Source organism: Bacteroides reticulotermitis JCM 10512 (assembly GCF_000517545.1).
GTDB classification, from domain to species: Bacteria; Bacteroidota; Bacteroidia; order Bacteroidales; family Bacteroidaceae; genus Bacteroides; species Bacteroides reticulotermitis.
Map to the genome: position 1 here is coordinate 1 of NZ_BAIV01000033.1, position 57671 is coordinate 57671.

Sequence of the window (57671 nt, forward strand, 5' to 3'; positions counted from 1 at the left end):
TCTCTTTTAAGTTACAAAGGTAAAAGGATTTAGGTGAAAGTCGTATATTTGCAAACTTAAATAAAATGAAACTGTTATGAAAAAGAGTGCATGGATACTATTAACTATATTGTTTTGTGGGCTTACAGCCTGTAAAACGGGAATAAAAAAAGAAAGAGATATGAGTAAAGAAGTATTGCTAAAGATTGAGACATCGTTAGGGGATATAAAGGTTAAGTTATACAATGAGACGCCTAAACATCGTGATAACTTTATTAAGTTGGCGGAAAACGGAACTTATGAAGGCGTATTGTTCCACCGGGTAATCAAAGATTTTATGGTGCAAGCCGGTGATCCTGATTCGAAGAATGCTCCGAAAGGAAAAATGCTTGGTGGCGGTGATGTAGGCTATACAATTCCTGCTGAGTTTGTTTACCCAAAGTATTTCCATAAGAAAGGAGCGCTTTCGGCTGCCCGCCAAGGCGATAACGTAAATCCGAAGAAAGAATCTTCCGGTTGTCAGTTCTATATCGTTACCGGTAAGGTCTATAATGACTCCACGCTGTTGAGCATGGAAAACCAAAAGAATGAAAATAGAATAAATGATATTTTCAATGCTTTGGCACAGAAGCATATGAAAGAGATCTATAAGATGCGTAAGGAGAGTGATGAAAAAGGACTTTCCGACTTGCAGGATAAACTGATCATTCAAGCCGAGAAAGAAGGAGCTAATCTGCCTGAATTCCATTTTACTCCGGAACAAATCAAGGCTTATTCAACACTTGGCGGAACCCCGCATTTAGATGGTGAGTATACCGTGTTTGGTGAAGTAGTGGAAGGTTTGGATATCGTAGATAAGATCCAACAGGTTAAAACCGACCGTGGTGATCGTCCGGAAGCTGACGTGAAAATAAAGAAAGTCACCGTACTCGACTAAATAAAATGAAGATCAACAGGCATATTTTAGAAAACGGGTTGAAGCTGGTGCACATGCAAGATGATAGCACCCAGATGGTAGCCCTTAATATCACGTATAAGGTTGGCGCGCGGGACGAGGATCCCGAGCATACCGGGTTTGCCCATCTGTTTGAGCATCTCATGTTTGGCGGATCGGTAAACATACCCGATTATGATGCCCCGTTGCAATTGGCAGGAGGGGAGAATAATGCCTGGACAAATAATGATATCACCAATTACTACCTTACGGTACCCCGCCAAAATGTTGAAATAGGCTTCTGGTTGGAGTCAGACCGCATGCTGAGTCTGGATTTTAGCGAACGTAGCCTGGAGGTACAACGTGGGGTGGTGATGGAGGAATTCAAACAGCGATGCCTGAATCAGCCGTATGGTGATGTCGGGCATTTGCTGCGTCCATTGGCCTATAAGCGGCATCCTTACCAATGGCCTACGATTGGCAAAGACTTGTCGCATATAGCTAATGCGACCTTGGAAGATGTGAAAGATTTCTTCTTTCGCTTTTATGCACCTAACAATGCCATTCTGGCTGTTACCGGACATATAACTTTTGAAGATGCGATGGAACTGACGGAGAAATGGTTTGGACCTATTCCCCGGCGTAATGTTCCGCAGCGCAACCTGGAAAGAGAGGTTGCGCAAACCGAAGAACAACGTATGACTGTGGAACGCAATGTGCCGATCGACTCGTTGTTTATGGCTTATCACATGTGCGGGCACAATGATCCGGATTACTATGCGTTCGATATTCTGTCCGATGTGTTAAGCAACGGGCGGTCGAGTCGCTTCAACCAGCGGTTGATACAAGAAAAGCAATTATTCTCGAGTATTGATGCCTATATATCGGGGACGGTCGATGCCGGCTTATTCCATATTTGTGGTAAGCCCGCTGCCGGAGTCTCGTTGGAACAGGCGGAGGCTGCTGTGCGTGAAGAACTGGATAACTTGCAACAGGAACTCGTTGATCAGGAAGAACTGGCCAAGGTCAAAAACAAATTCGAGTCGACCCAGATCTTCGGGAATATTAATTATCTGAATGTGGCTACCAACCTTGCTTGGTTCGAACTCCTTGGACGAGCGGAGGATTTGGAAGTAGAAGTAGATCGTTACCGGGCTGTAACGCCCGCCCACCTGCAAGCTGTCGCCCGGACCGCTTTCAGAAAAGAAAATGGAGTTGTACTCTATTATAAGAAGCAGGATGCCTGAAAAGGGCTCCTTGGACCGAACCGTTAACTGTGATGAAATAGATGAGAGAAATTTACGGCAAGTATAAAGAACATTATAAAGCATTAATCTTTTTAGGGCTTCCGATTATTATCGGACAGTTAGGCATTATTGTAATCGGGTTTGCCGACACGTTGATGGTAGGACATCACAGTACAAGTGAGTTAGGAGCAGCCTCATTTGTGAATAATATGTTCAATCTGGCTATCTTTTTTAGTACCGGATTCTCGTATGGATTGACCCCAATAGTCGGTAGCTTATATGGGACCCGCCAGTTTGCACAAGCCGGACAAGCTTTGCGTTGCAGTCTGCTGGCTAATTTCCTGGTCAGCTTACTCTTAATTCTGGTAATGGGTATTTTGTATCTCAATATTGAGCGCCTAGGGCAACCCGAAGAGCTGCTTCCGTTGATTAAACCCTATTACCTAATTCTGTTATTCTCTTTAGTGTTCGTAATGCTTTTCAATGGTTTTAAGCAGTTTACCGATGGGATAACGGATACGCAAACCGCCATGTGGATTCTGCTCATGGGTAATGTGCTGCATATTGGCAGTAACTATGTTTTGATTAACGGAAAACTGGGATTCCCCGAACTCGGCTTATTTGGTGCAGGAATTAGCACCTTGTTTTCACGTATGGCAATGCTGGCTGTATTTATCATCTTGTTTGCTCGGAGCCGTCGGTTTAGCCGTTACCGGGTTGGTTTCTTTCGCATGGGATGGTCAAAACTGACATTCCGCCGGCTCAATGCCTTGGGTTGGCCCATTGGGCTTCAGATGGGAATGGAGACCGCTTCGTTCAGTCTGAGCACGGTTATGGTGGGGTGGCTGGGTACGATTGCACTGGCTTCCCATCAGGTTATGCTGACCATTTCGCAGTTCACCTTCATGATGTTCTATGGTATGGGCGCTGCCGTGGCTATTCGGGTAAGTAATTTCAAAGGGCAAGAAGATATACTCAATGTACGCCGTTCGACTTATGCCGGATTTCATCTGATAATGGTGTTGGGCGTTATTCTCTCTTGTATTGTGTTTAGCTGTCGCCACTATTTGGGCGGCTGGTTTACGGATAGTGCAGAAGTATCGGTTATGGTCACCACTTTGGTCATCCCCTTGCTTATTTATCAGTTTGGCGATGGGCTTCAGATAAACTTTGCCAATGCCCTGCGTGGTATTTCGGATGTAAAGCCGATGATGGTCATTGCATTTATCTCTTACTTCCTCATCTCGTTGCCTGTGGGATATTTCTGTGGATTTGTTCTGGAGTGGGGTGTTGCCGGAGTTTGGATGGCTTTCCCCTTTGGGCTAACCAGTGCGGGGATTATGTTATGGTTGCGGTTCCGTTATAAAACTCGGCCCCGGCCTTATTCACCCTAGTTTATAAACCTCTTTACGATAACGCTTATGGCTTCATTCCGCTTTACAAAATTGAAAATTGTAGCAGGCTATACGCTGTTGCTGACTATACTTCTTTTCTCACTGGTATTTGTGCATCGGGAAATGGCTGCATTGTCCGAAGCCGATAACCAGCAAAATCTGAAGACCGATAGCCTATTGTCGCTTTTGCGCGAGAAAGATCAGAATACCATTCAGATGCTGCGTGTGTTGAGCGAAGCTAATGACAGTCTGCTTTCTGCCTCCGAGATTGGTGAAATCATATTTGAACAAGACCCGGCTGCTAACCAACATCGTGTGCAGCGGCGTGTCATAACCAAGCGGGACTCCCTGATTACCGCTCCCAAGAAGAAAGGCTTCTTTAAGCGTTTAGCCGAAGTCTTTGTCCCCTCCAAAAAAGATAGTGCCTTATTGATTAACTCATCCTTGGAGTTCGCAACCGATACCATTCTTGAACCGGCTGCTTCAGCCGATTCTCTACAGCATAAAATCAGACAGGCAAGCAAAGGGAAGCGTACCCAAAGAAAGAAGACTGTTCGGCGGGATAATGCTCGGTTTCAGCAGACAAATACGCAACTAACCGCACAGATAGACACCTTAATAAAAGATTATAAGAGTGATATGTCTCAGCGCGCCCGTGAGGATGCCGAATGGCAACAAGAAGTCCGGATGCGTTCGATACGTACAATCAGCGGTATCGCCGTGGGGGCTGTGCTTCTTTCGGCTCTTTTTCTCATACTGATCGGGCGAGACATTACCCGCAGTAATAGGTATCGGCAGCAGTTGGAAGTTGCCAACAAAAAGGCGGAAGAGCTATTGATTGCCCGCGAGAAATTAATGCTTGCCATAACCCATGACTTTAAAGCTCCTTTAGGTTCTATCATCGGCTATTCTGAGTTGCTCCGGAAATTGGTTGCCGATGAGCGCCAGCGGTTCTATTTAAATAATATGAAGATCTCTTCGGAACATCTGCTTAAGTTGGTCAGCGATTTATTAGATTTTCATCGGCTCGACCTGAACAAGGCAGAAGTCAAGCGGGTTCCTTTTAAACCGATTCAGCTATTCGAGGAGATCCGTACGAGCTTTGAACCTTTGACCGCTGCGAAAGGTTTGAGCTTGGAGTGCGACATTGCTCCCGAATTGGCCGGTACGTTTATTAGTGACCCTTTGCGGATTCGACAAATCGTGAATAACCTGCTCTCCAATGCGGTTAAGTTTACGCAACAAGGTAGCGTAACATTAACAATCCGTTACGAAGAGCCTCACCTTATTCTATCTGTAGCCGATACCGGACAGGGGATGGCTCGGGAGGATAAAGAACGCATCTTTCAGGAGTTTACCCGTTTGCCTGGAGCGCAAGGTGAGGAAGGCTTCGGTCTGGGGTTATCGATCGTTCGTAAACTGGTACTTCTGCTCAAAGGTGAGATTCAAGTAGAAAGTACCTTGGGAGAAGGGAGTTGTTTTACCGTTACCTTGGTACTTACGCCGGTACAGCAATCTGTGTCCGGAGAAGAAGCTGCCGACGAACTACAAAATTTGGAAACGGAGGAGGAGTCGATAGCTGTTGCTCCCATCAAGACCGTACGGGTACTATTGATTGATGATGATCGTATTCAACTGGAACTCACGGCAGCGATGTTGCAACAGTATGGAATTGATGCGATCTGTTGTGAGCAGTTGGAAGACTTATCAGATCATCTGCGCTCTTCAGTTTTCGATGTCCTGTTGACCGATATACAGATGCCGGCAATTAATGGCTTCGACTTGGTGAAACTACTGCGTGCTTCCAATATTCCGCAAGCGCGTACCATACCGGTGATAGCCGTTACTGCTCGCCACGATATGGATGAGCAGGCTTTACGCGAACATGGCTTCGCCGGTTGCCTGCATAAGCCTTTTAGCGTCCGAGAACTATTGGCGACAATCAGCCTTGGGCAGATGTCTGCCGATGAAGTTCAGGCTATCGACCTGATGTTGGCAAAGGATGATTTTCTTTCTGATGAACAGGAGACGAGGTTATCTGGCCGAAATCTCTTGTTTAACTTCTCTGCACTTACAGCTTTCTCTGGGGATGATACCACAGCTGCCCGGTCTATTATTAATTCGTTTGTAGAAGAAACGGCGAAGAATGCTATCTCTATGAAGCAAGCGTTGAAGAATGAAGAGGTTGATGGAATAGCCGATATGGCCCATAAGCTGCTTCCGCTCTTTACCTTAATTAAGGCAAATGATGCTTTACCTCTATTGACTTATTTAGAAGAACAGCGAGGAGAGAGCTTTACCGAAATCATAAGGCAGAAGACGGAGCGTGTTCTGGTGGAAGTAAACTTCGTAGTAGAAGAGGCCAAACGGTACAGTGTCTGTTGAATAATATTTGTATCGATTTGTATGCTTGTTTGTTGAAAAGAAGATCCACGAATATACTTCACCCCGGTCTCATTACTCAACGAATCGTAGTGTTTACTCCTGAGCTTTATGCTAATCAGTTCGCTTGAATATGAGCTGGTGTGATAAAGCGATCATGCGATGAAAAGCGAACAGATATGCGGCCTCTGTCGAAGGAGGAGGGTGAATTCGTATATTTGTAGCCAGTAAAGATCTAAAAGCCATTTGGCATCTTTCCATTCCTGCGTTTATTTTGCAACTCCGACAAACATTTTTTCAATGGAAATTGTTTACTTTGTACGAAGTTTGCACTGACACATCTGGAATGAAGCGAAAATGGATCAAATGGGTAGTTAGAATATTGCTTACTCCCATCATACTCTTTGTAATATTAATGGTATTACTCTATATACCTCCTGTACAAAATCTTTTGCGCAGGGAAGCCACTGCCTATGCATCGAAAGCTACCGGTATGCAAATATCTGTAGAGCGAATCGACCTTCGCTTTCCGCTAAATTTATTGGTACGTGGCGTGGAGGTAATCCAGAAAAAAGATACGCTCCTCATGCTCGAAAGTCTGAATGTACGCGTTCAGGTCTTGCCTTTGATTAAAGGAAAAGTAGAAGTAGACGATATTACCTTGAAACGTGCACGGGTTAATTCCCTCGATCTTGTCGATGGCATGGTAATAAAGGGTGTGTTGGGGCATTTTGTACTCGAAAGCCACGGGGTAGACCTAACGAATGAGATGGCTATTGTCAACCGGGTAGAACTATCGGATACGCATATCCAACTTCTGATGAAGGATACGACAACCCCTAAAGATACCACAGAATCTGCACCGCTCAATTGGCAAGTCGATTTGCGAAAGATGAAACTCAAGAATGTATCTTTCAGTATGCAACTTCCGGCTGATTCGACTCGCATGGCTGCCCATTTGGGAGAGGCGAGTGTGGAGGGAGTCCGGGCGGATTTAAAGAAACAATTTTATGGACTGAAGCAACTTTTGCTTTCGGGTGCTTCTGCTAATTACGATGTAGGAACCGCACCGGCAGGTGAAGGATTTGACGCATCCCACATTGCGGTGCGAGATATGCGCTTGGGACTGGATTCTCTGTTGTATGAGGGTCGGAACATGAATGCTGTGATTCGGGAATTCACCTTAAACGAACGCTCTGGCTTAAGTGTTAGCTCGCTGACAGGACGTATGTTTTCCAACGACTCCATTATTAGCATTCCCGATTTGCGACTGCTCACGCCTCATTCTGAACTGGATCTTTTTGTACATACCTATTGGGAACTGCTTACTATACCGACTGCCGGCCGGCTGGTCTCCCGCTTCAATGCGTATATTGGCAAGGAAGATGTTATGTTGTTTGCCGGCGGACTGCCGGAAACTTTTAAGAAGGCTTATCCTTTCCGCCCCTTGGTTGTTCATGCGGGAACAGACGGGAACCTGAAACAGTTGCAGATCTCCCGCTTAAGTGCTGAGCTTCCGGGTGCTTTTTCCATCAAAGGAGGAGGCTCTATGGAAAATTTGACGGACAGCTTGGCACGCACCGGTACCATTGCGCTGGATATGAATACCCAGAACCTCGACTTCCTCGCCGGACTGACGGGAATGCCTTTGGATGGTTCGCTGGTTGTACCGAACAATATGAATTTGAAGGCGCGCGTAGATATAAACGGTCCGCAATACAAAGCTTTGCTTGCCTTGAAAGAGGGAACAGGTAGCGTAGATGTGAATGCAACGCTCAATAGTACCACCGAAGTTTATAAGGCTGACTTGAAAGTCAGCGATTTCCAAATACATCACTTTCTACCCAAAGATTCCATTTACGAACTATCACTTTCGGCTACGGCTTCCGGAAAAGGATTGGATGTGATGTCTTATCGTTCGTATGCTAAACTGAATCTTACGCTCGACGAACTTCATTATACCCATTACCGGCTTTCTAACGTTTCGCTGGATGGAGATTTAAAAGGCGGATTGGCAACGGCCCGGCTTTCCAGCGACAATGAGTTGTTGAAAATGCATGCTGAGGGTGAATATCATGTAACTCGTTCGTATCCCGATGGCAAGGTGACGTTGGCAGTCACTTCGTTGGACCTATATGAGCTTGGCCTTGCTCCTAAACCCTTGAAGCATCCTTTTGCTTTTAACTTGGAAGCAGAGGTACGGAAGAGTCTGACACATGCGCAAATAGAAGCCGGCGACATGAAATTAAGTCTGAACTCGCGTATGGGGCTGTATCCTTTGATGCGCCAATCGACCCGTTTTGTCGATGTATTGATGAAGCAGATTGACGAGAAAGCCCTCGATCATGCCGAATTGCGTAAAGCATTACCTACTGCGGTATTCTCCTTTTCCGCCGGCCAAGAAAATCCGTTGGCGTATTTCCTGGCAACGAAAGACATATCCTATAAAGACGTCTCAGTCCAATTTGGTGCGGCACCCGATTGGGGAATTAATGGTAGGGCTTTGATTCATACCCTGAAAGTGGATACATTGCAGCTCGATACGATCTTCTTTGTAGCCCGACAAGATACGGCGAAAATGAACCTGCGTGGTGGAGTGATCAATGGACCGAAGAATCCGCATATCTCCTTTTCGACTTCGCTCACCGGAGAGATCCGCGATCATGATGCCGAACTGCAAGTAGAATATAAAAACGAGAAGGGAGAAACCGGTGTACTGCTGGGAGTCAATGCTCGTCCGTTAATTGAAGGGCATGGCAAAGGCAACGGATTAATCTTCACGTTGATTCCGAAAGAACCGATTGTCGCCTTCCGTAAGTTCCATTTCAATGAGAATAATAACTGGATTTACCTGCATAAGAACATGCGTGTATATGCCAATGTCGATATGTGGGATGAAGAAGGGATGGGATTCCGGATTCACTCCGTGCGGGAAGATACGGTCTCTCTACAGAATATAGATATGGAGCTTAGGCGTATCCGGTTGGACGAAATCAGTCGTATACTCTTATCTGCCTGAAATCTCCGGCCTATTCTCTGCGGAGGCGCATTATATCCAGACCGAGAAGAGTTTGCAACTCTCAGCCGAAGCGGTAATCAAAGACTTGACCTACGAACGTCAACGCATTGGTAATGTCGGCTTGGGAGCAACTTGGCTACCGGGAGAACATGGACAACAGTATGTAAATACGTATCTCACGCATGAAGGGACCGAAGTGATGGTTGCCGATGGAACCTTGACACCTACTCCAACCGGTAAAGACAGCATCGAGGTCAATACAACGCTTGAACACTTCCCGTTGCGTATAGCCAATGTCTTTGTGCCCGACAAACTGGTGACCTTGGCGGGAGATATGGATGGTGATTTGCATATCAGCGGAAGTACTCAACAACCATTAATTAACGGGAAGCTGATCTTAGACAGTGTTTCTGTCTACTCAGCCCAATACGGCGCTCGCTTCCTATTCGACAACCGTCCGGTGGAATTGCAAAATAACCGGATGATCTTTGATAAGTTCGCTATTTATACCACCGGAAAGAATCCATTCACGATTGATGGCTATGTCGACTTCCGGGATATGAGCAAGCCGATGGCCAATCTGAATATGCTTGCCGAAAACTATGTGCTACTCGATGCGAAGCGTACGCGTGAAAGCTTGGTTTACGGAAAAGTACTTGCTGACTTCCGTGCCACCGTGAAGGGGCCGTTAGAGGCGCTCACGATGCGTGGGAATATGAATTTGCTGGGTAGTACGGATGTTTCTTACATTCTGACAGACTCTCCGTTGACTGTACAGGATCGCTTGGGAAGTTTGGTTACCTTTACCTCTTTCAGCGATACCACTACCGTGATCCGGCAGGATGTGCCTACTGTGTCGCTTGGCGGATTGGATATGAATATGATGGTACATATTGACCCATCGGTACGGTTGAAGGTCGATCTCGATGCAAGCAATGACAACCGGGTACAGCTGGAAGGTGGAGGCGATTTGTCGTTGAAGTACACGCCGCAGGGTGATATGACGCTAACTGGCCGATATACCTTGAGTGGAGGGGTAATGAAGTACTCTCTACCGGTGATTGCCGCTAAAGAGTTTGCCATTGATAACGGCAGCTATGTGGAGTGGACCGGTGATCCGATGGACCCGATGTTGAACTTTAAAGCTACCGACCGGATACGCGCTTCGGTCTCCGAAGGAGAAGGAGGTGGAACACGCATTGTTAACTTCGATGTTTCGGTGGTAGTTAAAAACCACATGGATAATCTTTCGTTCGCTTTTGATGTGGCAGCTCCCGAAGATGCGACTATACAAAATGAACTGACTGCTATGGGAATCGAAGAACGTGGTAAACAGGCTCTTTACATCATGTTGGCCAAGACTTATCTGGGAACCGGACCGATTGGCGGTGGTGGGAAAGGTGGAAGTCTGTTGAATATGAACTCGGCTTTGAACTCGGTATTGAGCAGTCAGATAAATGCCTTGATGGGTAACCTCAAGGGAGCGAGTGTTTCTGTGGGTATTGAAGATCATGGCGAGATGGATGCCGGTGGAAAGCGTACGGATTATAGCTTCCGCTACTCGCAACGTTTCTTCAACGATCGTTTCCAGATCGTGATAGGCGGAAAAGTCTCCACGGGAGAGAACGCATCGAATGACGCTGAGTCTTTTATCGATAATGTTTCCTTGGAATATCGCTTGGATAGAACCGGAACTCGTTATGTTCGTTTATTCTATGATAAGAATTATGAGAGTGTGCTCGAAGGCGAGATTACGGAAACCGGTGTCGGTCTGGTGTTGCGTAAGAAGTTGGATAAACTCAGTGAATTGTTCATCTTTAAGAAGAAGAAATAAGTATGAAGAATACGTATAGGTTATGGGGATATATGATGGCAGGTGTACTGTTGGCCGCTTGTTCGGTTACCAAACATTTGCCCGAGGGCGAGCAACTTTATACAGGGAGTGAAACCGAGATACTGAATAAATCGACGACTAAGGTGGGCGAGACGGCTCTAACCGAAATCGAAGCAGCCCTCAACAAGACACCGAGCACTAAAATAGTAGGTGGCTTTTTGCCCATTCCTTTCAAAATGTGGATGTACAATAGCTTTGTGAAGTATGAGAAAGGGTTGGGTAAATGGATGTTCAACAAGTTGGCAGCCAATCCGCCGGTCTTCATCTCGACCGTGAGCCCGGATGTGCGTGCGAAGATAGCTACTAACTTGCTTCGTGACTACGGCTACTTTAACGGTACCGTTTCGTACGCAACGTTGGTGAATAAAAAAGATAGTTTGAAAGCCGGTATACGCTATACGGTGGACATGAAGAATCCTTACGAGGTAGATACAATCTTTTATCAGGGCTTTTCCCGACCGACTTTGCAGGTTATGGAACGTGGGCGGAGAATGGCGTACGTGAAACCCGGTGAGCAGTTTAACGTAGTCGAATTGGATGAGGAACGGACACGTGTCAGCAGTCTGTTGCGTAACCGCGGCTACTTCTACTTCCGCCCCGACTATATGACTTTTCAGGCAGATACAACGCTGGTTCCCGGTGGGCATATCAGTCTAAAATTACTTCCGGTTGGTGTACTCCCTGCTGCCGCGCAACGGCAATACTATGTGGGTAACTCTTCGATTTACCTATATGGAAAGAATGGGGAAGCGCCTACTGATAGTATGACCTACAAGGATATGAACATCCACTACTACGAAAAGCTGAAGGTGCGCCCCAATATGTTATATCGTTGGACTAATTATCAGGCTTATGTACGGAGCAGGCAAATGAGAGCATCGAACCGGACGCGTTTGTATAGTCAGCACCGACAGGAACAGGTGCAGGAGAAACTGAGCCAGTTAGGCATTTTCAGTTACATGGATGTGCAATATGCACCACGTGATGCGGCAGCGAATTCCGATACCTTGGATGTTGCTTTGCGGGCTACCTTTGCTAAACCGCTGGATGCTGAGTTGGAACTAAATGTTGTGACTAAGAGCAACGACCAAACAGGTCCCGGAGCTTCTTTCGGAGTGACGCGTAACAATGTGTTCGGAGGAGGAGAGAGCTGGAACGTCAAGCTGAAAGGCTCGTATGAATGGCAAACGGGAAGTGGCGAGAAGAACTCTCTCATGAATAGTTGGGAGATGGGACTTTCTACGGCATTGACTTTCCCACGGGTGGTATTCCCACGTTGGGGAAAGCAAGAGTTCGACTTCCCGGCCACGACGACCTTCCGGTTGTATGTCAATCAATTGAATCGTGCAAAGTATTATAAACTACTCTCCTTTGGCGGAAATGCGACCTACGATTTCCAACCGACACGGACTAATAAGCATAGCATTACACCCTTTAAACTAACGTTTAATGTACTCCAACATAAATCGCCCGAATTTGAGGCCATTGCCGACGCCAATCCGGCTCTGTATCTCAGTTTAAAGGATCAGTTTATTCCGGCTATGGAATATACGTACACATACGATAACTCTTCGATGAGGCGTGTTAAGAATCCGATCTGGTGGCAGTCCACGATAACCTCGGCGGGTAATATCACCTCGGGTATTTATCGGATATTCGGTAAATCGTTTAGCGAACCGGATAAAAGTCTGCTTAACGCTCCTTTCGCGCAGTTCGTTAAGTTGAGTACCGAGTTCCGCCATTTGTGGAAGATGGATCAGAACAATATGGTGGCGAGCCGGGTAGCGTTGGGAACTTTGTTCACGTATGGCAATGCACGATAGCACCGTATAGCGAACAGTTCTATGTCGGTGGTGCTAATAGCATTCGTGCCTTTACGGTGCGTAGTATCGGTCCGGGCGGCTATCATCCCGAGAAAGACCAATATTCATTCCTCGATCAGACGGGAACATTCCGCTTTGAGGCCAATGTAGAGTATCGCTTTCGCATCTTCAAAAGTTTCTGGGGAGCGACTTTCCTTGATGCGGGTAATGTGTGGTTGTTGCGCAAGGATGAGGCTCGGAAAGACTCTCAGCTTCAGTTGAAGACTTTCTCTAAGCAGATCGCATTGGGTACGGGAGTCGGATTCCGCTACGATATGGATATTCTGGTCTTCCGGTTCGACTTCGGTATTCCGCTTCACTATCCGTATGACACGGAAAAGAATGGTTATTTCAATGCCGGCGGGGCCTTCTTTAAGAATCTGGGAATCCACTTCGCAATTGGGTATCCCTTCTGATTTTCTTTCTTTGTCTTGAAACAAAGAAAGAAACAAAGAAAATTCAAGGCTTCTTTGTGAAGGCTACTCCGGTGCTTCCTCTGGCTAACGGGCAGAAACTCGCTTCGCTCAAACAGTCTGCCCGTCTTAACGCCATCGGAAACTCCTCCGTTTTACGCCTTCACAAAGAGGCCGGTCTTGGTTTTCTGTTGCTTTCATTCTGTTACTCTTTGCTTATGTGGGTGTTTGCTCTTATGGTACTCTTATGATTGCTTTCATTCTGTTACTTCTTGCTTGTGTTGGTGCTTGTTCTTATGGTATGGTATTCTTATGATTGCTTTCGTCTGTTTGTGTAAGTGGATGTTTTAGCGATGGTATGCACACACACGTCACTGTCCATCCATTTATGTAATAGAACCGAAAGGTCTTCGCTCTACCTTTTGCTCCGTTAAGCGGACGACTGGAATGGAGCGTTAAAGCGGGCAGATTGTTTGAGCGAAGCGAGTTGCTGCCCGATAGCGGAATGTAAAGAGGGAGTAGGAGCAAAAAGTCAAGCTTGAGCTTTTCTTTGGTTCTTTCTTTTGTCTCAAGACAAAAGAATAGAACATTTTTAGTACATTTGCCCCAGATTCTGATGCCATTGACATCACTAACCTATTTAAATATTACACAAGTTATGAAACCAACTTTATTTTTATTGGCTGCCGGAATGGGTAGTCGCTATGGAGGCTTGAAACAATTGGACGGACTGGGTCCTAATGGCGAAACTATTATGGATTATTCTATTTACGATGCCATTAACGCCGGATTCGGCAAACTGGTATTTGTAATTCGCAAGGACTTTGAACAAGATTTCCGTGATAAAATTATTTCCAAATACGCGGGACACATCCCTTGCGAACTCGTATTTCAGGGTGTGAATGATCTTCCGGAAGGCTTTACATGTCCGGCAGACCGCACCAAACCTTGGGGAACAAACCACGCTGTCATGATGGGTGCCAACGTGATTAAAGAACCGTTTGCGGTAATCAACTGCGATGACTTCTACGGACGTGAATCTTTCGAGGTTATGGGTAAATACCTCTCCGCACTGCCGGAAGGCTCGAAGAATGTATACTCGATGGTAGGTTTTCGAGTAGGTAATACCTTGAGTGAAAGTGGTACGGTATCTCGGGGGATCTGTGGTACGGATGCTAAAAATCTGCTGACTTCTGTGGTAGAACGTACGAAGATTAAACGCGTGGATGGTGAAGTGAAGTACATTGGCGATGATGGCGAATGGGTGTCTACTCCGGACAATACACCGGTTAGTATGAACTTTTGGGGCTTTACACCGGATTACTTTGCGTATAGCGAAGAGTTCTTCAAAGCTTTCTTGAGCGATCCGAAGAACATGGAAAACCTGAAGAGCGAGTTCTTCATTCCGTTGATGGTCGATAAGTTGATTAACGATCAGACCGCAACTGTGGAAGTGCTCGACACTGCCAGCAAATGGTTCGGTGTGACTTATCCTGAAGACCGTCAGAGTGTGGTAGATAAGATTCAGGCATTGATCGATGCAGGAGAATATCCGAATAAATTGTTCTAATCCGAAAGGACTGGAACTGTAATATATAAAAGAGTAGCCGTTCTGAGAATAGAACGGCTACTCTATTTTTATAGGTCGTGCACGCGTAGGCAGCGTGTAACTCCCCTCGGACTCTATTTCAAATTAACATCCTCCATTTCGGCGGGGTGGCATTCAGCAGGTGACGGACAAAGAAATCGTAGCGCTTATGTTCGCCAAAGTTTTCTCCCATCGTATGGTGGCACCCGGAATAACAACCAACTCAAAATCTTTATTTGCTTTAATCAAGGCATTCACTACCTGCATGGTCGAAGCCGGATCGACATTGTCGTCCATTTCTCCTACTACCAGCATCAAAGGGCGACTCAGCAGGTGGGCATTCTCTACATTCGATCCTTCTTTATATGCATCACCTACCGGATAGCCTAGCCAAAGTTCATTCCACCAAATCTTATCCATCCGGTTGTCGTGGCAACCGCAGGCGGAATAGGCTGCTTTGTAGAATTCCGGGTGAAGTAACACGGCACTGGTCGACTCTTGTCCACCGGCCGAGCATCCGTAAATACCTACCCGGTCGATATCCATATAGGGATATTTCTGTGTCGCGGCTTTAATCCATGCCATATGATCGGGTAATCCGGCATCTTTCAGGTTCTTATAACATACGTTCTCAAACTCGCGTGAGCGGAAAGACGTACTCATGCCATCTACCATGACCACAATGAAACCCAGTTCGGCAAGCGAGGTCATGTACCAGTTGTAAGGTATAAAGGTTTTCGGAACATACTGGTCGCCCGGGCCCTGATAGATATATTCAATTACCGGATATTTTTTGGTCGGGTCGAAGTTGCTAGGTCGCACAATCAATCCCCACATATCCGTTTTGCCGTCACGTCCCTTCGCTACGAATACTTCCGGAGCTTTCCAACCTTCGGCAACCAACTTGCTGATGTCCGCAGTTTCGAGTGGCATCACGATCTTGCCGTCCTTTGCGCTACGCAATACCGCAACAGGTGCTTTATCTACCATCGAGTAAACATCTACCAGATAGTTCATGTCTTGTGAGAACCAGGCTTTGTGCATCCCCTCTTCAGGCGTAAGGCAGGTCAGCCTTTTCCATTGAAACCGATGCGATAGTAACGGATCAGGTAGGGATCTTCATTCGGTTGTACCCCATTGGCGGAGAAGTAAATCTGTCGGTTGGCTTCGTCTACCCGAAGCACTTCGCGCACATACCATTCTCCCCGTGTGATTTGCTGTATGGGTTTCGCAGTAGAGCGGTCGTACATATATAAATGGTTCCAGTTGTCACGTTCGCTCATCCATATCATATGTTTTCCGTCCGGTAGATCGTGACGGAAACGGCGGGTATAATTCACGTATTTGTCACTGGTCTCTTCGACAAGCGGGCGTACGCTTCCATTCTCAGTGGAGAGTTCCAACACACGGTACACCTGATGGCCGCGTTGATTGTATTCAAACGTTACAGCACGGCTGTCGTTATTCCACTCAGGAGCGGAAACATCATACTGCTGGGCGAATAAATCGGTTGCGGGGATTACGCTCCGTCCCGTTTCCACTTCATAAATACAAGGGACTTTGAAAGGCAGTTCGTCACCGGGTTTAGCATACTCCTGTTTGTGAAGTTTTGGTTGCAGCTGATCGACTGGCGAGGACTCTACGTAATAAACATAACGCTTCTCTACCGGACGTATCTTGCAAGAGGCTACTTTTTTGCTGTCGGGTGACCAACGAAGATAGGCGGAATAGTAATTCCCCAACGTACCGTCTAGGCTCAACTGTTTCTCTTTGCCGGTGGCGATCTCTTTTACATAGATATTATCATTCTTGATGAAAGCCATGTATTTACCATCGGGCGAGGAGATAGGGGCTGCTGTCTTTTCATCATCCACCTCCATCCAGTGTCGAGGTGTAGGAGGAATAGGAAGTGTACCCTCATTGGTCAGCTGATTACTCTGCACAACATACATCCACTGTTGATTGTTGAACACAAAGCGGAGTGTGTCCAAACTCTTGTTGACAGAGAGCCGTTCCAACGACAGTGTTCCCGGCTTAATCTCTTTCTTGGAGGCTTGACTTAGTGCGATAGCCAGCTTCTGATGATCGAACAGTTCTGTTCGATCCTTTTTGTCGGCATTGACAGCCACATAGATTCGTCCCTCCGGGGTATTGCGTACGTACCAAAAACCGTGCGTGTTTTCGATCCACTGCGGGGTTACGTTGGCGTAGTATACGTTGTTCGCACTGTATTTCTCTCTTAAAGAGTAGGCACGGCGATAATCATCTGCCGTGCCTTGAGCAATTGCCATGCTCCCGCTAAGGAGCATGGCAGTAAATAAACCTAACTTACTAACTTTCATCTTTGTTATCATTGGTCTTTATTCGTGGACGTATGACTCCTTTTTCCAGGAATCAGTCGCTAAGATATACTTTTTCGGGAGAATTATTTAACTTCCCATTCGAATAACCCGGAAGAATAATTGCCTGGCTGAACGACTTCCAGTTTGACGGCTTTCGTCTGTACCGGATCGAAGTTCACCGTATTGCCTGTTCCTTTTTCTACACCGTACTTGTCGGCACCCTTGACCGGTTGCCAATTACCGGATGCGTCTTTATAGTAAACCCTCCAGCTCTGAGGTACACGACAACCTCCCCAGGGAGCATCGTCGAACCAATATACGGTAGCACTGGAAACTGTTGCGGCTTCTGTAAATTCGTAAGAGATCCATTCGGTGCTTCCTTGTTTAGGCCACCAATGGTAGTAAGGCATCGAACGGTCGTTTTCATCTTTGGGTACGAGTCGGTCGTTGATGGCCGAAATCGATTTAACCTTATGGGATGCATCCACTTTACTTTCCGAAGCCAGGGTAGCAGGCATGGCCGGGCGCGAAGCACTCAAGTCTTGTGGCAACCATACAGCCATGGAACCCGAACACGGTGTGCCCAAGCATAGTAAGGTATTAAAGTGAGTTTTACATCCTGAGTTGTCAGGCGTCCGCGGTTGTCATAACTCAGAATTTGCGCGTCTGTCTTCAATTGGTCGATACCATAAAGTAGATCGGGCTTATTAACAACTTCAAACTGAGGAGCGAGATTCATAAATACACTTAGTACATCAAATTCATTGTCAGGCCATTCGGCACAATAAACAATCGGTCCGCGTTCTACGGCAATGCGTCCGCGATCGGCTTCCACCTTATTGTTGGCTTTGACTGTGCGAGCTTCCATATCGAAGTGAACTTCTACTTTATCTCCTTTTTTCCAGCGGCGATCGATGCTGAAATATCCATCTTTCAACTCACTCTTTACCGTTTCACCATTCACTTTTATCGAATAGCCGAGGCGTTTTCCATCGCTGTATGCGTACAAATCGCTTGGTACTACCTGATTCTGCACCCATCCCGGAATACGTATTTTGAGAGCAAACTGTCCCGCAGCGTTTTTGTTAACTCCGATTGTGATATCTCCATTCCACGGATACTTGGTTGTTTGTTCCAGGGAAACAGCTTTTCCGCCAACCTTAACGTCCGAAGTGTTGGACATGAAAAGGTTGACATATACATCCCGGTCTTTAACGGCGTAGATATAGCCCGGAAGCGAAGGAATGAATCGACAGATGTTAGAAGGGCAGCAAGCACAACCAAACCAAGGCTGGCGTTGGTGCTGACCGATACTTTCCAATGGATTCGGATAAAAGAAGCCGCCACCATCGAGCGATACACCCGAAATGAGCCCGTTGTAAAGCGTACGTTCCAGTACATCATAATACTTCGATTCGCCGTGAAGCAGGAAGAGGCGATAGTTGACATACACATTGCCGATTGCCGCACAGGTCTCACAGTAGGCCGACATATTAGGCAGTTCGTAGTTTTTGCCAAATGCTTCACCGGCTGAAGTAGAGCCGATTCCTCCGGTAATATAATACTTCTTACCGACAATATTATCCCAGATACGGTCGACGGCATGGATATAAGCAGTATCACCCGTTAGTGCGGCTACATCCGCCATACCGGCATACATATAAGCGGCACGAACAGCGTGGCCTACCGCTTCATCCTGCTCGATTACCGGTTTATGCGCCTGGCTATATTCGTCCTTGCGACTCGTATATCCGCGTTGATCGAGGAAGAATTTTGCTTGGTCGAGGTATTTCTGTTGTCCGGTCACTAGGTATAGTTTGGCAAGTGCCATTTCAGCGATCTGATGTCCGGGTACATATATTTGTTGTCCGGGGTTCGGTCCTATTTCGCGGCATACACAATCGGCATACTTAATTGCGATGTCGAGGAAGTTGCGTTTACCCGTAGCTTGGTAGTGTGCGATGGCACCTTCTACCATGTGGCCGAGGTTGTAGAACTCATGACTCAAATCCTCTTCTTTTTCCCAACGCTTATTACCGGCCCACTCATGTGGATGTTTGGGATTCATGGTCCGGCTGGTATATAAATAGCCATCCGGCTCTTGGGCGGCAGCTACGATCACGAGTACACTATCTATGTATTTGGACAGTTTCTTGTCGGGATAGGTCTGCATCAGGTAACTGGCTCCCTCGATTGTTTTATAGACATCGGTGTCGTCAAAAGCCAGTCCGCCTACCTTGATCGTATCACTTGGATGAGCGGCATTGACAAAGTTCTGGTATCTGCCTGTCTCTTCACATTTGCTGAACGCCAATGGAATAGTGACTTTCCGGCTTGCGTCCAGTCGCTGTCCCCAGAAGGCATCGGTTACTTTGACTGATGTGAATGGCACGGGACTAATCGGATAGCCGTGCGACGGTTGCTTAACTTGTGCCTGACCACTTGCTAAAGCTGCGGTCAATAGGGCGGTAATTGCTAATTTCTTCATGGTCATCTCTTATTTTAATTGTTTTCTTTTCTAAATTATTCTCTCTGCTTATCCGGATTATTTAAGTTTGGGGAGGTACTCATCCCACAGTTTCAGGCTATGCAAATAGCCAGTGAAAGGCCAGTTGCCTTCGGCATTAAGCCCCAAAGTTACAAACTGTGACGGTTTAATCAGTAATTGAATATCTTTTTCGCTCACCAGTTGGTCATTCACATAGACCTGCTCGATGCGACCGTCGAAACAGATGTATATATGTTGCCACTTGCCTGCCCACTCGTTCAGGTTTTTATAGCCAGCGTCTTCGTACCATCCATAGTGGTTGATAACTCCGCAACGCGGTTCCGTGCCGTTGACGAGCATGATTTTTTCCAATTCGTCGTGTGAAGTCGTAAAGTCGGCTACACACTCATTCAGATCGATGGTAGGATTCAGCACCCATGCTTCCAGTGTATATGGGGCGTTGTCCAACAGTGTGGTTGGTAGTTGGAAATTGGAGCGAAATACCTGACTGCCATCGAATCGGAAACCTTTTTTACCGGCTGTTTCTTCAACGATGGAAGGTGCTTTGATCCCCTCAAAGATTCCTTTTACCCCGTTGTTCGGTATATACTGTACGGTATCTCCTAGCGAGAACGCATCGGCGGTGATGCTGACTACCAACCCTTTCTTTTGCAAGTTAGCGGCAGGCAGACGAACGATATCCATCGTTGCATCGAATGCTTTTTCGGCCTCCTCCTGTACCCAGTTATAGTAGCGCAAGTTTGTGATGATTAATGGTTCTGCCCCGCTTTGAAGTAAAATCTTCCCGTTAGAGAGCGAAGACTTTACTTCATCGCTTTGCCATTTACCTAACCTATAAACTAATACACTAAGCGTATGCTCTGTTGATGGAGAAAGCAGCGGATGGAGAAACTCCAGTGTGGTGCCCGGCTCGAGTACCAACGCATCACGTCCGGCAATGCGTTGCGTACGTGCTGCCCCCTGTTTGAGTTTGAAAGAACCACCGAGCATTCCCTCATTGTTCTCCCATTCCCGCCCGTTCCAATCGGCGGCCGTCAGCCCGAGCCATTGTTGAGGCGCTGATGCTTCGATACCTCCGAATACTTTGATATTCCAGATAGCTCCTCCGAAACCGTTTTTCTGTCCGCCTGTAAAGGTCAGGCGTACGTAACGGGCTTTCGTTTTACCGAAATCTACCATAGGACTACCGGCTAGATGATTGTTACGTTTGTCAGCAAAAACACTCCACTGCTTGCCGTTAACGGATGTCTCTATCAAGTATTGATAGAACTGAGTGCCGTATTGAAACTGTGTCCAGATGGTTTGTATCTGCTGGTTCGATCCCAGATCGATTTCAATCCACTCTTGTCCCATCCCCCGGGGGCGCCATAGCGTTCCATTATTGTCATCTACCGCCAGTTCGGGACGGAAGTTGTCATCGTAGAATGAAGAGGCACGAACCGTTTTCTGATACGCTAGATTCTTGGATTGGACAGTTGAGGGAGCTAATGCGCCTACTCCGTCGTGTGTGGGAATTATCTTCTGAATATTACCTTCCGCATCAAATGTCATACGATCTATGCAAACCTGACGGTGGAAGCCACGGTTCGCATGAGGATTGTCGTGGCGGTGATAAACGATGTAATAGTTGTCTCCTTCCTGCAAGATGCTGTGATGTCCCGGTCCGTGTATCGTTCCGTCGGCCGAAGTCTCGAGTATGCATCCACCGTATTTGTACGGACCCAAAGGCGCATCGGAGGTGGCGTATTGCACACGATATGTCTGATCGTGGCACGACCCCGATGAATACATGAAATAGTAGATCCCGTTTCGTTTAATGACAAAGGGAGCCTCAAAGAAATCGGTTGCTTCGGTATTGGGAATCAGGCGTGTTTTGGAAAAACCTTTCAAATCAGATGTCATCTTTCCGGCACCACAGCCGAACCCCTTGTAAATACCCCAAGTTCCCCAATACATATAAACGGAACCATCATCGTCCACAAATGTCTGTCCATCCAGTGTGATTGCGTTGGTTACAAAGCGATCGGGTATTAGCACCGCTTCACTTTCTCCCAATATGTTCTTCCAAGGGCCGCGAGGAGTATCACTTACTCCACAATGAATGATGCAAGGCTGACAATAGAAATAGTAATATTTGCCGTCGCTGTGACGCATTACGTCGGGTGCCCATATCCAATGGCTGTCCGGCCAGTTCATTGGCATGAGCGTCCAGTTGGCAAAGTCTTTACTGGTCCATACTTGCGCCGGACCGAATCCTGCGCCACTACCGTCGGTTGTTGCATATATATAATAGGTGTCGCCGAATTTCTTGACTGTTGGGTCGGCAAAGTATCCGGGAATAACCGGATTACCTGTTCCCGGAGTATCGAATGAAGCCTGCGCTAAAACAGAAACTGTTCCGCATAAAAGCGCAGCGAGCCAAAAATAAAGTCTATTCATAGGTGTCTTTCTATTTATGTATAAGGTTGTTGATGGGGATCTCAATCTCGTAAAAGTATTCTTTGAGCAATCGGTACATCTCAGGGTCGTAGGCTTTCAGTTTCACCCGGCGATTCACCGAATTGTGTACGCCGTTTGTTGGTTCGGCATAGCGGTTGCAGTTAAAGAATGATTGCACACATTCGGCAAAATACTCCTCCTTATTGCTGATGGCATACGTATTGCTCCACAAACCTTTGGCCTTGGCTTTGTTCCATAACGTTTCCAGACGGTGGTTGAAGTCCGGTTCTATGCCTACGATACCAACCAAGTGAATCAAGTGGGCAAACTCATGAATCAGGATGTTCTCGCCGGTGTATTTATCTTGCGGCAATGCCAGTAGATTCTCTTCGCCACAACTGGAAGAGAACTCATCTTCGGGTGCTCCACCGAAGCCACGGGCACGTTTATTCCAAAAAGCAATGCTGTCGGGTGAATTGCAAATGTGAGCGTATTCCGGTAGGTCGCAAGTTTCTTCATCTTTACCGATAACCATCACATGGCAACCTTTCTTGATCATATGTGCTTTCACATCGGGACGTTTAGCCAGCATCAGGCTGATGATATCACATGCTTTCAACAATGCTTCGTCGCTAACTCTTTCGGATGAAGTAACATAAAGACCTTCTGTTTCGATATACTTTTTGTAGAAAGAAGGAATGTTTTTTCCTTCGGGAACAGAGGTGACAGTACCACGTACGGGGCAGGGCTCGAGTTTCAGTGCGAATCCGCCTCCTGATGCCAGATGAATCGGTAGCCGACTCTGCTTGTCGACCGTCAGCACTTCCCGCTTATAGTCTTCTGCCTGCTTATTGGCATTGATTCCATCTGCAAAAAGAGTTGCTATGTATTGCTTGCCGGTAGGAAGGAATGAGAAGTCCAGCGTAATGTCCCGTTCGTCCCAGTTGGTCATTCCACCGATGTACCAATTGGTCTCTTTCTTCCGGGCGGTAACAATGTACTTTGCCAGTTCGCCTGTGACGATGAAAGTAGAGTCTGTTTTTACAGGCAGCGAAGTGATAAAGTCTACACATTCTTGCTCATGCTCATATTGCGTAGGCGCATCACACAACATGGTGAAAGGCGAGTCGTGTACAATATAAGCTGCCAATTGGTGACAACGCGTGCCCATGCTCATCGGCGTATAATACACCGCCCGCCAATCGGCTTTCGTAGCATTACGCATCGCTCCCGGTGTATAATCTACCGGTCCGGCCATCATGCGGATGAAAGGAAACGTTACGTCATACAGCGGCATATTGTTTTTTATATCAGTCCATTTAACTTCTTCCATACCAAACAAACCTTCAAAGTTGAGGATATTCGGATAGGTACGGTTGATGCCCGTAGGCTTGTATATCCCGTGCAAGTCGAGCGTCAGCTTATGGCGTGCAGTAGCACCTGCAATGCGGTACACCATTTCTATCGCAGTCTGGTCGTCACGATCCAGAAAGTCAACTTTAAAACCTTTAATACCCATGGCCGCATACTTTATGCAGGCTGCTTCGAGTTGACTGTCGAGTACGTTGAACACCGTCCATAGCACAATGCCAACCCCTTTGGAGCGTCCGTAAGCAATCAGCTCGGGCAGATTCAGTTCAGGAATCACCGTTAGCATATCGCCACTCTTAGGCGCGTACCATCCTTCATCCAGAACGATAAACTCAATTCCGTTGCGACTGGCAAAGTCGATATAATACTTATAGGTATCCATATTGATGCCGGCTTGGAAGGGTACACCTTTTAAATTCCAGTCGTTCCACCAATCCCAGGCTACTTTTCCGGTCTCTATCCACGAGGTGTCGCCGATCCGATTGGGTGAAGCCAATGCGTATACCAGATTGTTTACCGGCATATCGGCATCACGCTCGGTAATGGCTAATACTCGCCAAGGGTACGAGCGCGCACCACGGCCGGATGCAATGAAGTCGGAAGTCTTAGTTACATATTCCTGCTTCCGCCACGGGTAGAAATCAGTCTCTTTCGGATAAGGAGCAAATACACCTTTCAGGCAAAGTTTCTCTCCCTGCGATTGCACGAACATACCCGGATAACTTTCGAGATCCGATTCTAATAAGGTTACCTTGGCACTACCGCAATCAACGGTTACGGGGAGAAAGGCTAGCTTAGCCTGTGCTTTCGACAACGGAGTGATGTCGTATATATTTTGAAAAGCCATCGCCATCGGTTGCTTTTCGTTGGTTGTATAAGGGAGATAAGCGGTATGGTCTTGCTTGAAGCAGAACTCTGCTATTTCATCTTTGATAATTACTTCAGTACGTTGCGTCGTGTAAAAACGGTAGGCTATACCCTCATCGTAAGCTCGGAATATGACACCGAAGTTTCCTTTGAGTTGAAGATTCAGCTCGTTGCAGCAAGCAGTGAACGCTTTGAAACGGTAGAAAGGAGAAGTTATTTCTTCTTTTATACTCCTCCTTTTATTACCGGTAACTTGAGGGTTATTACCTATTATATAAGTGTCGCTTAGAACTAAACCTATCTTTGAACGAGAAATCAGGGTGTCATTCTGGTAGGTTACCTGATAAGATAAGGTGTTCCCGACGGAAATCTCGACCTTCAGTTTCTTATCGGGAGAGAAGAGTTGGAATGTTTTAGGAGTAGCTCCCCAAAGCAAATTGTTCCCACTATATAGAAACAAACAAAGAGTAATCAGCTTAAGAGAAATGTTATTTTTCATAATTGGTTATTGTATTTCGTACAGTGCAAAATAAGCGATAAAAAAAGAAAAAGAAGGACTAAATACTATAATGTAATAGCATAATAGTCCAAGAAAGCTCTTTTCAGAACTTATTCATCCTTCCTTCAGCCTTGCAAAATTATCGGAGGTAAAACCGTAGACATTGCTGTATTGACTTCGGGAGCCTACAAATCTTGTCTTTCAATGTCGAAGCAATGGAAAAAAAGTCCAGAAGCATGGAAAAAAGGTCTAAACGCGTATATTGAGTACAACTAACAGACTATTTTGTCATCCTTCTAGATTTTTGTTTTATCGGCTTAACATCGGAATGGCTTTCTTTGCCGTATACATTGTTAATGTCTGATATAACAAACGAAACACATATAATTATGAAGAAACAACTCCAACTCCTCTTCGGTAGTATCGCCCTTCTGGCGTGAGCGCTTTTCATAGCACATATGAACAGCCTGATGCGCCGATTAAAGAAGTACCTTTTACGCAAGTTCATCTGGATGATCACTTCTGGTCATCTCGTATTGAGATAAATCGTACCGTTTCTATTCCTTCCGCTTTTAAAGAATGCGAGAAGAATGGACGCTTTGATAACTTTGCCATCGCAGGCGGGTTAAAGAAAGGTGAGCACCGGGGCGATTTCTCTTTTGACGATACGGATCCTTATAAAATAATAGAAGGTGCTTCTTATTCGCTTGCCGTGAAATATGATAAAACACTGGATGCTTATCTAGATAGTGTGATTACACTTATTGCAGCTGCTCAGGAACCCGATGGTTACTTGACTACTTGTGTTACTAATAATTGCACACGTCTTTCAGGCTGGTGGGGAACACATCGTTGGGAGAAGATCAATAGTCACGAACTATATAATAGTGGACATTTGTATGAAGCTGCTGTCGCTCACTATCAGTCTACCGGCAAACGTACGTTGCTCGATGTAGCCATTAAAAACGCTGATTTGGTATGTCAGGTTTTTGGCCCCGCTGAAGGACAAAAGCATGTACCTTCCGGACATCCGATTGCAGAGATGGCATTGGCTAAATTATATAAGGTAACGGGCGATGAGAAATACTTGAAAATGGCTAAATACTTTGTCGAAGAAACAGGTCGCGGTACCGATGGTCATCGACTCAGTGAATATAGTCAGGATCATAAGCCGATTCTTGAACAGGATGAGATCGTAGGACATGCAGTGCGTGCCGGCTATCTTTATTCAGGGGTAGCTGATGTTGCTTCTTTGACACACGACACAGCGTACTTCAATGCATTGACTCGTATTTGGGATAATATGGCCAGTAAGAAACTCTTTATTACCGGAGGAATCGGTTCTCGTCCTCAGGGGGAAGGGTTCGGACCTAATTACGAATTGAATAACCACACCGCCTACTGTGAAACCTGTGCGGCTATTGCCAATGTTTATTGGAATCATCGTATGTTCTTGGCAACAGGTGATGCAAAATATGCGGATGTTGTAGAACGGGCACTTTACAACGGAGTAATTTCCGGTGTATCGTTGAGTGGCGATAAGTTCTTCTACGATAACCCGCTCGAATCTATGGGACAACACGAACGCCAACATTGGTTTGGTTGTGCTTGCTGTCCGGGTAATGTAACTCGTTTTATGGCTTCCGTACCTTATTATATGTATGCAACTCAGGGGAATGACGTGTATATCAACTTATACATTCAAAGTCAGGCAGACATTCAGACAGACAATAATAAAATAGCGTTTAAGCAGACTACGGATTATCCGTGGGATGGCAAGGTATCGATTACCATTGATCCCGAGACTGAACAGAAATTTGCTTTGCGCGTTCGCATTCCCGGATGGGCGCAGGTATCACCAGTCCCAACCGATCTTTATTCATTTACCGATAAAGCGGAGCCTTATGTGATCTCGGTTAATGGAAAGAAAGTAGATATTAGACCTAGTGAAGGCTACGCTACGATTATTCGCAGTTGGAAAGCAGGTGATATAGTGGAGGTTGATCTTCCGATGCCTGTACGCCGTGTTCGTGCGAATCAGAATGTAGAAGATGATCGTGGCAAATTGGCTATTGAACGTGGACCGATCATGTTCTGTCTCGAAGGGAAAGATCAATCGGATAGCCTTGTATTTAATAAGTTCATCCCGGATGGTACTCAAATGAAAGCGACTTATGAGGCTAATTTGTTGAACGGGGTCATGGTGCTGAGCGGTACGGCAAAGGAAATAGCGAAAGACGGCAGTGTGAAGGATGTACCTTTTAAAGCTATTCCGTATTCAACATGGAATAACCGTGGAGCCGACCAGATGGCTGTATGGATTCCGGAAGCCGCCGAATATGCTCGTCCGACTCCTGAACCGACTATTGCGAGTAAGGCGCGTACGTTAATGATACAAGCTCCTATACAGAAAGATGCTCCGGTCTCTTCTACTGTTGAAACTTGGGCTTGGGGAGTGAATGATCAGTGGGAACCGAAACGTTCGTCGGATATTTCGAAACCATACCACTATTGGTGGTTGCGAAATGGAACGCTCGAAACATTGGCTTATCAATTCGATCGATCTTACACAGTATCCAATGTAGAAGTATATTGGTTGGACTTCGATCATTACGATGGTGACTTCCGAGTGCCTGAGAGTTGGAAACTCTACTATAAGGCAGGCAATACATGGAAAGAAGTGGAGGCTCTGACTCCATATACAGTCAAGAAAGACTGTTATAATAGCTTAGATTTTAAACCGGTGGAAACAACCGGATTGAAGATAGCCGCTCAATTACAAAAAGGAGTATCGGGTGGTGTCATAGAGTGGAAAGTAAACTGAATGTAAGTCAAATAGAAATATTAACCTTTTAAAAAAGAGATGTATATGAAAACACATGAAAATCGAGCCTTGTTTAGCAAAACGTTGCTCAGGGCGACAGCCTGTCTTTTCTTTACTGCTGGTGTTGGGTATAGTCCGGCATTTGCACTACCAGAAATGACAGAAGTTATGGGAACCGAGATTGTCCAGCAACAGACTGTGGCGATCAGTGGTATAGTAAAAGATAAGAGTGGCGATCCGATAGTTGGTGCCAATATTCTAGAGAAAGGAACATCGAATGGTGTTGTAACCAACCTCAGCGGGCAGTATAATCTGCGGGTAAAAGGACCAAAGTCGATGTTAGTCGTTTCTTATATTGGTTATAAATCGCAGGAAATTGCTATTGGAAGTAGTCGTAAGATAGATGTAATTCTTGAAGAAGATGCGGAACTGATTGATGAAATTGTAGTAATCGGTTACGGTACACAGCGTAAAGGAGATGTGACGAGTGCAGTCTCCAGTGTGAAAGCCGAAGACTTTACGATTGGTAAAATTGGTGATGCCGCTGAACTGATTAAAGGTAAAGTAGCCGGTTTGACTATTGCGAAAGGTTCGGGTGACCCGAATGCGGAATCGACCATTCGTTTGCGTGGTGTGATTTCCCTTGAGGGAGGTTCAACGCCTTTAGTGTTGGTTGATGGAATTGAAGGAAATCTAGGGACGGTAGCTCCTGAGAACATTGCTTCTATCGATGTGTTGAAAGATGCTTCCGCTGCTGCTATTTACGGAACACGTGGTGCAAACGGGGTAATCCTTATTACAACTAAATCCGGTAAACGCGAATCACGTGCTACTGCCAGCTATTCGGGTTATGCGTCGTTTAGTAAGTTTGGTAAAAAACTAGATTTCATGGGGCCGGAAGATATACGGCAAGGGTTAACAAACTTCACAGACAAAGGATATGATACTGACTGGCTGGACGCTGTATCCCGTACCGCATTTACACATAATCATAATTTCAACATTACAGGTGGTTCCAAATCGACTACTTATTCTGCCGACTTCAATTATCGCAAAGAAGAAGGTGTGATCATCGATACGTTCAATGAGGAGATGAAAATGAGTTTTGATGTTTCTCATTGGATGCTGAATGATATGTTGAAGGTTAATTTCAATATGTTGAAAGGATTGCATAAGAACAGTGCGACTAATGCCAGTAACGGTGGTGATACCAATATTTATCGCCAGGCCATTATGCGTAATCCGACAGAGCCCATCCGGAATGACGATGGTACGTATTATGAAAACTTCCAGGTGAACTATTATTATAATCCGGTAGGTATGGTCAAAGAACGTACAGGTAACTATACGAACGAGTGGACCCGTATGACCGGTAATCTCACTTTTGAGCCCATTAAGGGCTGGCAAACGAACCTCATGTTAGCTACTCGTCGCACCAATGCGCATGATAAAGGATATTATACTTCTCAATATTTTTCTCAGAAGATGGAGAACCACACAGGTTATGCCTACCATTCATTTGCTGAGAGCCGCACAGACAACCTAGAGATTACCTCTAAGTATAATGCGACTTGGGGAGAACATCGTTTCGATGGTTTGGCCGGTTATAGTTATCAGTACAATGTTAATGAAGGTTTCAATGCGAATAACTATGATTTCCAGAATGACTTTTTTGAATATAATAAACTGGGTATCGGAGCGGCTTTGAAAGAAGGTAAAGCGGGATGGGTAGCTATAAGAACGACAATAAACTGATAGGCTTTTTCGGACGTGTTAGCTACGGTTATGCAAACAAATACAATGCTCTGGTCAGTGTGCGTCAGGAAGGCTCTTCCAAGTTCGGAGAGAATAATAAATGGGGTACTTTCCCTTCCGTTTCTTTAGGATGGACGATCAGCAATGAACAGTTTATGAAAGGCATTACTTGGCTGAATAACCTGAAGTTGCGTGCAGGTTACGGAGTAACCGGAGTTATTCCCAGTGCTTCTTATCAGTCACTTACCCAATATAGCTTGGGTGACTCTTATTACTATGAAAATGGAAAGTGGAAACCCGGTTTGGTTGTGAATTCCAATCCGAATCCCGACTTGAAGTGGGAAACTTCCGCCGAGTTCAACTTCGGTTTGGATTGGAGTGTGTTGAACGATCGTTTGAGCGGATCGGTTGACGTATATACCAAGAAAACATCTGATATGTTGTGGTGGTTCACCGTTCCTACTCCTCCGAACTTGTACAACAGAACACTAGCCAATGTAGGCGAAATGCGTAACTCCGGTGTTGAGATCGCAATCAATGCGACTCCGGTGCAAACTAAAAACTTTGAATGGAAAACGACCGCAACGATGTCGCATAATGTGAATAAACTGTTAAGTCTTTCAAATGATTTATACGAAACAACTAACCAGATTGATGACGCTGGTCTTGGCGAACCGATCAGTTTGTCAACTCAACGTTTGGAAGTCGGTAAGTCTATCGGTAACTTTTATGGAATGAAGTCGGTTGGTGTTTCTGAAAACGGCTTGTGGATGATTGAGAATGTGAAAACAGGTAAGATCGAAGAGTTTACTGACAATATGTTGAGTAATGATGATTATCGTCAATACTTGGGAAATACACTTCCAAAAGTTTACCTGGGTTGGAGCAATACCTTCCGTTACAAGAACTTCGATCTCTCTTTCCAGATGACCGGACAGTTCGGATTTAAGATTCTGAATGAGGCACGTGCTTACTATGAGAATAACTCAGTAGCTTACAATCGCTTGAAGAGTGTACGGAATGCACCTTATGGTGGAGAAAACGTATTGTCGACAGCACAGAAGCAAACATTTGTCAGCTATTATCTTGAGAAAGGTGATTTCCTGAAGATGACCAATATGACTCTGGGTTATACTGTTCCTTTGAGAAATAATACGTTTGTGAAGAACATTCGCGCTTATGTATCCGGAGATAACTTATTCTGTATTACAGGATATGACGGCTTGGATCCGGAGCTCTCTAACTCTGATGCGCGTTCGGCTGGTATTGACTGGCGCGACAAATATCCTAGCATCCGTTCATTTACTTTTGGAGTTAATATTACATTTTAAATAAGATAACTATGAAAACAATAATAAGAAAAACTCTTTTAGCTTCAGTCCTGGGAGCAGCTACACTTACCTTAGGAGGCTGTACCGACTTGGACGAAACGATCTATGATACGATAGCTTCCGAGAAATATGAATTCTCAGAAGAGGATGCAGCCAGTATGTTTGCTCCCGTATACAGTAGTCTACGCAGTGTATATTGGGGATGGTTCGGCCTAGCGGATATAATGGATGAGTCTTCGGATGTGTGGTGCACCCCTTATCGTGTAGGTATTGGTTGGGGAGACCTTTATGTGTCAATGCATAAACATCAGTTCCATTCGCAAATCGGACACTTTGAAGTGGCTTGGAACAATAATTATGCAGGTATAAACGCTTGTAATAAGCTATTGGCTGATGAAGCGGTACAAACTTCAGAGTCGGCTGTAGCTCAATTACGTGCCTACCGTGCGCTCTACTATTATTTGTTGTTTGACTTGTTCCGTAACATTCCGTTGGATACGACTTTTGATCACCCGAAAGGATGGTTGCCCGAGCAAGCGACCCCACAAGCAACTTGGGATTTTATCATTAGTGAGTTGAATGCGGTTCAAGATAAATGCGGTGACAAAGTCGAAATGGGGAAAATCAATAACTATACCGTTCATATGATTTTGGCTAAGATGTATTTAAATCACAATGCATGGTTTAAAGATTACTCGGATGATTCTTGGTATGGAAAGGCTATAGACGAATTGAATCAGGTCTTGAAAGGTCCGTTCTCGCTCTCTACCAATTATTCGGATAACTTTAAAGAAGATATTTCCAGCTCACCGGAAGTGATTTTCGGTATTCCTTTCGCCGAGAAATATGCCGGAGGTAATTATTTCGCCAACAAATGGATGCATACTGCCGGACGTGTGACTTGGAATTTTAACGGATGGGCTACAGGTGGTAGTACTGTATTACCTCAATTCTTGGATACCTATGATTCCAAAGATAGTCGCTATACAGACTGCTGGATTGTAGGACAACAATATGATTACACCGGTGCTCCTATTTATGTGGAAGGTGAACCGTTGGTTTATACGAAAGAGATACATAGCATTGACAACCCCGGATGTTATCCTTTTGAAGGAGCACGTTTAGTGAAATACGAAATACTCGCGGGTGACTTCGGTACCTCTTACGATGATGTTCCTTTCTTCCGTTTGGCTGATGCATACTTGATGAAAGCGGAATGCTTGCTCCGCATGGGAGGTTATAACGGGGAAACTGAGCAAGACGGTGCTGATCTTGTTACCAAAGTACGTCAGCGTGCATTTAAGACTGATCCGGCAAAAGCCGTACGTACAGTAGCTCAACTGAAAGGCGGAAGTAACTATGCATATGGTCATCACGAAAATCAAGGTAAGATGGGTGAAGCCGATATTTGGGTTACTACCAATGAAGGAGGTGCCGATATTGAATTAGGAGGCTTACTAGACGAGTTAGCTTGGGAGTTTGCAGCTGAGGCGCACCGCCGTCAGGATCTGGTTCGTTTCCGCATTAAGGGTACCGAACAGAATGTTTACAATGGAAAATCATGGTTCTGTAAAGACGCGAAAGAAGATAAGACGGACAGACATTGTGATATATTCCCGATTCCTAAAGTAGCACTTGACGGCAACATGAAGCTGAAACAAAATTCAGGTTATGGTGCAACAGTACAATGAGTTTACGAAGAATATCTTACTAATAACGGAATACTAATATGAAAAAGAACTTAATATATACATTAATAGGATGTTTCATGCTTGCATTTGCTGCCTGTGACGATATAGAAGACGCAACCAGTAAGCATGTGTATGGAGAAAATGAAAATCCTTATTTGAAAGTGAATGCGGCTGCAACAGTTACTACCAGTCTGAAATTTCCGGTAGCACGTTTTGAACCTCAAACTCTTAATTTGAAAGACTACGCCGCCAAGTTTCATGATTATCTGGGTATGACAGTAGACGAAGCTGTCTCTGCTTTGGCCGATGGGAGTGTGGTGTTTTACAATATCAATAGTAGTAAGGGGAGCTGGAATAAAGCGGCTATGACTAAAGGAACTACCGGATGGTACTATAATACCGCAGGTGGAGTCTCTGAAAAAGAAAATGCAATTGCTTCTCTTGAATTGGATAAAGATGCAAAAACGCTTGTTGTCAGCATGATAGACGGTGCTCCCGTAGGTACATCATTGAACTTGAATGTGGGCTTTGCGCTAAATGGGCCTGATTATGACAACTATGTTCGCTTCTCGTTCACGGTGACAGTTACCGATCCGGGACGTATCATTGTAACCGATAATATTCCGACTGGTGACTATGCTTCTTTCCAGATAGACTTTGCAGACCATGAAAATGTAATTGTAGAGAATCTCGGAATGACTTTGAAAGAGTTCACTGCAGCATGTAAAGACAGTGAAGGAGACATTGCTTTGTATATGGTAGATAATACCACAGGTGCTTGGGATAAAGAAAGTGCATATACGGCAGGAGGAAGTGGAATCAGCTATTGGTTGGATGCAAATTGTAAGGTAACGACATGGAACACGGCCGGCTTTACCTTGTTTGTCGAAACGAGTGATGATGGAAGTTTTGTTGCAATTGGGCGCGCTCCGGCCATCGCTTCGGGTACTAAGATCAATATAAGGTTTGTCTATGCGTCGAAGAGTGATGATAGTAAGTTCATCGAGTTCATTGTAAATGCTACTTTTGACTAAAAGAGCGACCGGAGAGGATAATGGATTGATTTGTTTCTAAATAATCGATTATCCTCTTCCAATCATTAACTTTAATATCTACCGAATATGAAACAAACTTTACGTAAATATAGCAGCAAAGTGAGTATGAAAACACGGTTTATTTCTTTCAAGTCATTATTTCCGCTCTTGGCATTGTGCTTGACCGTTCAGATGAGCGCTTGCAGTGATAACGAAGAGGTGGTGAATCCTGAAATAACGGTTGGTGAGGGACAAAAAGAAGTCAATGTGGTATGGAATGAAGTGGAAACTTCGGTGAAGTTCGAAGCTACTACCAACTGGACGGCTACGGTGAAAGACCCTGCCGGAGAAGCTTGTAATTGGTTGAAATTAAACAAATACCAGGGAACCGGCGGTCACATTTCTATCCCCATCTTATTTGAATCGAATGACTCGGAAATATATCGTACGGCTGTAATCACACTGCTTTGCGGTGATAAGAGTACCACTATCAACATTATACAAGGAGCCAATCCGAATGCGGTGCTTGTTATGAACGAGTCGGATATCAAAGATTTTAATAAGTACTATAAGCCGGGAGAGTTTAATAACATCAATATGTTGCGCAGCGATGCCAAATGGTCTTGGTTCCGGCATAAGCAAAGTGAACACTTCTTCGTATTCTGGGAACCCGGCTTCGGTGAAGACCCAAATGGAGAAGCCGTTAATGCGGCTTTGCGTGTAGACATTGATGATTTGTTGGAAAGAGCGGAAGAGTTTTATAAAACGAATGTGGAAGTGTTGAAGTTTGCGAACGTCGGTTCCGGTAAATCCTACTTAGATACTTATAAGATGGAAATTTACCTGCTGTATCAGTCGGAATGGTTAGCTACCGGTTCGGGATATGACAACAAAATCGGAGCCTTATGGGTAAACCCAAGTACTTGTCAACCCGTAGGATCGACTATCGCGCACGAGATTGGACATAGTTTTCAATATCAGGTATATTGCGATAAATTGTTGAACGGAGCGGTTGACGACTCACGTCAGGGATTCCGTTATGGATTTGCAGCGGATGCAAGCGGTGGTAACAGCTTCTGGGAACAGTGCGCACAATGGCAATCTTTCCAGGATTACCCAGATCAGTTGTTTGGTTATCATGTGACTGTATGGAAAGCCAACTATCACCGTCACTTTAATCACGAATGGATGCGTTATGCCAGCTATTGGTTGCAGTACTATTGGGCACAGAAGCATGGAGTGGATGTAGTGGGAGAGGTGTGGAAACAATCTAAATTCCCCGAAGATCCTTTGATGACTTACCAACGTTTGTATTGTAACAACAGTCTGGAGGCTCTATATACCGAACTTTATGATTACGCAACCCGTATGGTGACTTATGACATCGACGTTATGCGCAATTACGCAACCGAAGATGCTCGTAACTATACGACCAAGTTGTACGACAATGCCGGCTATTACCAAGTGGCTTATGCCAGTTGTCCCGGAACAAGCGGATTCAATATAATTCCGTTGAATGTGGTGGATGCCGGTACTACTATCAAAGCTAATTTTGTAGGCTTGGCCGCAGGCAGCAGTCTGGCAGCAGATGATGCGGGTAATATGATCGATGGTGACGGAAAGACGGTAGGCAGTACCGATACGTACAATAAAACGTCCAACACATCAGCCGGTTGGCGTTATGGTTTCGTGGCAGTTGTCAATGGAAAGGCGCAATATGCCCCGATGCATAAAGCCGATACGGAAACTGTTTCGTACACCATTCCTACCGGAACCAGCCATCTCTACTTTGTTGTGCTTGGTGCTCCGACTCAATATGCTACGCATCCGTGGAATGATACCGAAGCGGACGACGACCAATGGCCCTATAAAGTTAAGTTTGAAGGAACTGACTTGCTGGGAAGCTTCTATATCGATACGAATGCCGATCCTAAAAGTGAAACCTTTACATATAACCTGACTTGTAGCGCTTCTACTGCTGGTTATGAATTGGGAACAATCAACCTATATAGCACGGGAGACATTAAGAAGTTGGCGCAAGCATTTGTCATGAAGCCTGATGTGCTTAGCGGCAGAACGTTGGATATTGCTAACGAAACGACTGTGACGCCGGCTGAAGGGAAAGTTGCGTTGGGCTTATTGCAAAGCGACAACACTTATTCCTACACCTATTCGGCTAATGGCGGATTCTATTGTACAGCTCAAGGTGACCGCGGAACGTGGGGTGCCGATGCGCCGATCTGGTTTGAGTACAACAAAGACTCGTTTGTAATTACGTACGGACACAAACCGGGTAAGAGTGTAGACGGGCAGAAGTACACCATTAAGCCTGTTTTGGTATATGTGAAAAACGGTACACAGTATAAAGCCACCTTTGTTATTAACTTACAGTTCTAGAGTTCAAAGTAGCTTTTATGAGATTTGATATCGAATAGTTATAATTGAAAGGCCGGAACATCTGCGAATACAAGGACTGTTCCGGCCTTTTTTTCAATGAAGAGATGAAAACAATTTATACCCTAAGTCTTTTACTATTGATCATGCTATCCGGCATTAGTTGTTCGGATAGCTCGGACAACCGGGAAGTGCCGGAACCTGAAGTACCGGAGCCTGAAGTGCCGGGTACGGATGCGGCCTATCAGGTTGCGCAGATGAATATTGCTACGGAGAACGAAGCCCCGATTGTGTCTAAAGATAAAAAGGACTATGTAAATTGCACTGTAACCATTAGCTCAACCAAGGAAGCGTGGAATTATGCGGGAACAGCCCGTATTCGGGGACGCGGTAACTCTACATGGTTGTGGTATCCGAAGAAGCCTTATCGCATCAAATTAGATAAAAAGTCGGAGATACTCGGACTGGCTACCGAGAAAGACTGGGTGCTTCTGGCTAACTATCGAGACCCGACTCATGTGATGAATACTTTTGCTTTTGTGGCGGGTGCGGAACTGGGGCTACCCTACACGAACCATTCTCGTTATGTCGAGGTTACTTTGAACGGTAGTTATATCGGGCTTTATCAACTGACCGAACAAGTGGAGCAGGGAGAAAGCCGGGTTGCTGTCGATGCGATGCAGGGGATGTTGATATCCTTGGATGCAGATGATGGCCCAGCACTGAACCCTGAAGGAGGAGACAATTTCTGGTCTGCAGTTTACCAAATGCCGATTTGTGTGAAGTCTCCCGAAGATGCTACTACTGAGCAGTTGAAGCTTGTGCAAGACGATTTGGCTTTGCTCGAACAGAGTATACGGGATGCGGACTATGATCGGACCGCTCAGTTGTTGGACATAGCTTCGTTCATCGATTATATGCTCCTGCAAGAGTTGGTTTATAATGTGGAAGTGGATGCTCCTCGCAGTATCTATATGCATAAAGACAAAAGAGGACGGTGGATAATGGGACCGTTGTGGGATTTTGATGGCGGATTCGACTTCGATTGGTCAACCATGTATACCGGACATAACTTCTTTACCAGTTATAAGGAATTGGTGTTGGGAACCGATCCCGCCAATCACATTGGAGGCTATCGGGTACCTTCTTTCTTCACCGATTTGTTTAAGAATAAGAGATTTGTTACTGAGTACAAGAAACGTTGGAAGGAAGTCAAAGAGAAAGTGATGGCCGATTTCTGGCGGGAAACGAACCTGTATATAGAGAATGTTTCGGGAGCGATGGAACGCAATGCAAAACGTTGGCCCATTGATAAAAATTATCGCACCGAGATAAACCGGATGAAGCAATGGCTTCAGCAGCGTGCTGATTATATAGACACAGTTGTGGCAAATTATCCGTCAGGAACTAAATAAAATGTGACGATGAGAAAATATATCTTTCTGTTAAGTGTGAGCTTGCTGCTTTGCTGCAAGTTAGCAGGACAAGAGTTGACGCCTGTCTCTCTGCCTGCCGGTAAAACGATTTATATACCCAAAGATCTGCAACAGATGGATTTGCAGAATCCGGAAAGTAAGTGGAGCTATCACCGCATGGTATGTTCCGACAACTTTGTTGTTTTCTGGGAGAAGGGGTTCGGCAATGATTTAGCCAATCCTCCCCAGTTAGAAGGTCGTTCGATGCAGGTAGATCTTGCTAATTTACTGGAGAAACTAGAATCTTTTTATGTTTATTTCCGGGATACGTTGAAGTTTGCTAAGCCGGGCTCGAAAAGCGAACAGTACCGCATGATGGTGATGCTTAACTATTCATTGGAAGGTACCGCTTATGGCGGCGATTATGACGGTGAGATCGGAGCTCTTTGGATTGCTCCTAACCGTATTCAGGATCAGAAGCTGAATTGTATTGCGCATGAGTTGGGACATAGCTTTCAGGCACAGATCAGTTGCGATAAGCAGGGTGAAGCATGGGGAGGCTGCGGTTTCTTTGAAATGACTTCGCAGTGGATGCTTTGGCAGGTTAACCCGGAATGGATTACCGATGAAAAGTATCACTGGGATGCCTTTATGAAACTGACTCACAAAGCCTATCTGCATTTAGAGAATATCTATCACTCGCCCTATGTGATCGAATATTGGGGGATGAAGCGGGGATTGCCCTTCATTGCCGAACTGTATCGACAGGGGAAGCGGGGAGAAGATCCGGTGATGACCTACAAACACTTAACCGGGCAGACGCAGGAACAGTTCTGTGATGAAATGTTCGATGCTTGTTGCCACTTTATCAATTGGGATTTTCCCCGTGTATGGGATGCGACACGTCCTTATGCATGCAAATATACCTGCAAACTGGATTCGTTGGCTGGCGGAAGTTATCAGGTTGCAGCCGGAAACGCTCCGGAGAACTATGGGTTTAATGCCATTCCTTTGTCTATACCCGCTCCGGGCAAGGTAGTAGAAGTGACTTTCCGTGGATTAGTGGATGCGAAAGGAACAACATTTGTCAACCCGGATAAAGCGGGCTGGCGGTATGGCTTTGTAGGCGTAACCTCAAGTGGTGAAACAATCTATGGCCAGATGAAACGGGGGAAAGAAGGAAAAGCTCGTTTTAGCACTCCGCAAGGAAAGGAACTAACACATCTCTACTTGGTAGTAATGGGAGCTCCGACCGAACATTGGATGAATCCGAATCCTCCGGAGAAAGATGCGCAATGGCCCTACCAGATAAAACTTACAGGCTGTAAGCTTAACTTTTTTCCTTAAATTTTGGGTTCTCTTGTCTAAAAGTCGTAATCTTGTGTCTTAAATATTGTTTTGCTATGAAGAGAATCACCTTTTTTATCTTGTGTTTGCTTGTACCGGTATGTCTGACAGCTATTTCCAATGGCTTCCGCTTTCGGCATTTCTCGGTCGAGAACGGATTGTCGTCCAATTCCGTGCGTTCCATTATGCAAGATAAATACGGATTTCTTTGGTTTGGTACTGACGAAGGGCTTAACCGTTACGACGGAACAGCTGTCAAACTGTATCGACTGACACCGCAGGAACCGGATCGGTACATCTCTTTCTTATACGACTTGCAGAACGAGATCTGGATCGGCACCGATGGCGGACTATACCGATATGATTATGAAACGGAGGCTATTGTGCCGTTCCGTTTTGCTACGGCCAACCGAGTCACTATTAAAACAACTGTCAACCATATCACCGAGGACAAAGATAACAATTTATGGTTCTCTACCATTGGGCAGGGAGTCTTTAAGTACAATCGGGCGAAGCATGTGCTCGAACAGTACGAGTTTAAGTCGGCAAACGACTTGGTAGCCAGTGTTTTTGTGGATAGTGAAAATCAGATATGGGCCATCACCAATTGGGGAAGTACTCCGGTCTTCAAATTGAATAAGGCTGATAATAAATTCGAGCCTTTTCAGCTAACTTATCCATCGGGCAAGCATAGCTCAAACGCTTTGGTGATGTTGGAAGACTCTGAGCATACACTTTGGCTGGGAACTTGGGAAAGCGGGTTGCAAAAGATCGACAAGTATAGCGGCAGGTGACTGTTTATTTGCATCCGACTATGGGAAAAGGAAGCATGCACATCCATTCGCTGATGGAGTATGCCCCGCACGAATTACTGATAGGCTCGGATGACGGACTGTTATTGTTTAATACGGTAACCGAAGAGAGCCAGTTGTTTGCCGAAGACGAGACCAATCCTTATTCGTTGTCCAACCGTTTTGTCTACCCCATTGTTAAAGATCGTGAGGGAGGTGTATGGGTCGGTACATTCTACGGAGGAGTGAATTATATTTCGCCCAATGCGGGGCAGTTTGAAAGTTACGTTCATTCCCGCTACGCTAATTCGGTCAGTGGAACAGTCATTGGGCGTTTCTGCGAAGACGAACAGGGCTATGTGTGGATTGCTTCTGATGATGGCGGACTAAGCCGGTTCTCACCGAAAGATCGTCAGTTTACTCATTATTTACCGAATGAACACAAGAACAGCCTCTCGTATCACAACGTTCATGCGCTTTGTATGGATGGTGATAACCTGTGGATCGGAACGTATACCGGAGGCGTCAATGTACTGAATACCCGAACCGGAAAGTTCCATGCGTACGGTTGCATATCGGAAGACACGAAGACGCTCGACGGAACTAGTTCGTATGCCATCTTTAAAGATCGGGAAGAAAGAATCTGGGTGGCTTCCATGTCGGGCGTGAACTTGTATAACCGGAAAGAGAACAACTTCATACGCCTCAAAGACTTCGGATCATTAACGATCGATATCGACCAAGATACCAAAGGGAATATCTGGTTCTCTACGCAAGGCAAGGGACTATACAAATATAATCCTGAGAAGCAGATCTGGAAAAGTTACCACCACAACAATGTTCCCGGTTCGCTGTTGAGTGATCAGGTGAATTGTACCCTGATAGATACGCGCGGTGAAATGTGGGTCGGCACCATGAACGGACTCTGTAAGTATCATGCGGATAGCGATTCGTTTGAATCGATCTCACTCGACATACCCAGCCGCAACATTTGCGGGATTGTTGAAGACCAGCATATCCTCTGGCTCGCTACCAGTAAAGGATTGGTGCGCTATACACCGGGCGAGGGTTGTCAGGTGTTTACCAAGAGCGACGGATTGCAGAGCGATCAGTTCCTGCCCAATGCCAGTCTCAAAACATCGGACGGAAAGATTTATCTGGGATCGGTCAACGGATTCAACGCTTTCTATCCGTATCAGATTAAAAGCAACAAGGTGCTTCCGACGGTTGTGATTACAGGATTGGAGATTTGCAACAAGGAGATACGGGTAGGAAGCCAAAAATTACCCAAACCTTTGCATCGGATGAAAGAACTGGAATTGTCTTATAAAGATAATGTCTTCAGTCTGTGGTATGCTTCATTGAGTTACTGCACCCCGTCGAAGAATCAATATGCCTATAAACTGGAAGGATTTGATAAGGATTGGAACGCTGTCGGCTCGCAGCATAAGGCTACCTATACCAACCTGCCGGCGGGCAAGTACATCTTTCGGGTGAAAGCGACCAACAACGACGGGATCTGGAATGAACAGGGAACCAGCCTGACCATCATAATTCATCCTCCATTCTATTTGTCAACCACGTTTAAGGTTCTCTACTTTGTGCTTACCTGTATTGTACTCGGCTTCTTGGTACATTTCATCATCAAGCGTACGGAAAAGAAGCATGCGGTAGAGATCAATAAGTTGAATGCGAATAAAGAGAAAGAGGTTCATGCGGCAAAGATCAAGTTTTTCACCATGATTGCCCATGAGATTCGGACTCCTGTGTCTCTAATTATCGGGCCTTTGGAGAAGATTGTCAATTCGTCCGTTCCTTTACCCGCCGGCGTGCGCGATGATCTGAGCGTTATCGACCGTAACAGTCAGCGTTTACTGTCATTGGTCAATCAGTTGCTCGACTTCCGGAAAGTGGAAGAAGAAGGTATGCACATGAGGTTTGCCCCGCAAAACATCTATCAATTGTTGAAAGCGGTTTGCGAACGCTTCGAACCCTATATCGCACATCATGGAGCGCGCTTGAAAGTCGAATATCCCGACCCGGATTTTACGGCGATTATCGATAGCGAGGCTATCACCAAACTGATTAGTAACTTGCTGACCAACGCGAGTAAGTACACCAAAGACGAGGTATTGCTTTCGTGTACCGTTTGTCCGGAACAACATACATTCGTGATCCGGGTCGCTGATAACGGGATCGGTATCTGTGAGAAGGAACAAAAGAAAATATTCCGGCCTTTCTATCAGGCGGTGGACAATAAACAAGGAACGGGCATCGGGCTTAGTATTGTGAAAAGCATCGTTGAGTCGCATAAAGGCTGCATTGATGTCGAATCAGCAGTTGGCGAAGGAAGCACGTTTATCGTGACGTTGCCTGTGGAGCAAGAAGTTTCCGTGACCGATGGAGGCGAGGAAGTCGTAAGTCCATCGATCCCCGAAGATATTCTGTCGGAACCTCTCTTGCCTGTTTCGGTGAACAACCGGCCCGTGATGTTAATCGTGGACGACAATACGGAAATGTTGAACTTCCTTTCGGGAAGTTTGGCCGATAAGTACTCCATTCTCACAGCCGAAGATGGATTGGAGGCTCTGGAGAAACTGAAAGAGAACGATGTGACGTTGATCGTAAGTGACTGGATGATGCCGCGTATGGACGGAACGGAACTTTGTCGGGCTGTTCGTGCCGATCAGGCTACGAGTCACATCCCGTTCATCCTGTTAACCGCGAAAACAGACACCCACTCCAAGATCGAAGGTATGGACTGTGGGGCGGATGCTTACATTGAAAAGCCATTCTCTGTGCAGTATCTCGAAGCGTGCATTAAGAACCTAGTCGATCTTCGTTCCTTATTGCGCCAGAAGTTCTCCAACATGCCGCTCGTTCCGTTGCATAGCATTGCCAGCAATGCCATAGACGAGGAGTTCCTGACTCGGATGAATGAGATTATTGAAGAGAACTTCCCCAATCCCGAACTGTCTGTCGACTTTCTGGCAGAGAAGTTATGTATCAGTCGGTCGGGCTTGTTTGCCAAGATCAAGACGCTGGCCAACATCACTCCCAACGAACTGATTCAGGTGGTGCGTTTGAAGAAGGCCGCCGCTTTGTTGGCCGAGAACAAGTACCGGATTAACGAAATCTGTTACATGGTTGGCTTCAGTAACCCGTCCTATTTCAGCAAATGCTTCCAGAAACAGTTCGGAATTAAGCCGGGCGAGTTTATTGCCGGGAAAAAGTAGGAAAACGCCAAGTGTCCGTGTGTCGAGCGATGTGTGTGGTTGTAGTATAGCAACCGTACGGTTACTTATTCCCTGATTTATAGTTAAACTAGTTGTTTTTTATTACTGATAAACTTCCTTTTTTTAAATAGAAAACTTATCTTTGTCAGAGAGTAATCTATAATTATAAGCTTCGGTCTTATAAATGCAACTTCCATTTTTATAAATGCAATCTTTATTTATAAAAACAAAAGCTTCATTTATGGTATGAAACGAATCAAAGGAACTTTGTTGTTAGGGGAAAAGAAGTTCTCTGCTAACGTACAAGGATTTGTTTATTAATACTTTAAAACAGAACAAGCATGGCAAAATACATCATGGAAGAGATGCCCGACTTACAGAAAACAGGCAAAAGAATTACGTATCCAAAGTTTGCACGGATAGACAACGTGCCCCTCAAAGAGTTAGCCAAACGAGTTAGCGACGTTAGCGGATTCAGTGCGGGAGACATCGAAGGCGTACTGCTTCAGACAGCTATTGAAATGGCGTATCTGATGGCGCAAGGAAGTTCGGTTAAAATAGACGGAATAGGAACATTTACGCCGTCACTTGCCCTATTTAGAGGTAAAGAACGTGAAGGAGCCGAAGAAGGAGCAACGCATCGCAATGCACAAAGCCTCGTTGTGGGCGGAGTCAACTTCCGAGCCGACCGGACACTGATCAGAAACGTCAATGAAAGATGTCGTTTGGAGCGAGCACCTTGGAAACGACAACGCTCCTCGCAGAAGTTCACACCGGAACAACGACTGGCATTGGCTTTAGAATTCCTCGACCATCATCCTTTCCTCACCGTTAGTGAATATCGCCGACTAACCGGCCTGCTTCAAACGGCCGCTACCAACGAACTGAAACAATGGGGCTATCAACCGGATTCGGGTATCGGAATTGCCGGAAGTGGGGTACATCGGGTATATATAAAAAAGAAGAAAACAGGCGAATAAGAGTCATTTTCGAATGAGAGATACGTAAAATAGTATGAGAGATCGCTCATTTAAAGCCCTTTTTGCCCTAATTTTTATGAGAGATACCCTTTTTTGAAAGTATCTCTCATTCGGTAATCTGTTGATTAATAGTTTTTTATTCTAAAATGATGAGAGCATGAGAGATGATTTTTTTTCTTTCATGTGGGAGGCGTGTTGTTTACGGAAATCTCCGACTTAAATGTTCCACTAACCAGGGAGGAAATGCGAAAGTTTTCCTAAAGAATGAGTTCCCATGTGATTTATTCGCCTAGCCTGTTATTAATAAAGATGAATGGAGTACACGCAATGGTGTATGTTTGTTTTTGAATAACGAGATATGTAAATATGATACATAAGGATATCAAAGAGCAATTTATGGATATGCTGGAGCAGCATATAGGAATCATCCTGAAGATATCAGGCGCATATGCGTATACACAAGAAGACCGAAAAGATCTGATGCAAGATATCATTCTCGAATTATGGAAATCTTTGAAACGCTACAATGGAAGTTGTAAAATGTCAACCTGGATATATCGCATATCTTTGAATATTTCGATGAACTATAAACGAAAGCAGAATAACACTTTTGTAATAGCATCGTTGAGCGATTTCAAAGAGAAGGAAATAGCTTCATGGATTGATAAGCAAAATGATCTATCAGAATTAGAGATATTATATAGTTGCATTAATGAGTTAAGTGAAATCAATAAAGCTATAATCTTACTTTATCTTGACGGTAATTCTCATGAGGAAATATCCGATATTACAGGTATTACTAAAACCAATATCGGAACTCGGATTAGCCGTATTAAGAGTGAATTGAGAAAAATGGCACATGCAAAAGAATAACAATTATGGAATTAACAGAATTAGAAAACATACTGAGAAGATGCGATGAAGCAATCACGGAAAATGTCCGTTTGAATAGAAATACTGTCAAAATCTTATTGACTAATAAGGCAGAAATGCGATTGAATAAGGAACGGATAAGAGCGCTGTTTTATATAGTCTCGCCATTTGTCCTTTGCTTAATAATAATGCTCACAGACATTCAATTCAATTTCACCACTACTTTTTACATCGGATTAGGTCTGTTTGTTCCCATATATTCCTTTTTATATATTTGGGAGGTAAGGTATGGAATATTACTCTGTAAAATCAACTTTACAGATCCGGTTCTGTCGATAAAAAAGCGTTTTGCTGAACTTGAAAAGACTAAGCTTCGCATGAATCGGATACGTTACATGGTTATGCCGATCATTATATTAGCTATATTATGCATGGTTTTGCCTAAAGCTTCGTTTACTACGGAATTTATCATCATGCTCCTGTTAATAGGTGGGGTCTTTGTCGGATCGATGTACTATACAAAATATTCTATTCGGGAACGATTCCATGCAATAAATAAAGAAATAGAGGAATTAGAATCCTTAGAAAAATAACCGCTAAGGATACTTTCGGAATACTTAAGGTCACAACAGTCTATTTGTCTTCAAATGTAGTCTCTTTTTAATCTCTATTATTTCGTCAAGGAGTCGTGTTTGAAGTTCATCTTTGGGTAGTAAAAAATGGTATTCAGCTATGCCTATTGGTTTGTTTACATCCTGTAAAGCCTAGATTTTATCTGCTCCAATGGGAGTTCCTTGTCAGTAAGCAATACATATGCTTCCAGATAATACTGCAACGCAGCATTGCAGTATTATAATTCACAAATAACGAGGCGACAATCCCAATTATGGGAACTTGGTTTTAAGTCAATAGATAACCTATTTTCTCAAGGAGTAGCTTGTGCTTATGATCCTAGCCATAACTCAATCTTGCTCATCCCGATTGATTAGCTCTTGTATCTTAGGAGGAATGCCATCCTCCCATTCATCACTTAATCCCAACCGTTCATATTCGTCCTGTGCGTTCTCCCAATCTTGAAGGTCTTGGGCCCATGAATAATCGTCTTCCATTGTTATCGATAATTTGATTGTTTTTTATTCTCATACGTTATCACTTCCAAATATAAAAAATATTTTTGGGTAATAATAGACAAGGAATGAATTATATCCGAACTTATTTGGTTGATCGGTTTGCTGGACTTAAATTTCTGTGCTGCCTATAAATAGAAATCACAGCTGTTTAATCAGCAGGTATTCAGTTCTCCCTATATCGTCCCGGTGTCATGCCTGTTTTCTGTTTGAAGTACTTCCCGAAAAACGATTGGTTTGGGAAATTCAATTCATAAGCAATCTCCTGAATGCTGAGGCTCGTTGAGTTTTTAGAACCTTTCCGCTGGACAGTAAGTTAGCGGAGTACAAAAAACTATTGATGGGGATATATTCAAGACCGTAATTTGTCCGCTTTATAGATAAATATTCTTTATATTTGCAGTCCAAAATCTTATAAATCAGAGAAAGAGTGATTTCAGTAGAAGGACTAACAGTAGAATTTAATGCGACGCCTCTTTTTGAGGATGTCGGTTATGTGATTAATAAAAAAGACCGGATAGCATTGGTCGGTAAGAACGGTGCGGGAAAGTCGACAATGCTTAAAATATTGGCCGGAATGCAAACCCCTACCAGAGGGGTCGTGGCCACCCCCAAGGATGTGACCATCGGCTACCTGCCGCAGGTAATGATCCTATCGGATAGCCGTACTGTGATGGAAGAGGCCGAATTAGCGTTCGAGCATATCTTTCGGCTTCAGGCGGATCTGGAACGAATGAATCAACAACTGGCCGAACGAACCGATTATGAATCGGAGGAGTATCACCAGTTGATCGATCGTTTCACACACGAGAACGACCGTTTCCTGATGATGGGCGGAACTAATTTTCAGGCGGAAATCGAACGTACCTGATGGGGCTTGGTTTCAGTCGGGCTGACTTCGAACGCTCTACTTCGGAGTTCTCCGGTGGTTGGCGTATGCGTATTGAATTGGCTAAACTCTTGCTTCGTCGACCCGATGTGTTGCTGCTTGATGAGCCGACTAACCATTTGGATATCGAGAGTATTCAATGGCTGGAAAACTTCTTATCCACCCGTGCCAATGCTGTGGTGCTGGTCAGTCATGACCGTGCTTTCCTGAACAACGTGACTACACGTACCATTGAAATAACCTGTGGACAGATTTACGACTATAAGGTGAAGTACGACGAATTTGTGGTGTTGCGTCAAGAACGTCGCGAACAACAATTACGTGCGTATGAGAATCAGCAGAAACAGATTGGAGATACCGAAGCGTTCATCGAACGTTTCCGCTACAAAGCCACCAAGGCTGTACAGGTGCAGAGCCGCATCAAGCAGTTGGAGAAGATTGAACGAATCGAGGTGGACGAAGAAGATAACTCAGCCTTGCGTTTGAAGTTTCCTCCGGCGAGCCGGAGTGGAAGCTATCCCGTGATTTGTGAAGATGTGCGTAAAGCGTACGGCAGCCACGTCGTATTCGACAATGTAACGCTGACCATCAACCGGGGCGAGAAAATCGCTTTCGTCGGTAAGAACGGTGAAGGTAAATCCACGCTTGTCAAATGCATCATGAGTGAGATCGACTACGATGGCAAACTTACCATCGGTCACAATGTGCAGATCGGTTATTTTGCTCAGAATCAGGCGCAGATGCTCGACGAGAATCTCACGGTGTTTGATACCATCGATCGGGTGGCTACCGGAGATATCCGGTTGAAGATACGCGACATTCTGGGAGCTTTCATGTTTGGTGGCGATGCGTCGGATAAAAAAGTGAAAGTACTCTCCGGTGGTGAGCGTACCCGCTTGGCTATGATTAAACTTTTGCTCGAACCGGTCAACTTCCTCATTCTCGATGAGCCGACAATCACTTGGATATGCGTTCGAAGGATGTATTGAAAGAAGCGATACGTGAATTTGACGGTACGGTTATTCTTGTTAGCCACGACCGTGATTTTCTCGACGGACTTGCGACTAAAGTTTATGAGTTTGGCGGAGGAGTAGTGAAAGAGCACTTAGGAGGTATTTACGACTTCCTGCAAAAGAAGCAGATCGAAAGCCTGAACGAACTTCAGAAAGGTGCGTCTCTCTCTTCGTCTCCCACCGAATCAGGGCGGAAAGAAGAGGCTTTGCCGGGAGTAGCTTCCGTTTCGGAAAACAAACTCTCTTACGAGGCTCAAAAAGAAATGAATCGGAAAATAAAGAAGTTTGAGCGACAAGTGAGCGATTGTGAAGATTCCATTGAAGAGACGGAGTCGGCTATCGCTATCTTGGAAGCTCGGATGGCTACCCCCGAAGGAGCTTCGGATGGAACTCTTTACGAGAAGCATCAGAAGCTAAAGGTCCAGTTGGATTCGATTGTCGAAGAGTGGGAGCGAGTTTCAATAGAACTGGAAGAAGTGAAAGAAACTTATAATAATAATTAGAATATGAGAATAGTAAAGTATTTACCAATTTTAGCAGTCTGCTTTATGGCAACAGGATGCAACAGCAAGAAAGACGCCGCGCTCGTGTCCGGCATCGATCTGGCTAATCTGGATACAACAGTTCGGGGAACTAGTTTTTATGAATATGCTTGTGGAGGATGGATCAAGAATCATCCGTTGACTGACGAGTATTCTCGTTACGGCTCTTTCGATATGCTAGCGGAAAATAATCAAAAACAGTTGCGCTCGTTAATCGAAGAGTTGGCAGCTAAAAAAGATAATGCCGCAGGAAGCGTTGCGCAAAAGGTCGGAGATCTGTACAATCTGGCTATGGATAGCGTGAAGTTGAATCAGGACGGTGCTACACCTATCAAAGCCGAATTGGAACAACTGGCTGCTATCAAGGATAAATCAGCCATCTACCCGGCGGTAGCGGAGCTATATAAGAAAGGTATACATCCTTTCTTGGGTATCTACGTGGGTGCTGACGATATGAACAGCTCGATGAATATTGTACACGCCTATCAGGGCGGTCTCGGTATGGGCGAACGCGATTATTATCTGGAGAATGACGATCATACGAAAGAGATTCGCGCCAAATATCAAGAGCATGTAGCTAAGATGTTCTTGCTGGCCGGCTTCGATGAGGCTGCGGCACAGAAAGCTGTAAAGGGAATCATGAACATCGAGAACAGACTCGCAAAAGCTTCCCGTACACAGGTTGCTTTGCGCGATCCTCATGCCAATTACAACAAGAAGAAAATAGAAGAACTGAAAGCTGAGTTTGCATCCTTCGATTGGGATGTATTCTTCAATACTGCGGGACTGAACAACCTCAAAGAAGTTAACGTTTCCCAACCTGAGTTCGTGAAAGAGGTTAGCGATATTATCAATACCGTTGCGTTGGACGATCAGATTGCTTATCTGCAATGGAATCTGATAGACAATGCGGCTTCCTTCCTGAGTGATGCCTTCGTTGCGCAGAACTTCGATTTCTACGGAAAGACCATGTCGGGCACACAAGAACAGAAACCTCGTTGGAAACGTGCGGTTAGCACAGTCGACGGTTCATTGGGCGAAGCTGTCGGACAGATGTATGTAGAGAAATATTTCCCGGCTGCTGCTAAAGAAAGAATGGTTGCTTTGGTGAAGAACTTGCAGACCTCCTTGGGCGAGCGTATTCAGAACTTGTCATGGATGAGCGATGCTACCAAAGTCAAAGCACAGGAGAAACTTGCTACATTCCATGTGAAGATCGGCTATCCCGACAAATGGAAAGACTATACCTCACTTGATATCCAAAAAGACTCGTATTGGGCAAACATTGAGCGCGCCAATCTTTGGGAGTATAAAGAGATGATAGCTAAAGTAGGAAAACCGGTTGATAAGGATGAATGGTTAATGACACCGCAGACGGTAAATGCCTATTACAATCCGACAACAAATGAAATCTGTTTCCCTGCCGGAATCCTTCAATATCCGTTCTTCGACATGAATGCCGACGATGCATTCAATTATGGAGCTATCGGTGTTGTTATCGGACATGAAATGACGCACGGATTTGATGATCAGGGACGTCAATATGACAAAGACGGTAACCTGAAAGACTGGTGGACGGAAGAAGATGCGAAGAAGTTTGAAGCACGTACTGCGGTTATGGCACATTTCTTCGATAGCATTCAGGTAGCACCCGGTGTTCATGCCAATGGAGAACTTACTTTGGGTGAGAATATTGCCGACCACGGTGGTTTGCAAGTCTCTTTCCAAGCCTTCAAGAAAGCTACGGCTGCTAAACCTTTGGCTGCGATCGACGGATTTACTCCGGAACAACGCTTCTTCCTTTCATATGCGAATGTGTGGGCTGGAAATATCCGTCCGGAAGAAATCCTGCGCCTGACTAAACTCGATCCTCACTCTTTGGGTAAATGGCGTGTGGACGGTGCTTTACCTCACATTGGTGCTTGGTATGAAGCCTTCCAGATAACTGATAAAGATCCGTTGTATCTTCCGGTAGAAAAACGTGTTTCTATCTGGTAATAGAAGAATACAAACTCTCTGTTGATATTTAAAGTACCGATACCTGTTAATCAGGATCGGTACTTTTTTTTATTAAATCACACCTTATTATTACGTACGATAAACAATATTTCGTAACTTTGCGCATCAAATTCATTAATAAGCAATTCAATGTCAGATTCTAAAAGAATAAAAACCGCGCTGGTATCGGTATATCATAAGGAAGGCTTGGAAGAGATAATTACCAAACTTCACGAAGAAGGGGTCGAATTTCTGTCTACAGGCGGAACTCGTCAGTTTATCGAATCGCTGGGATATTCCTGCAAAGCTGTTGAAGATTTGACGTCTTATCCCTCCATCTTGGGTGGCAGAGTGAAAACATTGCATCCGAAAGTGTTTGGGGGAATTCTTTGTCGCCGTGGTCTGGAACAAGATATTCAGCAGATTGAAAAATACGAAATTCCCGAGATCGACCTGGTTATTGTCGACCTTTATCCGTTTGAAGCAACCGTAGCTTCCGGAGCACCCGAAGCAGAAATCATCGAAAAAATAGATATAGGCGGGATTTCATTAATCCGCGCTGCTGCAAAGAACTACAATGATGTAATTATTGTAGCTTCTCAAACTCAATACAAACCCCTTTTGGATATGCTGATGGAGCATGGTGCTACCTCTTCATTGGAAGAACGTCGCTGGATGGCTAAAGAAGCTTTCGCCGTCTCTTCTCACTATGATTCGGCTATCTTCAATTACTTCGATGCCAATGAAGGATCGGCTTTCCGTTGTTCGGAGAACGATCAGAAGGCACTTCGTTACGGAGAGAATCCACATCAGAAGGGTTATTTTTACGGCAATCTGGATACCATATTCGATCAGATTCATGGGAAAGAGATTTCTTACAACAACCTGTTGGATATCAATGCGGCTGTTGATCTGATTGATGAGTTTGAAGATGTTACATTTGCGATTCTCAAGCATAACAATGCTTGCGGACTGGCTTCTCGTCCAACTGCGCTTCAAGCATGGAAAGATGCTTTGGCGGGTGATCCGGTTTCGGCTTTCGGTGGTGTGTTGATTACCAATGCGGTGATTGACAAAGAGACTGCGGAGGAAATTAATAAGATATTCTTCGAAGTCGTGATTGCACCGGATTACGATGTGGATGCACTTGAGATTCTGGGACAAAAGAAGAGCCGTATCATTCTGGTACGCAAAGAGCATAAATTGCCTAAAAAACAGTTTCGTTCGCTACTGAATGGAGTACTGGTACAAGAAAAAGATTTGAATATTGAAACAACTGCTGACTTGAAAACGGTAACGGATAAAACGCCTACACCGGAAGAAGTGGAAGATATGTTGTTTGCCAATAAGATTGTAAAAAACAGTAAATCGAACGCGATCGTGTTGGCAAAAGGAAAACAATTGCTGGCTAGTGGCGTGGGACAAACTTCACGTGTAGACGCATTGAAGCAGGCTATCGAAAAGGCTAAGTCGTTTGGCTTTAGTTTAGAAGGTGCTGTGATGGCTTCAGATGCATTTTTCCCTTTTCCCGATTGTGTAGAGATAGCAGATAAGGAAGGAGTTTCTGCTGTAATTCAACCGGGTGGGTCTGTGAAGGATCAACTAACATTCGATTATTGCAATGAGCACGGAGTAGCATGGTGACTACAGGTATTCGTCATTTTAAACATTAAAAAATAGAATTAAAAAAAATGGGATTATTCTCTTTTACACAAGAAATAGCAATGGACTTGGGGACAGCCAATACAATCATTATCACAAATGGTAAGATTGTAGTGGATGAGCCTTCGGTAGTCGCATTGGATCGACGTACGGATAAGATGATCGCAGTGGGGGAAAAAGCAAAGATGATGCATGAGAAGACCCACGAGAACATACGTACCATCCGCCCGTTGAGAGATGGAGTGATTGCCGATTTCTATGCTTGCGAGCAGATGATGCGTGGGTTGATTAAGCGAGTGAATACGCGGAATCACCTTTTCTCGCCATCGCTTCGTATGGTGATCGGTGTACCGTCGGGAAGTACGGAGGTTGAACTTCGTGCGGTTCGCGACTCTGCCGAACATGCTGGCGGACGTGATGTCTACTTGATATTCGAGCCGATGGCTGCTGCAATTGGTATCGGAATCGATGTGGAAGTCCCTGAAGGCAACATGATTGTTGATATAGGTGGTGGTTCTACTGAAATTGCCGTAATCTCGTTGGGTGGTATTGTTTCCAACAACTCCATTCGCATTGCCGGTGATGATCTGACTGCCGATATTCAGGAATATATGAGTCGTCAGCACAACGTGAAGATTAGTGAACGTATGGCCGAACGTATTAAGATCAACGTAGGAGCAGCTTTAACCGAACTTGGTGAAGATGCACCGGAAGATTATATTGTTCATGGTCCGAATCGTATCACAGCTCTTCCGATGGAAGTACCTGTATGCTATCAGGAAGTAGCTCACTGTTTGGAAAAATCGATTTCAAAGATTGAAACAGCTATCTTGAGTGCATTGGAAAAGACACCTCCCGAGTTATATGCCGATATTGTACATAACGGTATTTACCTTGCCGGTGGTGGAGCATTGCTTCGTGGTTTGGATAAGAGACTGACGGATAAGATAAATATACCTTTCCACATTGCCGAAGATCCTCTTCATGCTGTGGCTAAAGGTACAGGCGTGGCACTAAAGAATGTAGACCGCTTCTCATTCTTAATGAGATAGGCTAACGATGAGGAATTTAATAAACTTCCTACTGAAATACAATTACTGGTTCCTCTTCATTTTGTTAGAGGTAGCCAGTTTTGTTTTGTTATTTCGATTTAACCGCTACCAGCAGAGTGCTTTTTTTACCTCTGCCAATGCGGTTACAGGAGCCGTTTATGAAGTTTCCGGAGGGATTTCCTCCTATTTTCATTTGAAGTCGGTCAACGAAGACTTGCTGGATCGCAACATGCTTTTAGAACAACAGATCAGTAATCTGGAGAAAGCATTGTTGGATCACCAGACCGATTCGATAACGATTAATAGTGTTAAGGAACTGCCACTGACCGACTATCGGTTGTTTAAGGCACGTGTGATTAAAAATAGCCTGAATCAGGCGGACAACTACATCACGCTCAATAAAGGGGCATCTTCCGGCATTCGTCCGGAGATGGGAGTAGTCGATGGAAATGGGATTGTGGGAATTGTATATCAAACATCACCTTCGTATTCCGTGGTTATTTCGGTTTTAAATAGCAAGTCTAGCATCAGTTGCAAGATCATAGGAAGTGATTACTTCGGCTATTTGAAATGGGAGCATGGGGATTCCCAATATGCTTACTTGAGAGATTTACCGCGGCACGCTCAGTTTAACTTAGGTGATACAGTTGTAACGAGTGGATATTCCACTGTTTTTCCGGAAGGGATTATGATCGGTACCGTGGATAATATGTCCGATTCGCACGATGGGCTTTCTTATTTATTGAAAATCAAGTTGGCTACCGATTTTGGGAAAATTAGCGATGTACGGGTAATTGAACGCACCGGCCAGCAGGAACAACAGGAACTTGAAAAAAGAAGTATGCAGCAATGATTTTTACCTATATACATAGAATCGGTTGGTTTATTGGCTTAGTATTACTTCAGGTACTTATCCTGAATAATATTCATATCGGTGGATATGCTACGCCTTTTCTCTACATCTATTTTATACTTAAACTCGATTCAGGTATTTCCAGGCACGAATTGATGTTATGGGCTTTCTTTTTGGGGCTTGCTGTCGACATCTTTTCGGATACCCCCGGAATGAATGCGGCGGCCTCCGTTCTGATCGCTTTTATCCGTCCCTCTATATTGCGTTTGTTCAGTCCCAGAGATAACTTAGACAATCTGATTCCGTCATTCAAAACATTGGGAATTTCTCCCTTGCTGAAATATATGACTGTCGGTGTTTTGGTACACTGTCTGACCTTGCTCACTATTGAGTTCTTCTCATTTTCCAGCATTTGGCTTTTATTACTAAGGGTGGTTACCTGCACGCTTTTGACTATAACCTGCATAATGGCAATTGAAGGGATCCGGAGATAGGACATGGCAAAAGATTATATATTAGAGAAAAGAAAACTTGTAATAGGTGGGGTTGCGGCGGCTATTGTATTGATTTATATGATAAGGCTCTTTGCGTTGCAGATCTCGACGGACGACTACAAGAAGAATGCGGATAGTAATGCTTTCCTGAACAAGATACAGTACCCTTCCCGTGGGGCGATTTATGATCGTAACGGAAAATTGTTGGTGTTCAATCAGCCGGCCTATGATATAACTGTCGTACCAAAAGAAATAGAGAATCTGGATACCCTCGATCTTTGTGGCTCGTTAAAAATCAGCCGGGCTCAGTTCTTGAAATTTATGAGTGATATGCAAGACCGACGTCGTAATCCGGGATATTCCCGCTATACGAATCAGCCTTTCATGTCCCAGCTTTCGGCCGAAGAATGCGGCGTATTTCAAGAGAAACTTTTCAAGTTCCGGGGCTTCTATATCCAGCGCCGTACCATTCGTCAATACAGTTATAATGCAGCTGCCCACGCTTTAGGTGATATCGGAGAAGTTACGATGAAGGATATCGAGACAGATGATTATTACATCCGGGGTGATTATATAGGCAAGCTAGGCGTAGAGCGGTCGTACGAGACTGAACTGCGTGGAGAAAAAGGAATCGAAATTCTACTAAGGGATGCCCATGGACGTATTCAAGGCCGCTATATGGATGGGAAATATGACCGTCCTTCCGTTCCGGGAAAGAACTTGAAGTTGGGGATGGATATTGATCTTCAGATGCTGGGTGAACGGTTGCTCAAAAATAAAATCGGTAGTATTGTAGCCATTGAACCTGAAACAGGCGATATACTCTGCCTAGTGTCATCACCGAACTATGACCCACATTTAATGATCGGACGTCAACGCGGGAAAAACCATTTGATGTTGCAGCGAGATAATCAGAAGCCGCTCCTCAATCGTGCATTGATGGGCGTTTATCCTCCGGGATCAACCTTCAAGACAGCTCAGGCGTTGACTTTCCTCCAAGAAGGAATCGTTGATTCTCATGCAACCTCTTTCCCCTGTTCGCGAGGTTTTCATTACGGACGCTTGACTGTAGGATGTCACCCGCATGGTGCGCCACTCTCTTTAATTCCGGCCATTTCCACTTCGTGCAACTCTTACTTCTGTTGGGGGTTGTTCCGTATGTTTGGCGACCGGAAGTACGGCTCGTCACAAAATGCCATCACGGTGTGGAAAGATCACATGGTGTCGCAAGGATTCGGCTACAAACTCGGTGTGGACTTACCGGGAGAGAAACGAGGACTGATTCCGAATGCACAATTTTATGATAAAGCTTACCGCGGACGCTGGAACGGGTTGACGGTAATCAGTATCTCAATCGGACAGGGGGAAATATTATCTACTCCGCTGCAAATAGCCAATCTGGGAGCTACTATTGCCAATCGCGGTTATTTTATGACTCCACACATTGTGAAAGAGGTCGAACATGGAAAGCTCGATAGTTTGTTTAGCTCTCCCAGATATACCTCTATCGATAAGAAGTATTACGAAGATGTGGTAGAAGGTATGCGTGCTTCGGCCACCGGAGGTACCTGCCGTACCTTATCTTTGATGGTACCTGGGCTGGAATCTTGTGGTAAGACGGGGACAGCACAGAACCGGGGACACGACCACTCCGTCTTTATGGGATTTGCGCCCATGAAAAATCCAAAGATCGCCATTGCAGTATACGTAGAGAATGGGGGTTGGGGAGCTACTTACGGAGTACCTATCGGCGCACTGATCATGGATCAGTATTTGAATGGAAAGCTATCTCCTGAAAATGAGGTTAGAGCGGAAGAAATCAGTAATAAAGTCATATTGTATGGAGACGAGGAGCGATAGTCTGTGGAAATCACTGGATTGGTTTACGATTGGCATCTATCTGCTATTGATTGTAGGTGGGTGGTTCAGCGTTTGCGGTGCCAGTTATGATTACGGCGAACCCGACTTCCTGGATTTCTCCACCCGTGCGGGAAAGCAGTTTGTATGGATAATCTGTTCGTTTGGTCTGGGCTTTGTCTTATTGATGCTGGAAGATCGGATGTATGATATGTTTGCGTACATTATCTATATCGGCATGATCGCCTTGCTGCTTGTGACTATCTTTATTGCTCCGGATACCAAAGGTTCCCGTTCCTGGCTGGTGATGGGCCCTGTCAGTTTACAACCTGCGGAGTTTGCCAAGTTTGCCACGGCATTGGCTTTGGCTAAGTATATGAACTCTTACTCATTCAATATCAAGAAAGAGAAGTGTGCACTTATCCTAGTCTTTCTGATTTTGCTTCCTATGCTGATGATTGTCGGTCAGCGCGAAACCGGTTCGGCATTGGTATATCTGGCTTTTTTCTTGGTGCTTTACCGGGAAGGGATGCCTGGCGTGGTGCTATTCTCGGGCGTTTGCGCCGTGGTCTATTTTGTACTCGGAATCCGTTACGATCAGGTATTTATAGCTGATACACCAACTCCAATTGGCGAATTTGTTGTCCTACTGTTGATCTTGCTGTTTGCCGGTGGAATGGTGTGGGTGTTTCGAAAGAAATGGGTGCCGACAAGAAACATCATCGGTGGCAGTCTGGGCGTTTTGCTTATTGCCTATCTGCTGTCGGAATATGTTATACCATTCAATCTAGTATGGGTGCAATGGGGGCTTATTTTGTTGGTAGTTTCTTATCTGATCTACTTGTCTTTGAGTGATCGGCAACGTTCCTATCTGCTTATCGGACTCTTTGCGCTAGGCTCTGTCGGCTTTCTATACTCCAGTGATTATGTCTTTGACAATATTCTCGAGCCGCATCAGCAGGTACGTATTAAGGTTGTTCTGGGCTTGGAGGAAGACCTTACCGGAGCGGGATATAATGTGAACCAGTCCAAGATTGCAATTGGATCGGGTGGACTAACCGGCAAAGGCTTTTTGAATGGTACACAGACAAAACTAAAGTATGTACCCGAGCAGGATACCGATTTTATATTCTGTACGGTAGGCGAGGAGCAAGGCTTTGTTGGGTCTGCTGCTGTCCTGTTGGCATTTCTTATACTGATTTTGCGACTTATTGTTTTGGCTGAGCGTCAGCCTACTGCCTTCGGAAGAGTATATGGATACTCTGTGCTGAGTATTTTCTTATTTCACCTCTTTATTAATATAGGCATGGTGCTGGGGTTGACCCCGGTGATTGGAATACCCTTGCCGTTCTTTAGCTATGGAGGCTCCTCATTGTGGGGGTTCACCATTCTGCTGTTTATCTTTCTGCGAATTGATGCCGGCCGGAGTAGGCGGTTGTAGGGTCTTATCTGTCAATTCGTATACCTACATCATTCAGGCCACTTAGCCGGAAGTCTTTCATGCCGTGAGCAACTTTAATTGTGCGCTTGCCCGTGTGAGAAACGATAACCGAGCGGATAGGCACGGTTGATTGATGTAAACTTCCCCATTCATTGCCTTTCCAACGACCGGCTTTATCGGTTAGTGCTATTTCGATCGTGTCGGTTTCCCAAATCAGGGAATCGCGTAAGTTTTGACTGACAAATAGGTATAAGTCTTGATAGGGATAGCTGTTCTGATTGCGTACCTCGGCGAAGAGATTCAATAGAGTAGGTACGCTATCATTCAACATAA

The 57671-nt window shown here is 45.0% G+C and carries 23 protein-coding genes and 10 pseudogenes (1 of these 33 running past the window's edge); 26 read left to right on the forward strand and 7 right to left on the reverse strand.

The features are described 5' to 3' along the window. Positions 1-76 precede the first annotated feature (76 nt). The 7 genes and pseudogenes from JCM10512_RS17420 (at position 77) to JCM10512_RS17455 (ending at position 14694) form a co-directional block, all read left to right on the forward strand. Complete coding sequence (locus JCM10512_RS17420) at positions 77-916, forward strand: peptidylprolyl isomerase (RefSeq protein ID WP_044164957.1); 840 nt, start codon at positions 77-79, stop codon at positions 914-916. 5 nt (positions 917-921) lie between these two features. Then, a complete protein-coding gene (locus tag JCM10512_RS17425) occupies positions 922-2160 on the forward strand; it encodes a M16 family metallopeptidase (RefSeq protein ID WP_044164958.1) in 1239 nt (412 codons plus the stop codon). A gap of 41 nt (positions 2161-2201) precedes the next feature. Further along, positions 2202-3554 (forward strand): MATE family efflux transporter, encoded by a 1353-nt coding sequence (locus JCM10512_RS17430; RefSeq protein ID WP_044164961.1) that lies wholly within the window; start codon positions 2202-2204, stop codon positions 3552-3554. A gap of 27 nt (positions 3555-3581) precedes the next feature. Further along, positions 3582-5939 (forward strand): ATP-binding response regulator, encoded by a 2358-nt coding sequence (locus tag JCM10512_RS17435; RefSeq protein WP_044164963.1) that lies wholly within the window; start codon positions 3582-3584, stop codon positions 5937-5939. Between the two features lie 343 nt (positions 5940-6282). Beyond that, positions 6283-10789 (forward strand): annotated as a pseudogene (locus tag JCM10512_RS17440) (translocation/assembly module TamB domain-containing protein). 2 nt (positions 10790-10791) lie between these two features. Then, positions 10792-13127 (forward strand): annotated as a pseudogene (gene tamL / locus JCM10512_RS17445) (translocation and assembly module lipoprotein TamL). 655 nt (positions 13128-13782) lie between these two features. Continuing rightward, a complete protein-coding gene (locus JCM10512_RS17455; protein ID WP_044164997.1) occupies positions 13783-14694 on the forward strand; it encodes a glycosyltransferase family protein in 912 nt (303 codons plus the stop codon). A gap of 118 nt (positions 14695-14812) precedes the next feature. Here the strand turns inward: JCM10512_RS17455 and JCM10512_RS17460 are convergent. The 4 genes and pseudogenes from JCM10512_RS17460 to JCM10512_RS17475 form a co-directional block, all read right to left on the reverse strand. Next, positions 14813-17054: pseudogene (locus JCM10512_RS17460) on the reverse strand (S9 family peptidase). A gap of 83 nt (positions 17055-17137) precedes the next feature. Then, positions 17138-19542, reverse strand: a pseudogene (locus tag JCM10512_RS17465) (glycoside hydrolase family 127 protein). A 57-nt stretch (positions 19543-19599) separates the two neighbouring features. Then, entirely contained in the window at positions 19600-22002 is a 2403-nt protein-coding gene (locus JCM10512_RS17470) for a family 43 glycosylhydrolase (protein ID WP_044164966.1), read from the reverse strand. A gap of 10 nt (positions 22003-22012) precedes the next feature. Then, positions 22013-24739 (reverse strand): retaining alpha-galactosidase, encoded by a 2727-nt coding sequence (locus JCM10512_RS17475; protein ID WP_044164967.1) that lies wholly within the window; start codon positions 24737-24739, stop codon positions 22013-22015. Between the two features lie 389 nt (positions 24740-25128). On the opposite strand from JCM10512_RS17475, the pseudogene JCM10512_RS17480 reads away from it, so the two are divergent. From JCM10512_RS17480 to JCM10512_RS17530, 11 genes and pseudogenes are all read left to right on the forward strand, one after another. Then, positions 25129-27563 (forward strand): annotated as a pseudogene (locus tag JCM10512_RS17480) (glycoside hydrolase family 127 protein). 45 nt (positions 27564-27608) lie between these two features. Then, positions 27609-30649: pseudogene (locus JCM10512_RS17485) on the forward strand (SusC/RagA family TonB-linked outer membrane protein). A gap of 11 nt (positions 30650-30660) precedes the next feature. After that, positions 30661-32340 (forward strand): RagB/SusD family nutrient uptake outer membrane protein, encoded by a 1680-nt coding sequence (locus JCM10512_RS17490; protein WP_044164970.1) that lies wholly within the window; start codon positions 30661-30663, stop codon positions 32338-32340. 38 nt (positions 32341-32378) lie between these two features. After that, entirely contained in the window at positions 32379-33374 is a 996-nt protein-coding gene (locus JCM10512_RS17495; protein ID WP_044164972.1) for a DUF4859 domain-containing protein, read from the forward strand. Between the two features lie 126 nt (positions 33375-33500). Next, positions 33501-35771, forward strand: a complete 2271-nt coding sequence (locus JCM10512_RS17500) for a DUF6055 domain-containing protein (protein ID WP_044164974.1) — start codon at positions 33501-33503, stop codon at positions 35769-35771. A 104-nt stretch (positions 35772-35875) separates the two neighbouring features. After that, complete coding sequence (locus JCM10512_RS17505; protein WP_148298461.1) at positions 35876-37183, forward strand: CotH kinase family protein; 1308 nt, start codon at positions 35876-35878, stop codon at positions 37181-37183. A gap of 9 nt (positions 37184-37192) precedes the next feature. Further along, positions 37193-38530 (forward strand): DUF6055 domain-containing protein, encoded by a 1338-nt coding sequence (locus tag JCM10512_RS17510; protein ID WP_044164976.1) that lies wholly within the window; start codon positions 37193-37195, stop codon positions 38528-38530. A gap of 56 nt (positions 38531-38586) precedes the next feature. Next, positions 38587-42557 (forward strand): annotated as a pseudogene (locus tag JCM10512_RS17515) (hybrid sensor histidine kinase/response regulator transcription factor). Positions 42558-42898: 341 nt separating this feature from the next. Further along, positions 42899-43537 carry an HU family DNA-binding protein gene (locus JCM10512_RS17520; protein WP_044164977.1) on the forward strand — a complete coding sequence of 213 codons (639 nt, stop codon included), beginning with the start codon at positions 42899-42901 and terminating at the stop codon, positions 43535-43537. A 366-nt stretch (positions 43538-43903) separates the two neighbouring features. After that, the gene (locus JCM10512_RS17525; RefSeq protein ID WP_044164982.1) at positions 43904-44410 is read left to right on the forward strand and encodes an RNA polymerase sigma factor; all 507 of its coding nucleotides are present in this window, start codon (positions 43904-43906) and stop codon (positions 44408-44410) included. Between the two features lie 5 nt (positions 44411-44415). Continuing rightward, positions 44416-45003, forward strand: coding sequence for a hypothetical protein (locus tag JCM10512_RS17530; RefSeq protein ID WP_044164984.1), 588 nt, complete (start codon positions 44416-44418; stop codon positions 45001-45003). A gap of 369 nt (positions 45004-45372) precedes the next feature. On the opposite strand, the gene JCM10512_RS22830 is transcribed toward JCM10512_RS17530, so the two are convergent. Next, positions 45373-45519 (reverse strand): hypothetical protein, encoded by a 147-nt coding sequence (locus JCM10512_RS22830; RefSeq protein WP_158332236.1) that lies wholly within the window; start codon positions 45517-45519, stop codon positions 45373-45375. A gap of 184 nt (positions 45520-45703) precedes the next feature. Beyond that, positions 45704-45823, reverse strand: a pseudogene (locus tag JCM10512_RS22135) (helix-turn-helix domain-containing protein); the annotation flags it as partial. 144 nt (positions 45824-45967) lie between these two features. Here JCM10512_RS22135 and JCM10512_RS24735 point away from each other — a divergent pair. The 8 genes and pseudogenes from JCM10512_RS24735 (at position 45968) to rodA (ending at position 57338) form a co-directional block, all read left to right on the forward strand. Beyond that, a pseudogene (locus tag JCM10512_RS24735) lies at positions 45968-47942 on the forward strand (ABC-F family ATP-binding cassette domain-containing protein). Between the two features lie 3 nt (positions 47943-47945). Then, positions 47946-49979, forward strand: a complete 2034-nt coding sequence (locus tag JCM10512_RS17540; protein WP_044164986.1) for a M13 family metallopeptidase — start codon at positions 47946-47948, stop codon at positions 49977-49979. Between the two features lie 150 nt (positions 49980-50129). Next, a pseudogene (purH, locus tag JCM10512_RS17545) lies at positions 50130-51652 on the forward strand (bifunctional phosphoribosylaminoimidazolecarboxamide formyltransferase/IMP cyclohydrolase). A gap of 18 nt (positions 51653-51670) precedes the next feature. Further along, positions 51671-52693 carry a rod shape-determining protein gene (locus JCM10512_RS17550; protein ID WP_044164987.1) on the forward strand — a complete coding sequence of 341 codons (1023 nt, stop codon included), beginning with the start codon at positions 51671-51673 and terminating at the stop codon, positions 52691-52693. 7 nt (positions 52694-52700) lie between these two features. Beyond that, positions 52701-53546, forward strand: coding sequence for a rod shape-determining protein MreC (gene mreC, locus JCM10512_RS17555; protein ID WP_044164988.1), 846 nt, complete (start codon positions 52701-52703; stop codon positions 53544-53546). Further along, positions 53543-54040, forward strand: coding sequence for a rod shape-determining protein MreD (gene mreD / locus JCM10512_RS17560; RefSeq protein ID WP_044164990.1), 498 nt, complete (start codon positions 53543-53545; stop codon positions 54038-54040). Before mreC ends, mreD begins: the two co-directional genes overlap by 4 nt. Positions 54041-54043: 3 nt before the next feature. Next, positions 54044-55900, forward strand: coding sequence for a penicillin-binding transpeptidase domain-containing protein (locus tag JCM10512_RS17565; RefSeq protein ID WP_044164991.1), 1857 nt, complete (start codon positions 54044-54046; stop codon positions 55898-55900). Then, on the forward strand, positions 55881-57338 hold the full coding sequence (rodA, locus tag JCM10512_RS17570) for a rod shape-determining protein RodA (protein ID WP_044164992.1): 1458 nt from the start codon (positions 55881-55883) through the stop codon (positions 57336-57338). The genes JCM10512_RS17565 and rodA overlap by 20 nt, the downstream gene beginning before the upstream one ends. Positions 57339-57342: 4 nt before the next feature. Here the strand turns inward: rodA and gldH are convergent, their stop codons facing one another. Further along, a protein-coding gene (gldH, locus tag JCM10512_RS17575; protein ID WP_044164993.1) for a gliding motility lipoprotein GldH crosses the window boundary here: on the reverse strand, positions 57343-57671 show its 3' portion. 145 nt of this gene lie beyond the right edge of the window; 329 of the gene's 474 nt are visible here — the last part of the coding sequence; the start codon falls outside the window, past its right edge; its stop codon occupies positions 57343-57345.

What these genes read in the sequence shown, in the direction of transcription:
- JCM10512_RS17520 (WP_044164977.1), top strand. Translation starts at nt 42,899, where the DNA reads ATGGCAAAATACATCATGGAAGAGATGCCCGACTTACAGAAAACAGGC.
- JCM10512_RS17495 (WP_044164972.1), top strand. Translation starts at nt 32,379, where the DNA reads ATGAAAAAGAACTTAATATATACATTAATAGGATGTTTCATGCTTGCA.
- mreD (WP_044164990.1), top strand. Translation starts at nt 53,543, where the DNA reads ATGATTTTTACCTATATACATAGAATCGGTTGGTTTATTGGCTTAGTA.
- JCM10512_RS17470 (WP_044164966.1), bottom strand. Translation starts at nt 22,002, where the DNA reads ATGAATAGACTTTATTTTTGGCTCGCTGCGCTTTTATGCGGAACAGTT.
- JCM10512_RS17425 (WP_044164958.1), top strand. Translation starts at nt 922, where the DNA reads ATGAAGATCAACAGGCATATTTTAGAAAACGGGTTGAAGCTGGTGCAC.
- JCM10512_RS17455 (WP_044164997.1), top strand. Translation starts at nt 13,783, where the DNA reads ATGAAACCAACTTTATTTTTATTGGCTGCCGGAATGGGTAGTCGCTAT.
- JCM10512_RS17530 (WP_044164984.1), top strand. Translation starts at nt 44,416, where the DNA reads ATGGAATTAACAGAATTAGAAAACATACTGAGAAGATGCGATGAAGCA.
- JCM10512_RS17540 (WP_044164986.1), top strand. Translation starts at nt 47,946, where the DNA reads ATGAGAATAGTAAAGTATTTACCAATTTTAGCAGTCTGCTTTATGGCA.
- JCM10512_RS22830 (WP_158332236.1), bottom strand. Translation starts at nt 45,519, where the DNA reads ATGGAAGACGATTATTCATGGGCCCAAGACCTTCAAGATTGGGAGAAC.
- JCM10512_RS17565 (WP_044164991.1), top strand. Translation starts at nt 54,044, where the DNA reads ATGGCAAAAGATTATATATTAGAGAAAAGAAAACTTGTAATAGGTGGG.
- JCM10512_RS17550 (WP_044164987.1), top strand. Translation starts at nt 51,671, where the DNA reads ATGGGATTATTCTCTTTTACACAAGAAATAGCAATGGACTTGGGGACA.
- JCM10512_RS17475 (WP_044164967.1), bottom strand. Translation starts at nt 24,739, where the DNA reads ATGAAAAATAACATTTCTCTTAAGCTGATTACTCTTTGTTTGTTTCTA.
- rodA (WP_044164992.1), top strand. Translation starts at nt 55,881, where the DNA reads ATGGAGACGAGGAGCGATAGTCTGTGGAAATCACTGGATTGGTTTACG.
- JCM10512_RS17525 (WP_044164982.1), top strand. Translation starts at nt 43,904, where the DNA reads ATGATACATAAGGATATCAAAGAGCAATTTATGGATATGCTGGAGCAG.
- JCM10512_RS17510 (WP_044164976.1), top strand. Translation starts at nt 37,193, where the DNA reads ATGAGAAAATATATCTTTCTGTTAAGTGTGAGCTTGCTGCTTTGCTGC.
- JCM10512_RS17435 (WP_044164963.1), top strand. Translation starts at nt 3,582, where the DNA reads ATGGCTTCATTCCGCTTTACAAAATTGAAAATTGTAGCAGGCTATACG.
- JCM10512_RS17500 (WP_044164974.1), top strand. Translation starts at nt 33,501, where the DNA reads ATGAAAACACGGTTTATTTCTTTCAAGTCATTATTTCCGCTCTTGGCA.
- JCM10512_RS17490 (WP_044164970.1), top strand. Translation starts at nt 30,661, where the DNA reads ATGAAAACAATAATAAGAAAAACTCTTTTAGCTTCAGTCCTGGGAGCA.
- JCM10512_RS17420 (WP_044164957.1), top strand. Translation starts at nt 77, where the DNA reads ATGAAAAAGAGTGCATGGATACTATTAACTATATTGTTTTGTGGGCTT.
- JCM10512_RS17505 (WP_148298461.1), top strand. Translation starts at nt 35,876, where the DNA reads ATGAAAACAATTTATACCCTAAGTCTTTTACTATTGATCATGCTATCC.
- mreC (WP_044164988.1), top strand. Translation starts at nt 52,701, where the DNA reads ATGAGGAATTTAATAAACTTCCTACTGAAATACAATTACTGGTTCCTC.
- JCM10512_RS17430 (WP_044164961.1), top strand. Translation starts at nt 2,202, where the DNA reads ATGAGAGAAATTTACGGCAAGTATAAAGAACATTATAAAGCATTAATC.